This is a genomic window from Flavobacterium anhuiense, assembly GCF_900101855.1.
Lineage (GTDB): Bacteria > Bacteroidota > Bacteroidia > Flavobacteriales > Flavobacteriaceae > Flavobacterium > Flavobacterium anhuiense.
Genome location: NZ_FMVC01000003.1, coordinates 102,261 through 159,931 on the forward strand (window position 1 = coordinate 102,261; position 57,671 = coordinate 159,931).

Annotated in this window: 59 protein-coding genes and 2 tRNA genes (1 of these 61 only partly in view); 22 read left to right on the forward strand and 39 right to left on the reverse strand. The window is 33.1% G+C overall.

Annotation, left to right across the window (positions count from 1 at the left end; genetic code table 11):
• Positions 1-320: 320 nt before the first annotated feature.
• Together BLP44_RS08410 and BLP44_RS08415 are read left to right on the forward strand one after the other, a co-directional pair.
• Positions 321-395: transfer RNA gene (locus tag BLP44_RS08410), tRNA-Val, on the forward strand.
• Positions 396-466: 71 nt separating this feature from the next.
• Positions 467-547, forward strand: a tRNA-Tyr gene (locus tag BLP44_RS08415).
• A 138-nt stretch (positions 548-685) separates the two neighbouring features.
• Here BLP44_RS08415 and BLP44_RS08420 read toward each other — a convergent pair.
• Entirely contained in the window at positions 686-1,192 is a 507-nt protein-coding gene (locus BLP44_RS08420) for an endonuclease V (protein ID WP_008464168.1), read from the reverse strand.
• 188 nt (positions 1,193-1,380) lie between these two features.
• Between BLP44_RS08420 and BLP44_RS08425 the strand changes: the two genes are divergently transcribed.
• The 5 genes from BLP44_RS08425 to map all read left to right on the forward strand — a co-directional run bounded on the left by BLP44_RS08425 (position 1,381) and on the right by map (position 5,223).
• Positions 1,381-2,223 (forward strand): chromate resistance protein ChrB domain-containing protein, encoded by an 843-nt coding sequence (locus BLP44_RS08425; RefSeq protein WP_091131647.1) that lies wholly within the window; start codon positions 1,381-1,383, stop codon positions 2,221-2,223.
• Positions 2,224-2,389: 166 nt separating this feature from the next.
• On the forward strand, positions 2,390-2,785 hold the full coding sequence (locus tag BLP44_RS08430) for a VOC family protein (RefSeq protein WP_091131650.1): 396 nt from the start codon (positions 2,390-2,392) through the stop codon (positions 2,783-2,785).
• Positions 2,786-2,924: 139 nt separating this feature from the next.
• Positions 2,925-3,494, forward strand: coding sequence for a Crp/Fnr family transcriptional regulator (locus BLP44_RS08435; RefSeq protein WP_008464164.1), 570 nt, complete (start codon positions 2,925-2,927; stop codon positions 3,492-3,494).
• 79 nt (positions 3,495-3,573) lie between these two features.
• Complete coding sequence (locus BLP44_RS08440; protein ID WP_091131653.1) at positions 3,574-4,311, forward strand: SDR family NAD(P)-dependent oxidoreductase; 738 nt, start codon at positions 3,574-3,576, stop codon at positions 4,309-4,311.
• A 147-nt stretch (positions 4,312-4,458) separates the two neighbouring features.
• Positions 4,459-5,223 (forward strand): type I methionyl aminopeptidase, encoded by a 765-nt coding sequence (gene map, locus BLP44_RS08445; RefSeq protein ID WP_008464162.1) that lies wholly within the window; start codon positions 4,459-4,461, stop codon positions 5,221-5,223.
• A 53-nt stretch (positions 5,224-5,276) separates the two neighbouring features.
• On the opposite strand, the gene BLP44_RS08450 is transcribed toward map, so the two are convergent.
• Together BLP44_RS08450 and BLP44_RS08455 are read right to left on the reverse strand one after the other, a co-directional pair.
• Entirely contained in the window at positions 5,277-5,696 is a 420-nt protein-coding gene (locus tag BLP44_RS08450) for a serine O-acetyltransferase (RefSeq protein ID WP_236940362.1), read from the reverse strand.
• A gap of 163 nt (positions 5,697-5,859) precedes the next feature.
• Complete coding sequence (locus tag BLP44_RS08455) at positions 5,860-6,273, reverse strand: VOC family protein (RefSeq protein WP_091131660.1); 414 nt, start codon at positions 6,271-6,273, stop codon at positions 5,860-5,862.
• Positions 6,274-6,366: 93 nt separating this feature from the next.
• Between BLP44_RS08455 and BLP44_RS08460 the strand changes: the two genes are divergently transcribed.
• Together BLP44_RS08460 and BLP44_RS08465 are read left to right on the forward strand one after the other, a co-directional pair.
• Positions 6,367-7,128 carry an XAC2610-related protein gene (locus BLP44_RS08460; RefSeq protein ID WP_091131664.1) on the forward strand — a complete coding sequence of 254 codons (762 nt, stop codon included), beginning with the start codon at positions 6,367-6,369 and terminating at the stop codon, positions 7,126-7,128.
• Positions 7,129-7,149: 21 nt separating this feature from the next.
• On the forward strand, positions 7,150-7,500 hold the full coding sequence (locus BLP44_RS08465) for a DUF2200 domain-containing protein (RefSeq protein ID WP_091131667.1): 351 nt from the start codon (positions 7,150-7,152) through the stop codon (positions 7,498-7,500).
• Between the two features lie 35 nt (positions 7,501-7,535).
• Here BLP44_RS08465 and BLP44_RS08470 read toward each other — a convergent pair whose 3' ends face one another.
• The 16 genes from BLP44_RS08470 to BLP44_RS08545 form a co-directional block, all read right to left on the reverse strand.
• Entirely contained in the window at positions 7,536-8,093 is a 558-nt protein-coding gene (locus BLP44_RS08470; protein ID WP_091131671.1) for a DUF4256 domain-containing protein, read from the reverse strand.
• Positions 8,094-8,105: 12 nt separating this feature from the next.
• Entirely contained in the window at positions 8,106-8,483 is a 378-nt protein-coding gene (locus BLP44_RS08475; RefSeq protein ID WP_091131674.1) for a DoxX family protein, read from the reverse strand.
• A 5-nt stretch (positions 8,484-8,488) separates the two neighbouring features.
• Positions 8,489-8,956, reverse strand: coding sequence for an SRPBCC domain-containing protein (locus BLP44_RS08480; protein ID WP_091131678.1), 468 nt, complete (start codon positions 8,954-8,956; stop codon positions 8,489-8,491).
• 3 nt (positions 8,957-8,959) lie between these two features.
• Complete coding sequence (locus tag BLP44_RS08485; RefSeq protein WP_008464153.1) at positions 8,960-9,277, reverse strand: ArsR/SmtB family transcription factor; 318 nt, start codon at positions 9,275-9,277, stop codon at positions 8,960-8,962.
• Between the two features lie 138 nt (positions 9,278-9,415).
• Positions 9,416-10,468, reverse strand: coding sequence for a linear amide C-N hydrolase (locus tag BLP44_RS08490; RefSeq protein WP_066034631.1), 1,053 nt, complete (start codon positions 10,466-10,468; stop codon positions 9,416-9,418).
• Positions 10,469-10,613: 145 nt separating this feature from the next.
• Entirely contained in the window at positions 10,614-12,200 is a 1,587-nt protein-coding gene (gene abc-f, locus BLP44_RS08495; RefSeq protein ID WP_091131681.1) for a ribosomal protection-like ABC-F family protein, read from the reverse strand.
• A 205-nt stretch (positions 12,201-12,405) separates the two neighbouring features.
• Positions 12,406-12,777 carry a hypothetical protein gene (locus BLP44_RS08500; RefSeq protein WP_236940363.1) on the reverse strand — a complete coding sequence of 124 codons (372 nt, stop codon included), beginning with the start codon at positions 12,775-12,777 and terminating at the stop codon, positions 12,406-12,408.
• Positions 12,778-12,993: 216 nt separating this feature from the next.
• On the reverse strand, positions 12,994-13,926 hold the full coding sequence (locus BLP44_RS08505) for a transglutaminase-like domain-containing protein (RefSeq protein WP_066034633.1): 933 nt from the start codon (positions 13,924-13,926) through the stop codon (positions 12,994-12,996).
• Between the two features lie 19 nt (positions 13,927-13,945).
• Entirely contained in the window at positions 13,946-14,797 is an 852-nt protein-coding gene (locus BLP44_RS08510) for a substrate-binding domain-containing protein (RefSeq protein ID WP_091131683.1), read from the reverse strand.
• Positions 14,798-14,863: 66 nt separating this feature from the next.
• Positions 14,864-15,340, reverse strand: coding sequence for a DUF4265 domain-containing protein (locus tag BLP44_RS08515; protein WP_091131688.1), 477 nt, complete (start codon positions 15,338-15,340; stop codon positions 14,864-14,866).
• Entirely contained in the window at positions 15,340-15,732 is a 393-nt protein-coding gene (locus BLP44_RS08520) for a VOC family protein (protein WP_091131691.1), read from the reverse strand. Before BLP44_RS08520 ends, BLP44_RS08515 begins: the two co-directional genes overlap by 1 nt.
• A 3-nt stretch (positions 15,733-15,735) precedes the next feature.
• A complete protein-coding gene (locus tag BLP44_RS08525; RefSeq protein WP_066034636.1) occupies positions 15,736-16,176 on the reverse strand; it encodes a DinB family protein in 441 nt (146 codons plus the stop codon).
• A gap of 17 nt (positions 16,177-16,193) precedes the next feature.
• Entirely contained in the window at positions 16,194-16,445 is a 252-nt protein-coding gene (locus tag BLP44_RS08530) for a hypothetical protein (RefSeq protein ID WP_139159191.1), read from the reverse strand.
• Complete coding sequence (locus BLP44_RS08535; protein WP_091131698.1) at positions 16,442-17,314, reverse strand: nucleoside phosphorylase; 873 nt, start codon at positions 17,312-17,314, stop codon at positions 16,442-16,444. Before BLP44_RS08535 ends, BLP44_RS08530 begins: the two co-directional genes overlap by 4 nt.
• Before the next feature lie 127 nt (positions 17,315-17,441).
• Positions 17,442-17,774, reverse strand: coding sequence for a translation initiation factor (locus tag BLP44_RS08540; protein WP_008464140.1), 333 nt, complete (start codon positions 17,772-17,774; stop codon positions 17,442-17,444).
• 112 nt (positions 17,775-17,886) lie between these two features.
• Positions 17,887-18,837: an isopenicillin N synthase family dioxygenase gene (locus BLP44_RS08545; RefSeq protein ID WP_091131702.1), complete on the reverse strand. Its 951-nt coding sequence runs from the start codon at positions 18,835-18,837 to the stop codon at positions 17,887-17,889.
• A 189-nt stretch (positions 18,838-19,026) separates the two neighbouring features.
• On the opposite strand from BLP44_RS08545, the gene BLP44_RS08550 reads away from it, so the two are divergent.
• Positions 19,027-21,003 (forward strand): alpha-ketoacid dehydrogenase subunit alpha/beta, encoded by a 1,977-nt coding sequence (locus tag BLP44_RS08550; RefSeq protein ID WP_091131706.1) that lies wholly within the window; start codon positions 19,027-19,029, stop codon positions 21,001-21,003.
• A 152-nt stretch (positions 21,004-21,155) separates the two neighbouring features.
• Here BLP44_RS08550 and BLP44_RS08555 read toward each other — a convergent pair whose 3' ends face one another.
• The 3 genes from BLP44_RS08555 to BLP44_RS08570 all read right to left on the reverse strand — a co-directional run bounded on the left by BLP44_RS08555 (position 21,156) and on the right by BLP44_RS08570 (position 23,669).
• Positions 21,156-22,127 carry a quinone oxidoreductase family protein gene (locus tag BLP44_RS08555; protein WP_091131709.1) on the reverse strand — a complete coding sequence of 324 codons (972 nt, stop codon included), beginning with the start codon at positions 22,125-22,127 and terminating at the stop codon, positions 21,156-21,158.
• A 121-nt stretch (positions 22,128-22,248) separates the two neighbouring features.
• Positions 22,249-22,824: a Crp/Fnr family transcriptional regulator gene (locus tag BLP44_RS08560; protein ID WP_091131712.1), complete on the reverse strand. Its 576-nt coding sequence runs from the start codon at positions 22,822-22,824 to the stop codon at positions 22,249-22,251.
• A 437-nt stretch (positions 22,825-23,261) separates the two neighbouring features.
• Positions 23,262-23,669 carry a hypothetical protein gene (locus BLP44_RS08570; RefSeq protein ID WP_008464130.1) on the reverse strand — a complete coding sequence of 136 codons (408 nt, stop codon included), beginning with the start codon at positions 23,667-23,669 and terminating at the stop codon, positions 23,262-23,264.
• 82 nt (positions 23,670-23,751) lie between these two features.
• Between BLP44_RS08570 and BLP44_RS08575 the strand changes: the two genes are divergently transcribed.
• A complete protein-coding gene (locus BLP44_RS08575) occupies positions 23,752-24,171 on the forward strand; it encodes a hypothetical protein (RefSeq protein WP_091131719.1) in 420 nt (139 codons plus the stop codon).
• Positions 24,172-24,381: 210 nt separating this feature from the next.
• Here BLP44_RS08575 and BLP44_RS08580 read toward each other — a convergent pair whose 3' ends face one another.
• Together BLP44_RS08580 and BLP44_RS08585 are read right to left on the reverse strand one after the other, a co-directional pair.
• A complete protein-coding gene (locus BLP44_RS08580; protein ID WP_008464125.1) occupies positions 24,382-25,629 on the reverse strand; it encodes a mechanosensitive ion channel family protein in 1,248 nt (415 codons plus the stop codon).
• Positions 25,622-25,915 carry a DUF3817 domain-containing protein gene (locus BLP44_RS08585; RefSeq protein ID WP_008464118.1) on the reverse strand — a complete coding sequence of 98 codons (294 nt, stop codon included), beginning with the start codon at positions 25,913-25,915 and terminating at the stop codon, positions 25,622-25,624. The genes BLP44_RS08580 and BLP44_RS08585 overlap by 8 nt, the downstream gene beginning before the upstream one ends.
• Positions 25,916-26,055: 140 nt before the next feature.
• Here BLP44_RS08585 and BLP44_RS08590 point away from each other — a divergent pair, with 140 nt between their 5' ends.
• From BLP44_RS08590 to BLP44_RS08605, 4 genes are all read left to right on the forward strand, one after another.
• A complete protein-coding gene (locus BLP44_RS08590) occupies positions 26,056-26,589 on the forward strand; it encodes a DUF6155 family protein (RefSeq protein WP_066034641.1) in 534 nt (177 codons plus the stop codon).
• A 109-nt stretch (positions 26,590-26,698) separates the two neighbouring features.
• A complete protein-coding gene (locus BLP44_RS08595; protein ID WP_008464114.1) occupies positions 26,699-28,234 on the forward strand; it encodes a DEAD/DEAH box helicase in 1,536 nt (511 codons plus the stop codon).
• 150 nt (positions 28,235-28,384) lie between these two features.
• The gene (locus BLP44_RS08600; protein WP_091131724.1) at positions 28,385-29,719 is read left to right on the forward strand and encodes a DEAD/DEAH box helicase; all 1,335 of its coding nucleotides are present in this window, start codon (positions 28,385-28,387) and stop codon (positions 29,717-29,719) included.
• 80 nt (positions 29,720-29,799) lie between these two features.
• A complete protein-coding gene (locus tag BLP44_RS08605) occupies positions 29,800-31,065 on the forward strand; it encodes an NAD(P)/FAD-dependent oxidoreductase (protein ID WP_008464110.1) in 1,266 nt (421 codons plus the stop codon).
• 132 nt (positions 31,066-31,197) lie between these two features.
• On the opposite strand, the gene BLP44_RS08610 is transcribed toward BLP44_RS08605, so the two are convergent.
• Entirely contained in the window at positions 31,198-32,427 is a 1,230-nt protein-coding gene (locus BLP44_RS08610) for a multidrug effflux MFS transporter (protein WP_091131727.1), read from the reverse strand.
• A gap of 144 nt (positions 32,428-32,571) precedes the next feature.
• On the opposite strand from BLP44_RS08610, the gene BLP44_RS08615 reads away from it, so the two are divergent.
• The 5 genes from BLP44_RS08615 (at position 32,572) to BLP44_RS08635 (ending at position 37,260) form a co-directional block, all read left to right on the forward strand.
• Positions 32,572-32,988, forward strand: coding sequence for a hypothetical protein (locus BLP44_RS08615; RefSeq protein ID WP_008464106.1), 417 nt, complete (start codon positions 32,572-32,574; stop codon positions 32,986-32,988).
• Positions 32,989-33,075: 87 nt separating this feature from the next.
• A complete protein-coding gene (locus BLP44_RS08620; RefSeq protein ID WP_091131731.1) occupies positions 33,076-33,459 on the forward strand; it encodes a hypothetical protein in 384 nt (127 codons plus the stop codon).
• Between the two features lie 699 nt (positions 33,460-34,158).
• Positions 34,159-36,075 carry a DUF294 nucleotidyltransferase-like domain-containing protein gene (locus BLP44_RS08625; protein ID WP_008464104.1) on the forward strand — a complete coding sequence of 639 codons (1,917 nt, stop codon included), beginning with the start codon at positions 34,159-34,161 and terminating at the stop codon, positions 36,073-36,075.
• 3 nt (positions 36,076-36,078) lie between these two features.
• The gene (locus tag BLP44_RS08630) at positions 36,079-36,675 is read left to right on the forward strand and encodes a 3'-5' exonuclease (RefSeq protein ID WP_008464103.1); all 597 of its coding nucleotides are present in this window, start codon (positions 36,079-36,081) and stop codon (positions 36,673-36,675) included.
• Positions 36,676-36,867: 192 nt separating this feature from the next.
• Entirely contained in the window at positions 36,868-37,260 is a 393-nt protein-coding gene (locus BLP44_RS08635; protein WP_008464102.1) for a hypothetical protein, read from the forward strand.
• A 72-nt stretch (positions 37,261-37,332) separates the two neighbouring features.
• Here the strand turns inward: BLP44_RS08635 and acs are convergent, their stop codons facing one another.
• From acs to BLP44_RS08670, 7 genes are all read right to left on the reverse strand, one after another.
• Positions 37,333-39,243: an acetate--CoA ligase gene (gene acs, locus BLP44_RS08640; RefSeq protein ID WP_008464101.1), complete on the reverse strand. Its 1,911-nt coding sequence runs from the start codon at positions 39,241-39,243 to the stop codon at positions 37,333-37,335.
• A gap of 492 nt (positions 39,244-39,735) precedes the next feature.
• Positions 39,736-41,205: a ketol-acid reductoisomerase gene (ilvC, locus tag BLP44_RS08645; protein WP_008464100.1), complete on the reverse strand. Its 1,470-nt coding sequence runs from the start codon at positions 41,203-41,205 to the stop codon at positions 39,736-39,738.
• A 60-nt stretch (positions 41,206-41,265) separates the two neighbouring features.
• Positions 41,266-41,787 carry an acetolactate synthase small subunit gene (ilvN, locus tag BLP44_RS08650; RefSeq protein ID WP_091131734.1) on the reverse strand — a complete coding sequence of 174 codons (522 nt, stop codon included), beginning with the start codon at positions 41,785-41,787 and terminating at the stop codon, positions 41,266-41,268.
• 51 nt (positions 41,788-41,838) lie between these two features.
• Complete coding sequence (ilvB, locus tag BLP44_RS08655; protein ID WP_091132847.1) at positions 41,839-43,527, reverse strand: biosynthetic-type acetolactate synthase large subunit; 1,689 nt, start codon at positions 43,525-43,527, stop codon at positions 41,839-41,841.
• 160 nt (positions 43,528-43,687) lie between these two features.
• A complete protein-coding gene (gene ilvD / locus BLP44_RS08660) occupies positions 43,688-45,361 on the reverse strand; it encodes a dihydroxy-acid dehydratase (RefSeq protein WP_091132851.1) in 1,674 nt (557 codons plus the stop codon).
• 268 nt (positions 45,362-45,629) lie between these two features.
• The gene (gene leuB, locus BLP44_RS08665) at positions 45,630-46,748 is read right to left on the reverse strand and encodes a 3-isopropylmalate dehydrogenase (RefSeq protein ID WP_091131737.1); all 1,119 of its coding nucleotides are present in this window, start codon (positions 46,746-46,748) and stop codon (positions 45,630-45,632) included.
• A 64-nt stretch (positions 46,749-46,812) separates the two neighbouring features.
• Positions 46,813-47,988, reverse strand: a complete 1,176-nt coding sequence (locus BLP44_RS08670; RefSeq protein ID WP_091132854.1) for a 2-isopropylmalate synthase — start codon at positions 47,986-47,988, stop codon at positions 46,813-46,815.
• Between the two features lie 155 nt (positions 47,989-48,143).
• Between BLP44_RS08670 and BLP44_RS08675 the strand changes: the two genes are divergently transcribed.
• On the forward strand, positions 48,144-49,688 hold the full coding sequence (locus BLP44_RS08675) for a hypothetical protein (RefSeq protein WP_091131740.1): 1,545 nt from the start codon (positions 48,144-48,146) through the stop codon (positions 49,686-49,688).
• A gap of 289 nt (positions 49,689-49,977) precedes the next feature.
• Here BLP44_RS08675 and BLP44_RS08680 read toward each other — a convergent pair whose 3' ends face one another.
• Positions 49,978-51,633: a M1 family metallopeptidase gene (locus BLP44_RS08680; RefSeq protein WP_091131743.1), complete on the reverse strand. Its 1,656-nt coding sequence runs from the start codon at positions 51,631-51,633 to the stop codon at positions 49,978-49,980.
• A gap of 162 nt (positions 51,634-51,795) precedes the next feature.
• Between BLP44_RS08680 and BLP44_RS08685 the strand changes: the two genes are divergently transcribed.
• On the forward strand, positions 51,796-52,494 hold the full coding sequence (locus tag BLP44_RS08685; RefSeq protein ID WP_091131748.1) for a carbohydrate-binding family 9-like protein: 699 nt from the start codon (positions 51,796-51,798) through the stop codon (positions 52,492-52,494).
• An 85-nt stretch (positions 52,495-52,579) separates the two neighbouring features.
• Here BLP44_RS08685 and hisIE read toward each other — a convergent pair whose 3' ends face one another.
• The 6 genes from hisIE to hisC form a co-directional block, all read right to left on the reverse strand.
• Positions 52,580-53,182 carry a bifunctional phosphoribosyl-AMP cyclohydrolase/phosphoribosyl-ATP diphosphatase HisIE gene (hisIE, locus tag BLP44_RS08690; RefSeq protein WP_262494191.1) on the reverse strand — a complete coding sequence of 201 codons (603 nt, stop codon included), beginning with the start codon at positions 53,180-53,182 and terminating at the stop codon, positions 52,580-52,582.
• 95 nt (positions 53,183-53,277) lie between these two features.
• Positions 53,278-54,033 (reverse strand): imidazole glycerol phosphate synthase subunit HisF, encoded by a 756-nt coding sequence (hisF, locus tag BLP44_RS08695; protein ID WP_091131756.1) that lies wholly within the window; start codon positions 54,031-54,033, stop codon positions 53,278-53,280.
• Positions 54,034-54,107: 74 nt separating this feature from the next.
• The gene (hisA, locus tag BLP44_RS08700; RefSeq protein ID WP_091131760.1) at positions 54,108-54,833 is read right to left on the reverse strand and encodes a 1-(5-phosphoribosyl)-5-[(5-phosphoribosylamino)methylideneamino]imidazole-4-carboxamide isomerase; all 726 of its coding nucleotides are present in this window, start codon (positions 54,831-54,833) and stop codon (positions 54,108-54,110) included.
• Between the two features lie 85 nt (positions 54,834-54,918).
• A complete protein-coding gene (gene hisH / locus BLP44_RS08705; RefSeq protein ID WP_091131764.1) occupies positions 54,919-55,500 on the reverse strand; it encodes an imidazole glycerol phosphate synthase subunit HisH in 582 nt (193 codons plus the stop codon).
• 67 nt (positions 55,501-55,567) lie between these two features.
• Positions 55,568-56,704, reverse strand: coding sequence for a bifunctional histidinol-phosphatase/imidazoleglycerol-phosphate dehydratase HisB (gene hisB, locus BLP44_RS08710; protein WP_091131768.1), 1,137 nt, complete (start codon positions 56,702-56,704; stop codon positions 55,568-55,570).
• 54 nt (positions 56,705-56,758) lie between these two features.
• Positions 56,759-57,671 carry the 3' portion of a histidinol-phosphate transaminase gene (gene hisC / locus BLP44_RS08715; RefSeq protein ID WP_091131773.1) on the reverse strand. 134 nt of this gene lie beyond the right edge of the window, so only the last 913 of its 1,047 coding nucleotides appear in the window; the start codon falls outside the window, past its right edge; it ends in the stop codon at positions 56,759-56,761.

The following is a 57,671-nucleotide window of genomic DNA, read 5'->3' on the forward strand; positions in this document are numbered from 1 at the left end:
ATTTGTAGAAGTTTGATAAACAATGTTGTAAAAAATATTTCACTTTTTTTTCAGAAAAAGGCTTGCAAATATAAAATCAGCAGCTTTTATATAAGTCAATCATAAATAATAGCAACCTAATAAAATAGTCTACTGACTCAGCTAGTTCAGAGCATTCCGATTTTCAATCGGAAGCGGTCAGGATATTTTGCATTTGTAGAAGTTTGATAAACAATGTTGTAAAAAATATTTCACTTTTTTTTCAGAAAAAGGCTTGCAAATATAAAATCTAGCTGTATATTTGCACTCGCAATCACAAAATGATAGCAACCTATAAAATAGGGCGATTAGCTCAGCTGGTTCAGAGCACCTCGTTTACACCGAGGGGGTCGGGGGTTCGAACCCCTCATCGCCCACAGAAAATTCCTTAAGTCATTAAGGATTTTTTTTTGGATTTTCTTGAATGTAATAATTACAATCAGATTTTGGGGAGATACTCAAGCGGCCAACGAGGGCAGACTGTAAATCTGCTGTGAAAACTTCGCAGGTTCGAATCCTGCTCTCCCCACGAAAAAAAGCCTATAAATCGAAAGATTCATAGGCTTTTTGTTTGCTAAGAATGTTTTTTAGTCTTTTGTTACAACTTAAGGTCGAATGGCACAAAAATACCAAAAACTCCAAGAGCAGATAGCCTCTTGGAGTTTTTTTATAAATTTTCCTTCGTCAGCCTATCCAATTCTTTCAACAAAGTCGGCATTCTAAATTCTCCATGCATGCCTTCGACTTTTTTATAAGCTTCATCCAAATCAATTCCGATAGAAGTAATGTATAACGGTTTCTTGCTATCCCCTCTAAAAAGAGCTTTTTTATTCTTTTCAATGGAAGCAAAATTGGTTTTGGCGACACCGATAATCGGAATTTCTTTATTTAGTTTTTCATATAAGTAACCGCCCAAACCATATTTTAGTTCATCATTCAAGTAAACAAAACCGTCAACAACGATTGCTTCAACTTTAGACAAATCTATTTGGTTTAATAAACTCAAAATGCATGGCAATTCTCTTTTGTAAAATTCTCCAGGAATATATTCCGCTACATTGTCGATTGTTTCAGAATGAATTTTGAAATTTTTGTCCTCATTCCATTCTGAAAATTCAAGACAAACTGTTTTTGCTTTTTGGTCAAAGTAATACGTGTCAAAAGCTAGAATCATATATTATTTTTTCTAAAGTATTAGAGTCTAAAAATATAAAAACGATTGTGAAAGACGGCTTATTTACGGAAACAATTTCTTCTTTTTAACAAGATTATTAAACTTTAAAATTCAAGCTTTTGAAAAACTCATAAATAAATGTAGTTTAGCTAAAATTTTAAGAATGTTTCTTTAAACAATATTTCAAAATGAAATGGATCACTAGAGAAAGACCTAAAATAGATCGAATCGCCTGTCCGTGGCTGATTCGAAGATTTGTTGATTCTGAATCTGAATTTATTTATGTTCCATTTGCTGACGTTTTAAGAAAGGCAGAAGAGCTTAATGCTATTCCATTTGATATTCCGAATGTTGAGTTTACGCATTATAATGAAGAATGCACTTTTGATTATATTGTAAAGAAATACGGAATTAAAGATCCAGCGATTAAAATTATTGCAGGAATTGTACGCGGAGCTGACACTGACAGGCATGAAATTGCTAAAGAGTCAGCTGGGCTGTGGGCTATTTCGGCTGGATTAGCTCATAATATCAAAGACGACTACGAACTATTAGAAAGCGGGATGGTTTTATATGATGCTTTATACAGCTGGGCCACGCATTTGTACCAGCAAAATCATTTGCAGAACAGTCCGTTCGAAAAACTGTTGCATGAGGTTTATGATAAGTTTCTTAAAGACAAAAAATCGGCCGGAAAAACGCCTTCGTGGGTAAAAGATTTAAAAAATATTATTCAAGATCAAATTGATGCTCAATTTACTTTTGATTTAAAGAAAATTTCGAGCGAATTAGATTTAAATCCATCGTATTTATCTCGAGAATTTTCGAAACATTTCGAAGATTTGAATTTTGGCGAATATGTTAGAAAACTTCGTATTGAAAAAGCGATTCATCTGATTGAGAATTCTTCTCATAACTTGACAGAAATTGCATATATGACAGGTTTTTCAGATCAAAGCCATTTTACTAGAATTTTCAAACTTCATACAGGAAAAAATCCTTCGGCTTATAGAAAAAAGTCTAGAAAATAAATCCTGTTCAAATAATTAAAAACTCTAGCAGAAGTCACTATTTTCTCGCGTCTCTATCTGTTTATTTTAACAAGATCATCAAGCTTTTTAATCATTTTAAATTAAAACTATCTAGAAATTTAATTGATTATCATTACCTTGGTTACAATCAATTAAACTAAAGTTTATGAAAACTAAAATGATATGGGCCAACTTGGTTTCAAACGATTTACAGCAGACAATTCAGTTTTATACCGATTTAGGATTCAAACAAAACGGACAAAACACAGAGGAAATCGTGAGTTTTTCTATTGAGGAGAATAATTTTATAATCAACTTTTTTACAACCGATAGATTTAAAACGGCTTTAAAAGGCAATTTGGCAAATTCTAAAAATGAGAATGAAATCATCTTCTCGCTTTCTGCAGAGAGCAGAGAAGAAGTAGATCTTTGGTATAAAAAAGTCAAAAAAGCTGGTGCAACCATTTTTTCTGAACCCGAAAATTACCAATTAGGCTACACTTTTGGTTTTGCTGATCCAGATGGACATAAGTTTAATTTTCTTTATTGGCCGGGAATGTAAAAAGGCCTCAAGTCTGTTCACAATCTAAAAGTTTATATGGAACTTAAAATTCCACATGTTTATAAGAATATTGAGAAAGTTTAGTTCTTTTTTGCCATATGGCAAATTTTCAATAAAAACTTATGTCTAACTTTCGTGCATGAAAGAATTAGTAAATTACATATTGCAGTTTGGCAATTTAAATCAGCATCAGATTGATTTAATTTTAACTAAAGCCAAAGAAAAAGAAATCAAAAAGGAAGACTATTTTTCTGAAGCCGGAAAAATCGCTTCTGAAGTTGGTTTTATCATAGATGGAATAATGCGTGTCTGTTACTACAACAACAAAGGCGAAGAAATTACCAAATACTTTATAGACGAAAATAATCTTGTAGTAGATTTGGAAAGTTTTGATAATAATATTTGTTCGTCTGCTTATGTGCAAGCAGTTACAGATTGCAAAATAATTGTATTCTCAAAGAAAGATTGGCAAGAATTATTAAATACCATTATTGGCTGGGACACGATTGTACATAAAATTATTTCAAAAGCATTAATGCAGAAAGTCGCTAGAAGAAGTCCGCTTGTTTCAGAAGACGCAACAACTCGTTATCTATCTTTCATGGAAATGTTTCCAAACGTAATTAATCGAATACCGCTTTCGTATTTGGCTTCATATCTCGGAATCACACAATCTTCTTTGAGCAGAATTAGAAAAAATATCCGCTAAAATCGCTTTTTGCCATATGACAAATGTTTTTGTTTTTCATTGACGGAACTTTGCTTCAGATAATTTAAAAAGACAAAAAATGAAAACAGTATTAATTACAGGAGCAAATAGAAGTATTGGTTTAGAAACAGCGAAACAGCTTTCAGAAAAAGGATTATTTGTTTATCTAGGAACAAGAGATCTTGCAAAAGGAGAAGAAGTTGTAAAAGAATTAAATGCGAAAGGATTTCAAAACATACAAGCTATTCAAATTGATGTTACAGATGCAGAAAGCGTTTTGGCTGCAAAAAACATCATTGAAAAAGAAAAAGGCAAATTGGATATTTTAATAAATAATGCTGGAATTTTAGGAGATATTCCACAAAATCCTTCTACAACTTCTATAGAAGATATTCAACGAGTTTTTGATACCAATTTCTTTGGAGCAATAACAGTTACGCAGACTTTCATTGAGCTATTGAAAAAATCAGATAGTCCAAGAATCAGCAACATTACATCTGGACTTGGGTCTCTTACTTTACACAGTGATCCAACTTGGAAATATTTTGCCATAAAAGGAATTTCGTATGTATCGTCTAAAACAGCTTTAAACGCATTTACCGTTACTTTAGCGCATGAATTGAAGGATCTTGCATTCAAAGTTAATTCAATTGACCCAGGTTACACGGCAACAGATTTTAATCATCATAGCGGTCCAGGAAGTGTTGAAAGCGCAGCAAGTTTCATTATAAAACATACTTTAGTTGATAAAAATGGACCAACTGGAAAATTCTTCAGCAACGATATTGAAGACGAAAGCGAAGAAAGTCCGTGGTAAAAAACTTTTAATACCGAATAAAAACTCCAAAGTCAAAAGATTTTGGAGTTTTTATTTTGGATTATGATTGTTTTTAAAACTTAAATTACGATTAATAAAAAGTAAAAGCGGTAAATTAGCAGTCTGAAAATTTCTAAAACGAAAGTTATGTCTATTACCACAGAAGCAGAATTAGCCGGAATGAAAAAAGCCAGTGAGGCCGTTGCATTTACTTTAAAAGAAATGAGAAAATTTGCCAAAGCAGGTATGTCAACCAAAGAATTAGACGAATATGGCGGGCAGATATTGAAAAGTTTCGGAGCTAAATCTGCGCCTTATGAAACTTATGGTTTTCCAGGCTGGACTTGTATAAGCGTTGATAATGAATTCTGCCACGGTATTCCTTCTGAAAAAAGAATTCTTCAAGAAGGAGATTTGATCAATATCGATGTTTCTGCCGAATTAAACGGTTTCTGGTCTGATAATGGAGGCTCTTTTGTGATTGGAGAAGATATAAATGAACATCAAAAATTGATTGAAGCTTCTAAACAAATTTTGCATAAAGCAATTCACAACATAAAAGGCGGCGTCCGAATTTCTGACATCGGATTTTTAATTGAAACAGAAGCAAAGAAAAAAGGCTATAAAGTCATTAAAAACCTAACGGGACATGGAGTAGGGAGAAGCCTTCATGAAGCGCCTCATGAAATTGCCAACTACAGAGACCGTTTTAATGTGACGAGATTTAAAAAGAACTCGGTCGTAGCAATTGAAACTTTTATTTCAACGACTTCTACTTATGCAGAAACAATGAAAGATGGCTGGACAATGGTTGGAAATAAAGGCGGCTTTATGGCTCAGCACGAACATACAATTGTCGTGACAGAAGGCAAGCCGATAATTTTAACCGAAATGAATGAAATTTGGAATTAATGATTCCCAATACGCAAAAAAAAACTCCATTATTTCTAATGGAGTTTTGTTTTTTAGGAGGTTTTATTTTGCGCATTAAATGCTGCAACTAATTTTTTATTTGCTTCAATGATTTTCTGAGGATTAATCATATTTGAGTTAAATATGAAATCATAATTTTCATCTTTTGGCTTAAACTGATTCACACCAAAAGCCACACTATTTGCAGGTATATTTTTGGTTATAATAGCTCCCGCGCCAATAACCGAATTTTCCCCAATAACTATTGGACCTAAAATTTTGGCGCCATCAGCAATAATCACATTTTTAGCAATAATAGGATTTCCAACATTTTCCCATTCATCATTAATTTTATTGTATTTCAAATTGGCTCCAATGGAAACGTTTTGAAAAATAACCACATTTTCACAGATTTTAGACGCCACGATTGTACATCCGCGTCCGTGATGTGCAAACAAAACAGATTTAGCCATCTCTGCACAATTTATTTCGCAGCAATATAATTTCTCTAATAAATTGGCCGCAATTAGCTTTAAAAACTTATTTTTTGAATGACAATTGATTTTAACTAATGTATTAAACATATTGTTTTTAAACGTTTAGCAATAACTCATACTTCATAACTCATAACTCAATTTAAGGTTCCCAAAGTTCAATTTTATTGCCTTCCGTGTCCATAATGTGCACAAACTTGCCATATTCGTAGGTTTCGATATCGTCGAGAACTGTAACTCCGTTTGCTTTCAGTTTTTCTACAAGACCTTCAATATTCTGAACACGATAGTTTACCATAAATTCTTTTTTAGACGGAGAAAAATATTCATCACCTTTCTTAAAAGGACACCATTGTGTAGATTCTATCTGTTCTGGATTATCCATATTTCTAGATTCGAAACTTGAAGAACCCCATTCGTTGATTTCTAATCCTAAATTTTTAGCATACCATTCTTTAGTTTCTTTCGGATTATCCATAAAAAAGAAAATACCACCAAGTCCTGTCACTTTTGGTGTTGTATCGTTTGAATTATTTTCCATAGGAGAGTTTTCCATATTTTCTCATTTTATTTTTATAACTAATTTAAATTATTTTTTAAGATTATCTAACTTTAACCTAAGTAATACTTTTAATCCAAAACCATATAGATGAGATATAATGTTTTATTGTTGCTTTCTATTTTAGTAATTAGCTGTATAAACAAGTCAATTGAAAACAAAGGTATTGTACCTTCAAAAACTTTTATATCTCAAGAGAAAAGAATAAACTCAAGAGCTACTAAAAAAACAGAAATTTTCTCAGAAAGCGAGACTTTTATAGATAGCATAAAAATTGCTGAAAGTAGAAAATATAAAATTGAAATTACACAGTCTACAATTGATACTATTACGAATGTTTCTTTCAACCTGTTTGTCAAGAAAAACGACAAATGGAATAAAATTCAAAATTATTCTATAAAAAAAGAAAGTGACGTTCCTTTGATTACAGAGATTAAAGATTTTAATAATGATGGATTAAATGATTTTACAATTCATTATTCGACAGCAGGAAGAGGTGCAAATGATATTAGAAAATTGTTCGTTTTTTCTAAAAAACATGAAAAATTCATTGAAATTAAGAATTCAGATTTATACCCTAATCTTCAGTATAATAATAAATTAAATTGTATAGATGCTTTAAGTGTTTATTCAGGTTCAACCACAACCTTTTTAAAACTTAAGGCTGATCAATTAGTTGAATTTGCTAGGGTTGATGTTATAGATGGCAATGTTGATATTTATTTAATTAAAAACAATAAACAAATTAGACTTCGGTCTGAAACATACACAGGTTCAAATGATGAAATGATTAGATTTGTTAATTATGATCCATTAGAAGAATATGACTACACAGATAGTTCAGACAATTAACTAAATTGAAAAAATATAAAAATGAAAACGGAAAGAATCTACAAAATCCTATTTTCTAGCGTATATCCTTTATACATTCAAAAAGTTGAAAAAAAAGGAAGAACTAAAGAAGAATTAGATATCGTAATCAAATGGCTTACAGGATATACTGATAACCAAATTAAAGAGCAGATTGAAAAGAAAGTAGATTTTCAAACATTCTTTGCCGAAGCTCCAAAAATCAATCCGAATGCTTCTAAAATTACGGGGGTGATCTGTGGTTATCGTGTAGAAGAGATTGAAGATCCATTGATTCAAAAAATGCGATATCTAGACAAACTAATTGATGAAATCGCCAAAGGAAGAAAAATGGAAAAGATTTTAAGAGAATAAAAAGTCCTTCAAAAATATTTGAAGGACTTTTAGTTTTAAACTCTTAATAAACCGCGAAAACCTCTCGCAGCATAATATGATTCTGCACCGTTATGATAAACAAAGACGGTATTATATCTAAAATCTGAAAAAATAGCACCGCCCAGTTTTCTAATTTCTGGCGGAGTTAAAATCCAGCTTGAAGTTTTGGCATCAAACTTTCCTAATTTTTGCAGCTCTTTATATTGCTCTTCGTTTAAGATTTCAATTCCCATTTGTTCCGCCATGTTTATAGCGCTGTCAGCTGGTTTATGTTCTTTTCTTTTTTCCAGCGCTTCATGATCATAACAAACACTTCTGCGCCCTTTCGGACTTTCAGCAGAACAATCCACAAAAAGATATTCGTCAGTTTTAGCATCATATCCAATTACGTCCGGCTCGCCTTCAGTTCTTTCCATTTCGTCAAGAGACCATAGTTTTGATGGATTAGCTTTTAGTTTAGCTTCAATTTTTGCCCAATCTAGATTTTCGTGACGGTTTTTATTCTTTTCAAAACGCTTTTCGAGTATGCTCAATAATTCGTCTTGTTCGTTTATGGTAAGTTGCTTTTTCATTTTATTAAGTTTTTAATTCGAACTGCATCTTCTTGTTTCTGGTCTGAAATACCAGGAAACAACTGTTAGAACAATTAGCAATATTGGTCCAAAAAGTGCTGACGCGTCATCTTTTATAGCCAAATGCGAAAACACAGCTCCAGACATTGCAAAAAAGAAACCTGCATAAGCCCATTCTTTCAATAAACCGAATTTTGGAATCAGAATTGCGATTACTCCCAAAAGCTTCCAAACGCCCAAAAGCGTTAAAAAATAAAGCGGATATCCTAAATGCTGTATCATTACTGCTTCTTCTTTGATAGGAATAAGCTGTACAATTCCTGTTGATGTCATTCCTAAAGCCAACCATAAAGTGGCAACCCAATAGATAATTTTATTTCTTTTGCTCATGATTTTTATTTTAGTTTAGTTACAATTTCTTCCAATCGTTTGTGCGCCATATTTAATCCTTGTGCAAATGGCAGTTTTAACTGCGTTGTTCTATGTTCGATAGATTTGTAAATGATCTGCATAGTCAATTTGCTGGTATCATCTGTTAGTTTTTCAAACTCTAAAAATTCCAATTGAGGCGCAAAATTGGCGTTATCCATTTCAAAAGTGCGCACTATTTTTTCATTCGGAACAAAATCATGAAAAACACCATTTGCTTTAAAAACTACATTCCCATTAGGATCGCTGGTTTCATATTCCCATCCGCCATATTTTTTACTTTCCAGTTTCAAGACTTTTGTGCCCATCCATTGTGCTACAATTTCAGACTCGGTATGAGCTTTAAATAATAATTCAACTGGCAAATCAAATTCTCTTGTAATCACAAGATCTAGTCTGTCATCTTCGGCATGAATTTTTGTTTTCTTTTCCATGGTTTATTTTTTATAGTTTTTCATAATTGATTCTAACTTATTAAAACGATCATCCCACATTTTTCTGAATGGTTCGATGAACTTGTCAATTTCTTTCATTTTTTCTGGGTTTAAATGATAATAAATTTCTCGTCCGTTTTGTGTTTGGTGCAATAGCTCACATTCGTTCAAAATCTGAATATGCTTTGAAATAGTCTGTCTTGACGAATTAAAATTCTCGGCAATTGCCCCAGGCGTCATAGCTTGAATGGCAACTAAACTTAAAATAGCTCTTCGGGTAGGATCGGCTATGGCTTGAAAAACATCTCTTCTAATTTCCATTATGCAGTTATTTGACTGCAAATATAATGAAGTCATTTGACTGCGCAATATTTTTTTTCATTTTTTTTTCAAAAATAAACCTTCAAACTTTTCAATTTGAAGGTTTTATGATATTTAGTTTATTTAAAAAAGTGCTTTTTAATCTAATCCCGCAAATTGAAATGGCTTTGTTTCCTTAAAATTCAGAAGTGAATCGCCAGAATAATTCTCATTATTGGCCAAACTTAATTTTTTAATTTTTCCTTTTTCACTAAAATCAATCTTACTGAATTCAACCCAAATCACATTCGGATTCAAAACATTATCAAAATAATAAACCAGATTTTTCTGATCAGCCACCGTTCTCCAGCGGGTAGAGGAGATGTTAGGTTCTGTTTCTGAGGAAATTCCCAAAGGAACAGAACAGTTTCTAATCACGCCAAAAACACTAGACAAAGCTGTTCTGATATTATCTGTCTTCGGAATTGCATCAATATAATAAGAAGCTCTTACAAAGCGATCTGCAGCACGATTAGTGCCTGGTAGCATAATTGTACCCGGAATCCCTTTCCAATACGCATTGATAGCCAATTGCTGCTCAAAAATAGGAGAATTGGTCATTGCTACATATTTTCTATCATGATGAATAACCAACTTGCCGTTTATATATTCAAAAATAGCATTATCTCCAGTAGAATCAGAAATAGAAAGATGCACTGTAGCATAAATATTCGTTCCTGGAATATGTGAAGAGGTAATTACAAAATCATTCCTTCCAAGTGCCGCAACCGTTTCTGCAACAGTAGAAAAATTATCTAAAACATATTGAAGCCATAAAGAAACAGCCAGACCTTTTACTTTTCCATTTTTTTCAAACGGAGGATATTGCGATTCTACCAACCACAAAAGGTTGCCTACAAGTCCTTTTTCGTTCATACCATCAGAAGAAGCAATGTCCCAAGAACTGGTAATAACGCTTCCGTATTTAGATTTCCATTTAATCGAACTGGTTCCAACTTCACCAGATCTTTCAATTCCACGCGGAAAAATCCATAAATTGGCGGGAATTTCACCTTTCCAATCCATCGATCGTGCAGTAATAATTGTTCCGTTTAGACCTTCGTAAACTATCCTTGTACATGGAAGTACAGTTTCAGTCATTAATAAAGTAAAAGCAAGTAGGGCGGGAAAAATTCTGTTTTTGGGTTTCATAAAATTTTAGATTTTAATTAAACGTTTAACTTGAATTTATCAGTTTTTACTGCAATTTACGGAATTTTTATTTTAATTATTTGAAAATGAAATTAATAGTAATAGAAAAGCACCAAGATAATTCTCAGCGCTGTTAGTTTTTATTTTAAAGCGAAATACTTTTATCTATATTGATTTGCTCCAAAAAAGATTGATCATGCGAAATCACAATCAAAGTTCCTTTGTATTCATTGATTGCAGCGGTTAATATTTCAATGTTTTGAATATCGAGATTATTTGTTGGCTCGTCCAGAATGATAATCTCAGGCGATTCGTTGCTAATAGTTAAACAGCACAACATTAAACGCATTCGTTCGCCTCCGCTTAGTGCATTGCAAGGTTTGTCCCAGTCATTTCTAGAAAACAAAAAGCGATTCAGTCTCATTTTTATTTCATGCTCCTCTAAACCGTAGTCATTAAAAACCTGAGCCTGTTCATAAATTGTAAGATTCTGATTCAATAATGAATAATCCTGATCTATATAAATTGCTTTTTTGGCTAATGAAGTTGCTTGTCCTTGCGTTGGATTTAATTCTCCTAGAATAATTTTGATCAAGGTTGTTTTTCCAGAACCATTCAAGCCTTTTATAGCAAGTCGTTCTCCAGAAAGAATTTCAAAATCGAGATTTTCTTTCCAAAGAAGTTTATCTCCATAAGCATAATTAATATCTGAAGCCTCAAAAAGAGTTTTTCCTTTAAGAAAAGAATTGTTTTCAAATCCAAATTTCATCTGATCTATAGTCGGAAGAGACGATCGTAACTGTCTTAAATCCTCAGAAATACCGCTAATTTTTTCAGCGTGAACGTCTTTGAGTTTAGAACTGCTGTTTTCCGCTTTATTTCGAAGCGTATTCATCATAATTCTGGCAACACCAGACTTTTCCTGTTTCTTTTTGCCTCTAGAATCCAATTTATTTTGGCGTTCAATAGTTTCTCTTTCTTTTTCTTTGGCTTTTTTCAATGCCTTTTCTTTGCTCTGAACATCTTGTTCTAAAGCATTGTTTTCAATTTTCTTCTGTTCACTATAAAAATCATAATTGCCGCCATAGACCGAAATTTCATTTTTTGTCATTTCTAAAGTCTTATTCAAAAGATTGAGCAGTTTTCTGTCGTGACTAACCACTAAAAGTGTACTAGAAGTAGATTTTATAAAATCATATAATAATGTTCTGCCAGCAAAATCTAAATGATTGCTAGGCTCGTCCAATAAAACTAAATCAGGTTCATGAATCATAATTCCGGCCAAGAAAACTTTTGTTTTCTGACCACCACTTAAAGTTTCCATTTTTTGGTCCAAATCCAAATCATGAAGTTGCCAATAGGACAAAGCTTCATTACACCGTTCCTCGATTGTCCAATCGTCATTTAGAAGCTGAAGATTTTCTTCGGTTACAGTGCCTTCAAGTATTTCTTTAAGTGAAGTTATTTTTTCCTTTATTTGCAAGGCTTCTGAAATAGTAAAACCATTAAATTGTCCGAATAATTGCGGAACAAAATAAGGTTTTGAATTATGAATAATCTGCCCTGAAAAAGGCTGTAATTCACCTGCAATAATTTTTAATAAAGTAGATTTTCCAACACCATTATTCCCGACCAAAGCGGTTTTCTCGTGATGATTTAGCGTAAAACTAATGTTTTGAAACAGCATGTCTTTATTCTCATGCTGATATGAGATATTTTGAAGAATAAGCATAATTCCTTTCTTTTATAGATAAATAATCTAGCAGCCACAAAAGAGTGGTTGCCTACTAAATTTTCATGAAAGAAATTATTTTTCACATAGAGCCTGCTTATTTTAAAGAGATGCAAAGATATTTATTTTAGTCTTAAAAATCAAAAAACCATTCACTACAATTGTAAAGAATGGTTTTTTGAGTAGAATTACTAGTAATTCTTGTTTAAATTTTATCAAATGTTAGTTTGGCTTCTTTGGTGTCTAAAATTAACTTATCGTCTGTGATAGTGCTTTCACATACATAAGGTGTTCCAACTTCGTCTTTAATAACTAGTTTTTTGCCTTTTTGAGTTAAAGCATAAGTTCCGTCTGTGATTTCACGAAGCAGATATCCTGTTACATGCCCGTCTTCTGTAAAAGTAAGCATACCATTGGTTAAAATCGCATTTTTTGTAGAATCAGAAACAGCTTCTTTTGGTTCTACGGCAGTAACTTTCCATGAATTCACAAGCTTGTCTCTTTTACGATGGCATGAAACAATTAATACTACGATAGCAATGGCAATTACGAGGGTAAATAATTTAGAGTTTTTCATGATTTTGTGATTAAAAGTTAAACAGGAAAAAGTTACAAAAAAAAACAACATTAAAATATTCGAAATCAAATATTTATAAAGATTTTTTTTACTTCTTAAATTGAATTGCTTTTAATGCTAAAGGCCTCTATTTTCGGTACTTTTACTGATAACCAGCTGTTTATAAATCAGCACTGGTAAAAGTCAAAATTAGTCTGATTGGCTTTCTAAGGCTAACTAATTTAAGGTTAAAGCCCCTAAAATTTCTTCATACATGAACGGTCCGCCTGGATAAGTCGCGGTATAATCCAAATTCATCCACACTTGGCCGCGTTCGTCTATATGATAGTGCAGTTTTTTGCCGTAGCTTTCTTTTACAAAGAGCACGTTTTTAATCAAGTAATTGACTTTTTCTAAATCAATCATTGAACCAATTAATATTTCAGGATAAATATGTCCTTTCGTATGGATAAGGCGCGGAGTTCCGCCAATGGAACGCACGGCTGCTGCCATCAAAATAGAGTGATCATCGCAATCGCCAGAGAAATATTCTAAAGATTCGCTGGCGGTTGCAATATAATCACCGTCTTTTGGATCGTTTACATAGTTCCACCTGCTGTTTATTTCTTTAAAAACAGCAAAACATTGAATTATAGTTCGATAATCTGAGTACCCTCTAATGCCTTTAAAATGCTTTGAAGTTGCCATAATAGCAAAATTTCGCACTTTCGGATTCTGATATTCTATAGCATTGATAATCTTTGTTTTATTTGGAAAAGGAAGCAGTTTTGCTACAATAATATCTTGCGGATATGGATTATCAGACATGGTATAAATCATAGAATTATAATCTTCTGAGATTTCGTTAAAACCATAATTTCCAATCACAGATCCATAAAACAGAATCAATAAATAAACTGCAACGCACAGAATAATAATTGTTCTGAGATACATCAGAAGAAAAAATACAGCTGCAAAAACAAAAATAAAAATGAATATGCGATCTAGATTGAATGCCCATTCCAAATCGATCAAATTTTGATGCAGTATGATGAAAATCGGAATCGTGATTAAAAGACTTAGAATCGAAATAATAATCCTGTCCCACGGTGATTTCACCTGTAGTTTAGATTTTAATCTCGGTAAGTCAATTTTAGGGAATTTCATCATACGAATCAAAAAGCAGTATTTACAATGCTTTTACTGTTTCTACAAAAATACTTTTTTTATCAATAATTCCCAGATCAAATAATTGATTTTGAATTTTATTAAAAGATTTTTCTGTCAAATTTTTCTGCGACCATTGGGTCAATTTCAGCCATTCCTTAATATCTTCTTCTTTTTGATTAAACAGTTTAGACAATTTCTTGTCTATCTCTGGAATCTCTTTAAAATCAACTGTTGTCTTGTTGATTATTTTAAGAATTGTTTCGACCGTTTTGGCATTCTTTTTTAAGAATTCGTCTCGTACCACAATAATAAATGATGGCCAAGGAGTAGGGCAGTCTTCAATACGTCTAAAAACACCTTTATCTACAAGCGGTTTCGTCATAAAACGTTCCCACATAAAATAATCAGCTTTTTTATTAGTCAGAGCATCTACAGCACCATCAATTGTATTAACAATCTCGAATTCAAGATCATCCATTTCCCAGCCTTGTTCATTTGCATTTACATAAGCCATTAATTGTGATCCCGAACCGATTCTCGAAATCGCTGCTTTTTTGTTCTTAAGATCTTTCAGCGTTTGAAAATCTGATTTTGCATCCACGTGAATTCCCCAAATTAAGGGAGATTGCACATAAACCTGTACAATTTTGCTCGGATTTCCGGCCGCAATATCTTTAAGAATTCCTTCGGTTAGAATTACAGCCAAATCTGTTTCTCCGTCACGAAGCATTTGACACATCTTCCCGGTTCCTTCGGGAACATTTGTCCATTGTAAGTCGATGTTCTCTTCTTCAAATTCGCCATTTTCGATGCATAGATGCCACGGCAAATTGAAGTGTTCCGGAACACCCGCAATTTTGACAGTTTTCATTTATTTTAAGTTTAAGTTAAGTTGCTTGGTATGGGTATGCGTAATCTTATGGTTGAGTTTGTAAGTTTAGTTTTTTAATAAATCGGCCCTATGTTTTTCTGAAAGGCAAGGCTCTGCAAATTCTATGATATCTTGAGATTCGTATTCATTCAGAAGGCTTCTCACCAATGAATAATCTACATCTTTGGCTATTTCTACGGCAAAAAAGGTTTCATTTAGTCCTTCAGATAAACAATTGATTGCTTTTAATTTTTCTCTGATAATTTCTTTATCAAAACCTTTTTCTAGAATAGCCACTTGAACAATCGAATTTCCAGAATTCTGAATCGTTTTTCTATGCATAAAACGTTCTTCTGTTTCATCATATTCGGCATAAAAAATGTCGTCTGTAGCGATCAAAGGACCGAAAAACGGAATGTTATCCAGTTTAAAAAGACCTTTTTCTAGATCTATAATTTCTGCCCACATCGTTTCGGACACGACTTCATCCAGATAGTCACTATAATATTTAAATAATATTTTCTTATGAGTTTCCTGTTCCATTATTCAATTTCGCTAATTACAGCTTTTAAAGGAGATATTACGATTCTATAGCCATCTGGATCCTGAATCATTTTTCCGTTTTCATTCCAGAAAGGATTCAGCGATGGTATAACTGCAATATTTTGCTGCGTTAATTTATTTACTAATTTATCGTAATCTGCAATAGTTTTTGGGTATAAGACCATAACATCATCTTCATCAAAAGTATGTTTGGCTTTAACATCTGATTGAGTAAACTCAAAATGCCAGTCTAAGCCAGGTTTTCCGATAAAAACGCCATCATAATTATTGTGATGTTCAAATCCGCCTAAGCGTTCAAATCCGAGTACATCAACATAAAAATTTTCAATTTTTGCTAAATCATTCGTATGTCTGGCTACTCTCAAAAACATAATCTATGCTCTTATTTGATTAATATGATGTTCTAAATGTTCAACATAATCGGTCATTAAAAACCTCAAATCTATTTCAGATCCGTCGGCCAAAATGATTTTGTAATCTAAAGCTTTTTCATCAACAGACTTCATTAATCTCACCATCTGTTTGTTTATGGTAAACCACAATTGAGTCAGCTCCTGGATATCTATTTTTTGGTACTGATTTAAATTTACTAAATCCATTTGATTATATGGTCTGTGGCGATATGGTTTTTCTGCATAATTAATCTCCGTAAAACGAACCAGATTATGAATTGCAGAATCTACCAAATGCCCTAAAATCTCTTTTTTAGACCATTTTCCAGGATTTTTTACTTCTAAAATTTCATTGTTTATTGTCGGAATATAATTGACATTTTCGTTCAATAATTCTTCAAATTTAAGAATAGCGTTTTGCATATATTTTATTAAATTTCTTACTCAAATTTTCCTGTAAAAATTATAAATAATATCCAGAAAAACATTCCAACAAATCCATTTTTTTCGGCTGTTGTAAAACCATTTTTATCTATAATTTTATTTCTTTGATCTAAATAATATTCTAAATCTTTAGGATACTTTTCTTCAATGGCTGCATTTAAAAATCGAAAAAATAACCATCTGGATAAACCACCAATACCTAATGTAAACCGTTTTACAGGTTCCATTATGATATGACCAATCATCATTTGTTTATTGCTAATTTATTCAATGTATAAGCAATCAATTCGTCAACAGCTTTGTACGGATCTGCACTGAAAGTTCCAGAAGCACGATTGGCAATAATAGCGTTCAACGATAAAGCATTGTGTCCTAAAAGAGCAGAAAGTCCGTAGATTGCTGCTGTTTCCATTTCTAAATTAGTGATTTTAGTTTCGCTAAAACTAAAATTATCCATTTTATTATTTAATTCCTCATCTTGAATATTCAAACGCAAAACTCTTCCTTGCGGGCCATAAAATCCTCCAGCAGTTGCTGTAATTCCTTTAAAAATTCGATCAGATTCGATTAATTTTTCCAGTTTTTCAGAACATTGCGTCACATAAGGTTTTCCTTTTTTAGGATCCCAATTGGTATGTTTTACAAATGCATCTTCAATTTCTGTAATTGAAACGTCGTCGATTAGGTAGGAGCGAAGCATATTGTCTAATCCCAAACCAAATTTCGACATTACAAAACTGTCAACTGGAATGTCTTCTTGCAGAGATCCCGAAGTTCCAATTCTGATAATGTTTAAAGAAGTTAATTTTTCTTTTGGCTCACGAGTTTTCAGATCAATATTTACCAAAGCGTCTAATTCGTTTAGCACAATATCAATATTATCAGGTCCAATTCCTGTAGAAACTACAGAAATTCTTTTGCCTTTATAAATACCGGTTTGGGTTTTAAATTCTCTTTTTTGAGCAGAATATTCGATTGAATCGAAAAATTGAGTGATTTTTTCTACTCGGTTTTGGTCACCAACAAAAATAATGTCGTGTGCTATATGTTCAGGACGAAGGTTTAAGTGGTAAACGCTTCCATCTGGATTTAATATCAATTCTGAAGATTGTATCATTTTTTTTAAAGTTGCTAAGGTTATGAGATGCTATCCCGATTGCTATCGGGACTAAGTTTTAAATCTAAATTTCAAAAAGAAAATTCCAAATTCCAATCTTAAATCTAAATTCTGAAATCTAAAATCATTATCCACCTACACGTTTAGTTTTAAATCCTTTTTCTTTTAAGATTGCCATTATTTTATCTCGGTAATCGCCTTGGATTATAATCGAATCGTCTTTAAAAGTTCCGCCAACGCTTAATTTGGTTTTGATTTCTTTGGCTAAGATTTTAAAATCTTCATCAGAACCTTCATAACCTTCAATAATAGTGGTTGGTTTTCCTTTTCTTTTTTCAAATTTACAAATCATAGGTTCCTTCTGAACGTAAAGAACGTGTTCTTGCTCTTCAACTTGTTCAGGCTCATTTGATTCAACATGATCTGGAAACAGATTCTTTAATTGATCTTTTAAGTCCATATTTTTTTATTCTAAAAATAAATTTTCAAGCATAAAGATATCTAAAAATTAAATTCCAAACCCCAAGAAAAACTTGGAATTTGGAATTTTTATATCTAGAAAATATTTAAGCTTATTTTTTGATTAAGCCTAACTCTACTAAACGTTCGTATAAGAACTCTCCAGCTGTAATATCTTCGTATTTCTTTGGGTTTTCTTCATCAATGCAATTTTCAAGACAATCCAAACGCATATCGCTTACTGGGTGCATGAAAAACGGAATTGAATAACGTGAAGTTCCCCACAATTCTCTTGGCGGATTTACCACTTGGTGAATTGTAGATTTTAGTTTATTATTGGTGTGTCTAGACAACATATCACCAACATTGATTACCAATTCGTCATCTTCAGCAATGGCATCAATCCAATCGCCGTTGTGGTTTTGAACTTGTAATCCTTTTCCTTGAGCTCCCATCAACAATGTAATCAAGTTGATATCACCGTGAGCCGCCGCACGAATGGCGTTTTCTGGCTCAGAAGTAATAGGAGGATAGTGGATTGGTCTTAAAATTGAGTTTCCTTCTTTTGCGTATTCATCAAAATAAAACTCATCTAAACCTAAATGTAAAGCCAAAGCTCTTAAAACATAAACACCCGTTTTTTCCAATTTTTGGTACGCTTCTTTACCAACCGCATTAAAACGAGGCAATTCGGTAACTTCAACATTGTCTGGGTATTCAGAAGCCCATCTTGAATCTTTGTCAACGTATTGGCCAAAATGCCAAAATTCTTTTAAATCTCCTTCTTTGCGTCCTTTAGCATGTTCTTTTCCAAAAGAAACATAACCTCTTTGTCCGCCGATTCCAGGAATTTCATATTTATGCTTAGTTTCTATTGGCAAGGCGAAGAAGTTTCTAATTTCGCCATAAAGTTCGTTTACCAATTGGTCATCAAGAAAATGACCTTTTAAGGCTACGAAGCCAATGTTTTCAAATGCACTGCCGATTTCATTTACAAATTTTTGTTTACGTTTCGGGTCGTCCGAAAGGAAATCACGTAAGTCTACACTAGGAATGTTTTGCATACTTTACATTTTTTATTTTAAAGAAGAAAGGTGTCATAAGTACCTTTCGCTAACAAAGGTAGATAATATTTTAGAAAATAATCTTAAGCTCAGGCATTAAAAGCAGATTTCTGATTAAAATTTTATTTTATAATCTAATAAAACACCCGCAATTTGTTATATTTGAAACACTAAAAAACAAAAAATTACATGATCTTTTACCGCCAAAACCTGACTGACGCGCAATTATTAGATTTATATAAAAAAATATTAAAACCACGACTGATCGAAGAAAAGATGCTTATCTTGATTCGACAAGGAAAAGTTTCCAAATGGTTTTCTGGAATAGGACAAGAAGCCATTGCTGTTGGGGTAACAGCTGTTTTAGATCCGTCTGAATATGTGCTTCCAATGCACCGAAATCTTGGTGTTTTCACAACTAGAGAAATTCCGCTTCACCGTCTATTCTCGCAATGGCAAGGAAAAGCAAACGGTTTTACAAAGGGAAGAGATAGAAGTTTTCACTTTGGAACGCAAGAATATAATATCATTGGAATGATTTCGCATTTGGGACCTCAGTTAGGAATTGCTGACGGAATCGCTCTTGCGAACAAACTTCAAGACAATAAAAAAATTACCGCTGTTTTTACCGGAGAAGGCGCCACAAGTGAAGGCGATTTTCATGAAGCTCTAAATATTGCAGCTGTTTGGAAACTGCCTGTAATGTTTGTTATTGAAAATAATGGTTACGGACTTTCAACGCCAACCAACGAACAATATGCTTGTGAAAATCTTGCCGATAAAGGAATTGGTTACGGAATTGAAAGCTGGATTATTGACGGAAATAATATTGTAGAAATTTACAATAAACTGTCTCAGCTAAAGAAAGAAATGCAGGAAGATCCGCGTCCGATTTTATTGGAATTTAAAACTTTCAGAATGCGCGGGCATGAAGAGGCGAGCGGTACAAAATATGTTCCTCAGGATTTAATGGATCAATGGGAACTGAGAGATCCTGTTACGAATTACAGAAAATATTTGACCGAAAACGGAATTCTAACGGTTGAATTAGATGAACAATTTCATGCCCAAATAAAACAGGAAATCGATGAAAATTGGACGATAGCAAATGCCGAACCTGAAATTGAACCAACTTATAGCGGAGAATTAGATGATGTTTATGAAGAGTTTCAATATGAGGAATATAGTCCTAATTCTGAATCAGAAAATATTCGTTTTATAGATGCCATCAGAAATAGTTTAGAGCAGTCCATGTGGCGCCATAAAAACCTCGTGATTATGGGACAGGATATTGCTGAATATGGAGGAGCTTTTAAAATTACAGAGGGTTTTGTTGATGCTTTTGGAAAAGACAGAATACGCAATACGCCAATCTGCGAAAGTGCCGTAATTTCAACCGGAATGGGACTTTCTATAAATGGTTATAAAGCAATTGTAGAAATGCAATTTGCTGATTTTGTTTCGTCTGGTTTTAATCCGATAGTAAATCTTTTGGCTAAATCTCATTATCGCTGGGGCGAAAAAGCCGATGTTGTCGTTCGCATGCCTTGCGGCGGAGGAACTCAGGCTGGACCATTTCACTCCCAAACCAATGAGGCTTGGTTTACTAAAACTCCAGGTTTAAAAGTTGTTTATCCAGCATTTCCTTATGATGCTAAAGGACTTTTGAATACTGCAATCAACGATCCGAATCCTGTTTTATTCTTCGAACATAAATTATTATACCGCAGTATTTATCAAGATGTTCCAAAGGACTATTATACTATTCCTTTAGGTAAAGCCGCTTTAGTAAAAGAAGGAAAATCGGTAACGATTATTGCTTTTGGAGCAACTGTTCATTGGGCTTTAGACACTTTATCGCAACATCCAGAAATTGATGCTGATGTAATCGATTTAAGAACTTTACAGCCTTTAGACACTGAAACTATTTTTGCTTCGGTTAAAAAAACAGGAAGAGCTATAATCTACCAAGAAGACACTATGTTTGGCGGAATCGCAAGTGATATTTCGGCTTTAATTATGGAAAATTGCTTCGAATATCTAGATGCTCCTGTAAAACGTGTAGCAAGTTTAGATTCTCCAATACCTTTTACAAAAGCACTTGAAGATCAGTTTTTGCCAAGAAATAGATTTGAACAAGCTCTGAAAGAGTTATTAGAATATTAAAATATAAAATCTAAACACATAGAAACATAGAATTTTAGAATCTAAAAAAGGCGTTTCACTAATTTAAAACACAGAGCTATGTGTTAGAAACTAGTTTCTTTTTAATTCTCTTTTTTCAATAACAATCCTATGTTTCTATGTGTTAAAAAATTTTAGATTACCACAACTAGACGTCTTCCATCAGGAACTTCTTCATTCCACATTTTTTCTATATCTGATAAATTCACTGTTTCAATATTTACTTTTAGTATATTTTTTGACACTAAAAGAAACATTTCAGGAAGTATTTCAGAAAATAATAGTTTGACTTCCTCTTTTGACCAGCTTCCCAATCCAGAACCAGATAATTGAAGATCAACACTTCGCAAAATCTGAGCCGATAATTGAATCGTATCTCCAGACATTGAGCCAACAGAAACATATCGGGTTTTATATGTAAAATTTCCGTTTCCTTTTAAAACCGAAAGAATTAGTTCTGCAGAATGTCCCCATAAATAATCTATTACAATATCTATTGGAGTATTTTTATGGATTTCTTTTAACTGAGAAATAAAAGATTCGTCATCTTGTTTTAAGGAAATAATTTCATTGGCACCCAATTCTAAAAGACTTTCAAGCGATTTTTCATTTCTTCCTGTAACAATAATGTTTTTAGCTCCATAATGCTTTGCAATTTGAGCAGCCATTTGTCCCGTAAAACCAGTTGCTCCATTAATTAAAACCGTTTCTCCCGGTTTTATTCCCGCTCTAAAACGAATTGCCATTGCCGAACCAGCGACTGCATTCGGCATTGCCGCGGCTGTTGCATTATCAATTCCGTCTGGCAAAGCTACCATTCGATTTTTCTCTACAAGTGCTTTTTCTGCGATTGTTCCAGAGATTCCGCGAGCGTAAACTCTTGTTCCGTTTTCTAGAACTCCGATTCCGTCGCTTCCGACTATAAATCCGTTTTGATTTTCTTTTTCTGACGAATAATGATCTCCGCTGGCAATTCCTTTATCCAAATTGGTAATGGCTACGGCTTTTACAGAAACTAAAACTTCATTTTCATTTGATGCAATTGGTTCTGGAAATTCTGCATATTTTGGCAATTCGCCTTTTTTATAAACTACTGCTGCTTTCATAATTATTTAATTTTATGAAGCAAAATTATAAAGTCGTATATGGGCAAACGATAACATTTGTTATCAAATTTTCTTTAAATAATATAAAGTTATATAAGCTAATTTAAGTTTGGCTTTTCAACTATTTTTTATTTGCTAATTTGCTTTTTAGTCTGCTTAAATGTACAGTAGTTATTCCTAAATAAGAAGCGATATAATGTTGCGGAACACGCATTATGATTTGAGGTCTTTCTTTAATTAAGTTAGTATATCGCTCTACAGGAGAATTTTTTATGAACGAAACAAAATATTTCATATAATTAAAAGTACGCTCAAAAAGCATATTAATTAGACTATCCCTTAATTCTGGTATTTCTTTGATTTCTTCGAGAATTTTATCCAAATCGTTTTTATGAATCCACCACAAAATTGAAGGCTCAATTGTTTCTATATTTGTTGGACTTGGAAGTTTCTTCATAAAACTTTCGATAGAAGCAACGCTCTGATTTTCGAAAAAGAATTGCGTAGTCAGATCTTTTCCGTTATTGTTAAACCAAACCCGAATACAGCCTTTTTCTATGATATAAAGTTTCTTTGAAACTTCGCCTTCTTCTAAAAGCGTAGTTTTTGCAGTAACTTCAAGACGGCTGAAATAACCAATATATTCGTTCCATTTCTCATCAGTTAAAGGGAATTTATTTCGGAATTGATTGAACATATTTTCAAATTATAAGTTCCAAAAATAGGTTACAGCTTTTATCAAAATTACTATTCCAATAAAATAATAAATCGCATAAAATCCAATATCCAGTGAGTTAAATAAAAGTATGAAAGAGAGATATGGATAGCTGTCAACAAGCATTATGTAAATCCTATTTATTTTTAAATCTTTAAATTCATAAAGAATAAATTTATGCTTAGCATCATCAAAATATTTTAAATTTAAAATTGATGCAACTATTCCAAAAGCGCTAAAACTGTAAAAAGTAATATCATTAAATGACTGAAAAAATAAAGAATATAAAGTCAATATGTTTATAAAAAAAAGAATAGACAAAAATCTTGCAGTTGAAGATTCAGCCGAAGTCTTATTTGTTTCCGAAATAATTTCATAAGTACGAAAGTACAGATAATGGTATGCTTTAGTCATTATTGTTATTTAGAATCCGATTCCACTTCAAACAATTGCACCTGATTTTTCAATCGGTCAATTAATAAATTCATCATTCTTTTATTTAGATCAGAAGAATTTTTAATATAAGTATTGTATTCATCTACTGTAAAAAGCGCCATTACGATTCCTTTTAATGAATTTCTGAATTTAATGTCTTTTTGAATAGAATTCTCGATTGTCTGCAATTTCTTTTCAACCGAATAAGAATAAAAATCGGGTTTGTTTTTGTTTACGTAATTGATAAAAACGGCAATGAACAAGTCGTTTTGAAGTTTTAAAATCGGCCTGATGGTCTGGTTTTGAAAGATCTCATCGGCTGAAGATTGAGCACTTACGGTTCCTAAAGTTTCGCCTCTGAATTCTTTTAAAAAAGTGTCTCTATCTTCCATTGGGGTTTGTTTTTAGTTTTCTTTAAAGTTAAAGAAATAATCCCACAGTAAAAACCTATTTTTGTTTTTCTAAAAATAAATTATGCGATTATTTCTGTTTGTATGCTTATTATTAGCTTCTTGCAATTCGAAAGAAGATAAAGAAAAATATAACCGTCAATTATATCGCGCTGTAAATAATAAAGATACAGCGGTTTTGGACATTCACATAAATGACAAACGTTTTTATGGACGCTACGAAATTTCACATTACGGAACCGGAAAAGATTCTGGCGACGTGAGAGGTGACTTTAGAGGCGATACGCTGAGAGGCGATTTCCATTATATTTCTTTTGGGGGCGGATGGAAAAGAGTCCCTTTGACGCTTTTAAAGAAAGATGGCAAGCTTTATTTAGGAAAAGGAGTTATCGGAACGTATTTCAATCTTCCGTGTTATGTTCCAGAAGTTCCTATTGAGTATAATAATCCAGAGTTTCTTTTTGAAAGGATAGAGGAGAAGTAAATATTATAAAATTCCAAATTTTAAATTACTTCGCCTATTCGCTATCGCTCGGGTCCAAATTCCAAACTTGAATTACTTTGTGTATTTTACCGCAATGCACGCAAAGTTCTTTTATAAGTTAGACTTACTAAAAACGCAAAGTTCGCAAAGCTTTGTCTAAAAAACTTTGCGAACCTTGCGTAAATCTTTGCGAACTTTGCGGTTAAAAATCTAACCAATACTCGACGGTAATTCAAAAATTTCAAGATCAAAATATCTTACTGACGCCATTACGTGATCAAAAATATCGGCCATGATATATTCGTAGTTTGCCCAACGCTTGTCACTTGAAAATACGTAAATCTCCAACGGAACTCCATGTGCCGTCGATTGCAACTGTCGGCATATGATGTGCATATTTTTATTTAATCCGGGATGATCAGTCAAATATTGAATGATGTATTTTCTAAACAATCCTAAATTGGTCATGTTTCGGCCATTTAGCGAAAGCGTTTTATCAATTCCTCTAAGATCATTGTATCGGTCAATTTCCGCTTGACGGCTGTCAATATAAGAAGTGATGAGCTGTACTTTTCGCAATTGACGCAAATCTTCATCATTTAAAAAACGAATGGTGCTGCTTTTAATCAAAATATGTCTTTTGATACGTCTCCCTTCAGATTTCTGCATTCCGCGCCAGTTCTGAAAAGAATCTGAACTTAAAGCATAGGTTGGAATTGTGGTTATGGTGTTATCAAAATTTCGAACTTTTACAGTTGTCAAATTGATTTCGATAACATCTCCGTCAGCTCCAAATTTATCCATTGTAATCCAGTCGCCAATACGAACCATATCGTTTATGGCAACCTGAACACTAGAAACAAATCCAAGAATCGTATCTCTGAAAATCAAGATGATAATTGCCGAAAGTGTTCCTAGAATAGTTAAAAGTTCTCCTTTCTTAATTCCGAATAAAGTAGAAATAATCATGGCAACTCCAAAAATCCAAAGCACGATCATAATAACCTGAACAAAGCTGTCAATTGGTTTGTCGCTGTATTCTGGTTTTTGTTTTAAATAATCACGTAACGAATTAAAAACAGTTCTAACAATCCATAATCCGAGTAATACAATATAGATGCCGACTATTTTTCCAAACATGGATTCCCAATATTCGTATTTATCCAGAATAACGGGAACGGCTTTGTAAATAAAGAAAAACGGAATTAAATAAGCGGTATATCTAGTGGTTTTATTTTGAATTAAATAATCGTCAAATTTAGTTTTAGTTCGCTGAGCGAAAATAGCGGTCAAAGTGACTAAAATAAATTTGGCGGCGTAATAAATTACATAAGCAAGTGCTATTAAAATAGCGATGTTAAAGATCAAGCTGGTATAAGACGCCACGTTGCGGCTCATTCCCCAATCTCTAAAAACAGGATATAAAAAATTAAATATTTTCTCCAAAAACTTATGCATTTGCTTTAGTTTCTAAATATTTTTTCTCAATGTAAAAAGTTCCAAACGGAATAAGAGAAGCCACTAAAATGATTGCAAAAGTTTTTAAATCCCAATTCATTGATTTTTTCAATAAAAAGGCTAAAAGAATGTATCCGATAAATAAAACACCGTGTGTCATTCCTAACGGACGTAATAATGTATGGTAAAGTTCAGGATTATTGTTTTTGATAATTAACATATTAGCAAATAATACTAAATAAGAGATTCCCTCTAAAATGGCAGTAACTTTGAAAATCTTGAGCATGTATATATTTTTTAAGTTTTATGCCAGCAAAATTAAGGATTCTGGATTGATTTTAGAATTTAAAACTCACAAATTAAATCAATCCGATGGGCTGAAAATTGGAATTTGGAATTTAAAATTTTGAAAATTATCTTTACTCTATGAGTAAAAGAGATTTGAAAAAATATTTAGGCGAATTATCAAAAGAGCAGTTGGAAGAACAATTGATAGAATTGTACGAGAAATTTGCTCCCGTAAAAGTGTATTATGACTTTGTTTTTAACCCGAAAGAAGACAAATTGCTTCAGGAGGCAAAAGTCAAAATCTCGCACGAATATTTCCCAATCAAAAAACCTGGAGCAAAATGGCGTCCGAAAGCCAAAATGAGAAGATCTGTTGCTCAAAAACTAATTAAACATTTTATTATGTTGGGCGTAGACTCGTATGTAGTGGCTGACATTATGCTTTATAATATTGAAATTGCGCAAACGTTTTCTTCGCAGAATTTCATCAAACAGGAATTATTTTACAAAAGCATCTTTAATTCTTTTGAGCAGGCGGTAAATTATATTGTTTCAAACGGAATTTTTACTGATTTTAAATTGCGAATTAATGCTATTTTGGAGGAAACTTTAAATCAAAAATGGAAAAATAGATACGATTTTGAGGCAATTTTAGAGAAAATCGACTACTAAAACCCTTTCTCATAAAAAATCTTTATTCAAAAAAAATATTTATTTTACGTTAAAAGAGGATGAATAACTGTTTTTTCGATGTATTTTTGCAAAAATCCAAAAATAAACAATGTCTCAAACTTTAGAAATACAAAGAGAAGATAAAAAAGAACTGTATGCATACCAAAAAGGCGATATTGACGCTATTTTTGACCGTTTAGATAATGCTCCTCCGAAACACCACTTACTGTATCAGCTTCCAACTGGAGGAGGAAAAACAGTAATATTTTCTGAAATCGTACGCCGCTATTTGTCTAATAACGATAAAAAAGTGGTGGTTTTGACGCACCGTATTGAACTTTGTAAACAAACTTCAAAAATGTTGACAGGTTTTGGCGTTACAAACAAAATAATCAATAGTAAAGTAAAAGAATTGCCAGACCAGAATGATTTTTCATGTTTTGTGGCAATGGTTGAAACTTTAAAAAACCGTATCAATGATGAAAAACTTCATCTAGACAATATTGGTTTGGTTATTATTGATGAGGCACACTACAACTCATTTAGAAAATTATTAAACTCATTTAAAAATGCTTTTATCCTTGGAGTAACAGCAACACCTTTGAGTTCTAATATAAAATTGCCAATGCACCAAAGCTACCACGAACTTATTGTTGGTGATACAATTGGTTCATTAATCGAAAAAGGATTCTTGGCAAAAGCAACAACTTACAGCTACGATGTTGGTTTGACTTCGTTAAAAGTGGGTATCAATGGTGATTATACTGTAAAATCTTCAGACGATTTGTATACCAATACTTTGATGCAGGAAAAACTGCTTCATGCGTATACAGAACGTTCTTTAGGAAAGAAAACCTTGATTTTCAACAATGGTATTCATACTTCTTTATATGTATATGAAACTTTTAGAGAAGCAGGTTACGATATCAGACACTTAGATAACACAAGTAGTTCTGAAGAGCGTAAAGACATTCTGCAATGGTTTAAAAAAACTCCAGACGCGATTTTAACTTCTGTCGGAATTTTGACAACTGGTTTTGACGAACCAACTGTAGAGACGATTATTTTGAATAGAGCAACAAAATCGTTGACTTTGTATTTCCAAATGATTGGTCGTGGTTCTCGTAAATTGCCTGGAAAAGATGAGTTTACAGTTATCGATTTAGGAAACAACGCCGCTCGTTTTGGTTTATGGAGTGATCCTGTAAACTGGCAGCATATTTTTAAATCTCCAGAATTTTACTTGGAAAATCTTCGCGATGACCACGAAATTGAAATGTTCTTTAAATACAGCATGCCACCAGAATTGCGTGCGAAATTCAGTAAAACTGCCGATGTTAGTTTTGATGTAGATGAAGAACACAAATTAATCATCAAACAGAATCTTCGTTCTAAAGTAGTTTTAGATAAATCTCTAGATCAGCATGCTTCGATGTGCGTTGATAATACTGAAACACTTCAGGAAGCAAAAATGCTTGCGAGAGAATTAGAAGATGATATTGAAGATCGTATTAAACGTTATTCTAAATGTTTAAGCCAATGCAGTAAAAACTACCGCGAATGGCTAGTTGACGATTACAAACAAAGATTAACTTTATTAATCGGTAAAAAGTATCGTGAGAAAATCATGAACGAACCAGATTGATAATTTCAATTAATACAAAAATTATATGATCTTTGTCAAAGTTTAAAACTTTGGCAAAGATTTTTATTTTCAAGTCATTCCAAAAAAACATTCAAATATTGAGTAATCTGCATCAAATCTAAAATCAGAACTCAAAAATCTAAAATAATTATGTCTAAACCATTCTCAACATTAGGAATTTCAGCTCCAATTTTAAAAGCTTTAAGCAAATTAAACATTGTTGAACCTACAGAAATTCAACAAAAAACAATTCCGTTATTTTTGAGCGAAACCCATGATATTGTTGGTTTAGCCAAAACAGGAACAGGAAAAACGGCCGCTTTCGGATTGCCTTTATTGCAATTGGTCAATACAGAATCGACAATAATTCAAGCTGTAATTTTGGTTCCGACCAGAGAATTAGGCCAGCAGATTTTTAGAAACTTAGAAACTTTTTCAAAATATATTCCCAATATATCTATAGCTCAAATTTGCGGAGGAACTCCAATAAAACCGCAAATTGAACGATTAAAAGAAGGCGCTCAAATTGTAGTGGCAACTCCAGGACGTTTAATCGATTTGATTCTACGAAAAGCAATCGATTTAAAACAAACTGAGTATTTGGTTTTGGACGAAGCTGATGAAATGGTAGCGATTCTTAAAGAAAGTTTAGACCAAATTATTGCTGAAATTCCAAAAAAACATCGCACTTTATTATTCTCGGCAACACTTCCTGGAACGATAAAACAGCTAATTCAAAATTATTTGCATAAAAATGTAATTCAGATAAGTGCCAACATGGAAACTGTTGGAAACGAAGGAATTGATCACGAATATATTGTGGTTGATCCGATTGAAAAACTAGAAGTTTTAATGCATTTCTTGAATTCTAGAGACGGTGAAAGAGGTATTATTTTCTGTAAAACGAAAGCTGCTGTTAACAAATTAGCCAAAAATCTAGCAATCAATAAATTTTCTTCAGGCGCGCTTCACGGAAGTTTGACACAAGGTATTCGTGACCGAATTATGGAACAATTTCGTGAAGGACATATCAATATTTTGGTTGCAACAGATTTGGCAGCAAGAGGAATCGATGTAAAAGAAATCTCTTATGTAATTAATTATCATTTGCCTGACACTTACGAAAATTACGTTCACCGAAGCGGAAGAACCGCAAGGGCAGGAGCAAAAGGACTTTCGTTGACCGTTTTACAGCAAGAAGAAGTTTTTGAAATTGCTGATTTTGAAAGAGAATTGGGAATTCAATTTTCAGAATTCAAAAAACCTTCTGCAGCAAGTGTAGAAGAAAATAATATGCTTTTGTGGGCAAGACAAATCTTTAAAACAAAACCAAATCACGAGCTTTCTTCAGATTTAAAAACGAAAGTAAAAACTGTTTTTCATCATTTGACTAAAGACGAACTTATCGAGAAATTAATGGCAAGTTATGTACTACAGAACAAAATCGATATAGTTGATAAAACCGTTAAAAAATTCAAAAAGTAATAAATATGACAATTGTCATTGCATATTAAAGTTGTATATTTATAAGGAATAATTTTATAATCCTACTTAATACAACATATATGAAAATAGTCATTATTGGAGGTGGATTTGCAGGAATCAATCTGGCAAAAGAGCTTGTAAATCAGCCTCAAATACAAGTAACTCTTGTAGACAAGAATAATTATAATTTTTTTCCACCACTTATATATCAGGTTGCTACGGCATTTTTAGAGCCATCAAGCATTAGCTATCCGTTCAGAAAATTCTTTGCTGGCAAGAAAAATCTGCAGTTTCGTTTAGGCGAATTATTATCAGTTTCTCCTGCCGAAAAGAAAATCACTCTAAGTAACGGAGAACTAGAATACGATTACCTTGTTTTTGCAACTGGAGCAGAGACGAGTTATTTTGGTATGGAAAACGTGATGAAAAACGCTATCCCGATGAAAACCTTAAATGATGCCATCGTAATGCGTAATACATTGCTTAAAAACCTTGAAAAAGCTGCCATTTGTAAGGATATGCGAAAAAGACGTAAATTACTTACAATTGTTGTGGCAGGAGGGGGGCCAACAGGAGTAGAGGTTTCTGGAATGTTTGCCGAAATGAGGAAAAATATTCTTTTGAAAGAATACCCAGAATTAGATACCTCTGCCAGCAATGTTTATTTGGTTGATGGTGGCGATGCACTTTTGGCGCCAATGAGCAAAGATTCTCAAAAAGATACTTTAGAGGCTTTGACAAAACTTGGGGTTGTGGTTAAATTAAACACTAAAGTTGTAGATTATGTTGACGACACTGTAGTTTTTGAAAATGGAGAAACCATCAAAACCAAAAACTTAATTTGGGCCGCCGGTGTTTCTGCCAAAATATTCGAAGGAATTCCAAAAGAAAGTTACGGACGCGGCCGACGTATGGCAACTGATGAATTTAACAAAGTGAATGGCGTAGATAATATTTATGCCATAGGTGACACTGCAATTTTAGCAGGAGATAAAAATTTCCCTGATGGTCATCCGCAGGTTGCACAAGTAGCTATTCAGCAAGGTTTAAATCTGGCTAAAAACTTCAAAGCCATGGTTGCTAATAAGCCACTTAAACCTTTTGCTTACAAGGACAAAGGATCGATGGCCATTATCGGAAAAGCAAAAGCTGTTGTAGATTTGCCAAGTCCAAAATGGCATTTTAAAGGCTTCTTTGCTTGGATTATCTGGCTGTTTATTCACTTAATTTCTCTAATCACTTACAGAAACAGATTAAATACATTCTGGAACTGGATGGTAGCCTATTTTGCAAAAGATCAATCGCTTAGAATGATTATTAGACCAGATAAAAAGACACAGAATTAGAGTTTAAAATTCCAATTTTTTAAATTCCAAATTCCAATTTATAGAAAAGCCAAAATCTTTTGATTTTGGCTTTTTATATTTAAATTATTGAAGTTTTGGAATTTGGAATTTCTTTTTTGAAATTTAAACCTTTTAATGACCAATCATAACATCATCACTATCTGATAGTTCAACTTTCTCTTTTATAAATCGTTTACCAATATTTAAAATTATAAATGCGGTTATAGTTGTAGTCGTCATAATGGCAACCATTGGCGTTACAGAATCTTTTACAAAAACACCAACCGCAAACGAAGCCAAAGCACCGATTCCAAGCTGAATGGCACCCATTAATGCAGAAGCACTTCCGGTATTCTTAGCAAAAGGAGCCAACGTTAATCCCGCAGTATTGGGATTTGAAATTCCTAAACATGCCAAAAACAAGAATAACATTCCGATAGTTTGATACAATCCTAAAAGGTTATTTAAAGCCAAAATCAGGAATATTATACTTATAACAGATTGAGAAATCAAAGCTCCAAAAATCATCTGTTCGCTGGAAAATCGCTTTAACAGCATAGAATTCAACTGGCTAGATCCAATAAAACTAACAGACATAAGCGCGAAAATCCATCCATAAGTTTTAGCATCAACTTTATAAATATCCATAAATACCAGAGGAGAAGCCGCTACATAAGAAAATAATCCTGAAAAAGCGACAGCGCCTGTAAATGCATACGTATAAAATTGAGGTTCTTTTATTACCAGAAGAAAATTAGACAGAATCGGTTTTGGTTTTAATGAAATAGAAGTGTCTGGTTTGTAAGTGTTTGGAAGTCCAAATTGTGAAGCAGACAAAATCACGATTCCCATACACATTAGTATAAAAAAGACAGCGTGCCAGCCCAGATCTTCAGTAACATAACCGCCAATGGTTGGTGCGAGCATTGGAGAAAGTCCGACAACAAGCATTAAAAGCGAAAACACCTTGGGAATATCTTTTACAGGAAATAAATCACGAACCATTGCTACTGAAGCTACGGTTGCGGCACAGCTACCAATAGCTTGAACAAAACGAAGCATTATAAAAGCATCAATATCTGCAACATAAATACATCCTAAAGACGCTAAAATGTAGATCAAAAGGCCAACAAACAGAGGTTTTTTACGTCCAAAACGATCTAATAAAGGTCCATAAAGCAATTGTCCAGCAGAAATTCCGATGAAATAACTGGATAAACTCATCGAAACTTTAGCAACCGTGGTATTTAAATCTTTTGCAATTCCCGAAAAACCAGGCAGATACATATCGATTGAAAAAGGACCAAGAGCAGTTAAAGAGCCCAATATCAGAATGAGCTGAATATATTTTTTTGTTGTCATTATCTTAAAAAGTGGCTTATAATTTTTTGCAAAGGTAAAGATTTCATACCTTGTAGTATAACTTGAAAAAGTTTATAACAATAAATTAAAGTAATTGCCAACATTATTTAGTGTAACTGTTTATTAATCTTTAAATTAGAAATTATGAAAAAGTACCTTTTACTAGCTGCAATTTTATGCACATCAATTACGTTTGCACAGACCATTACATCTAAACAAGAAGAAGCTAGTATTGAACAATACGAACTCTTAAAAAAAGTAAACCAATATTATCCGGATATTACCTTAAGCAAATCGGTGACGAATTTTTACGCTGACGGGAAAATTATCGATTCGCAACAGGATTTTGACTTAAGAGGCACAAAATTTTCAAGTTATAAATTAGGCATTGAGCCAGGAAACAAAAAAGTGAAATTTGATTATACATCTAGTGAGGCTGGTCATGTGTACGGCGACGTTACTATTTTTAACGGAAATGCTTTGCGAACTACGTTTAACGAAAAAACAAATCAAGTTGACGTATCACTAAATGGGAAATCGGTTTATTTAAAAAAATTATAGATTTGAGAAAACTTTAGAAAAAGCATCGCAAACTTGTGATGCTTTTTTGATTTATATTTGGTTCAGATTTTAATAACACAAACTACAATGAAAAAATTTCTTTTCCTGGCATTTTTAATTTCCATGCAAGCATTCTCGCAGCAAAACAAATTCTCAGGAACTTGGGGAAGCCAAAAATGCAAAGACTGCAAGAAAGAATATAGTTTTACGATTACGATAGCTCAGTCAAATTATAAGATTTTTGGAACTGCGGAAGTTACTAGCGAACACAAAGATTTAAATTCAGGAATTTTAGAAGTTACCGGACATGTTTATCCGCATGGCGACAAAGCGCAAATAAAACTCAAAGATAAAAACGGAGTTACAGCTAGCGCAGTTTTGTTTGTAAACGATTCCGTAATTCAGTTCAATAAAAATGGCGGAGGTGATGTTGTGCCAAAAGAGATGATTTTGAATAAATTATATGAATAAGCTCCTCCTCGGAGCTATTTCATTTTGAACTATAATTTATATTATGTAAAATAGAATATTTTAGAAACCACCCTATATATACGCTGTATGCATTTCTTTTGAAAATGCTTTCAAATATCGAAAATTTCACTTCCTTACTTCTGGTGTATATTTGATAAATATTTTTTTTTAAAAGAATTAAAAATTCAAATTCGTATAAATACGCTGTATGGTTTTTGTTTTAAAAATTCTTCAAATATTGAAAATTTGGATTATCTTGATTTAAGATAATTCTATTGATTATTAGAACAAATTTCTCAAAATTCAAGTCGATCATAAATCCGTTATATGAATTTTAAAATAAAACATTTTCAAATATTGAAAAATTAGCTTGATGAATATTGCTGTAATTTATTAGGCTGAATATTTTCTTTCAAATTCAAACCACATAAATGCGCTATATGATTTTAAAATCAAAAAAAATTGAAATATTGCAAAATCATAAACTTGATTCGAATTGTTTATTTTTCGTCTAAATCAAACATCATTTTCAGAATCATAATATTTAAAATTTAAAAACATTAAAACTTTTACAGGTCTTATTGCCATTATCTTTTAACATTTCTTTAAAATAATTAGTTTCTCCTAAAGAACCTTTCGTTGTAAGACTTTATTTTACTATTTTTACATTCGATACTTTAAAAATAAATTATCACACATATGAATACAGTTGCTGAACATATTGCAGATTTTTTAAAAGAATACAAACCGTTTGATAACCTGACTTTCCAGGAATTATCAGATATTGCCACGAATATTCGTGTCATCAATTTAGAAAAGCATGCGGTATTATTTCAAAATAACGATCCGCTTCATGAAAGTTTTTATGTTGTAGCTTCTGGTGTCATTAATCTTACGACTATTGCAGACGCCGAAGAAACCATTATAAATAAATGTCACGAAGGCGATATTTTTGGTTTACGTCCGTTTTTTGCAAAAAACAACTACATGATGACCGCTAAAGCACGTGAGGAAAGTATTATTTATGCTATTCCTATCGCCGTATTTAGACCATTTGTAGCCAATAATTCTGATGTATTGAACTTTCTTTTGGAGAGTTTTGCTGTAAATTCACGTCACACCAAAGACAGCGTGGGTTCTAACGGCAAGCTAATTTCTGATAGCGATTACATTGATCAGCAGACAGAAATGCAATATATTCAGTCACTTAACTATAATAATTCGCCTCTAACAACTCAGGCCACATCTATAATTAAGGATGTTGCACTTTTAATGACTGATTCTATGGTAGATAATATCATAATCTGCGGCGAGAAAAATCATCCAATTGGAATTGTCACCAATGCTGATTTGTCTTCAAAAATTGCAACTGGACGCTATCCTATTACTGAAACCATTGACAAGATTATGTCTTCTCCGGTTGTTACGGTTTTAGAAAATGTGTCTTTGGCTGAAGCGCAATTGTTAATGCTGAAACATAATGTAACTCACTTATGCGTTACTAAAGACGGTACAAGCAAATCTGTTGTAAAAGGAATTATTTCCGAACACGATCTTATTGTTGCTCAAGCTAGTAACCCAGGTGTATTAATTAAAGAAATTAAGCGTTCTCAACTTCCAAAAGACTTAAAACAAATACGCGATCGTCTATCAGATTTGATTCAGAATTCGATTCAAAAAAATATCCCAATCTCACATGTTAGCAATATAGCAAGCGAGATTAACTTAGCTATCATTAAAAGGGCGGTCGAATTATCAATTTTAGACTTAGGCTCCCCTCCTGCACGTTTTGCATGGTTAAGTATTGGTAGTCAAGGGCGTAAAGAACAATTATTGCTTACAGATCAGGATAGCATTTTAATTTTTGAGGACGTTACTCCAGAGAAATACAGAGAGGTAAAAGATTATTTCTTGAGACTGGCTAAACGCGCTACTTCTATACTAGAAAAAGTGGGCTATGATTATTGTCCAAATGGGCACATGGCTAGCAACATGCTTTGGTGTAAATCATTGAGTGACTGGACTAAACAATACAATAGCTGGATGAATACTCCAGGTGAAAATAGTAATGATTTGAGCAGTATTTTCTTTGATTATGAAATTGTTTTTGGAGAACCAAAAATTGAAGAAGCAATAGAAAGCGTAATTTTTAAAAATGCAGTAAATAATACTTTGTTCTTCGACTTTTTAGGAAATGATGCCTTAAAGAAAAATTCTCCTTTGAGTTTCTTCAAGAAATTTATAACGGAAGAAGATGGACCACATAAAGATAAATTTGATATCAAGACAAGAGCTTTGATGCCGCTAATTGATGGTGCACGTTTATTAATATTAAATGCCAACATAAAAGGAATTCAAAATACGTATCTAAGATTCAAACAATTAGCAATTACAGATTCTAAAAATGCCGAAATATACTTAAGCTGTGCGGAAGCATTCTTGACACTTTCCAAATTTAGAACTGTTGAAGGATTAAAAAATGACGACTCTGGCCAATATATTAATTTAAGAGAAATGTCAAAATCTGACAAAGAGAAATTAAAAAATGCATTGTCCCCAATGAAAGACCTGGAGGAACTGATTAAGAGTAAATTTCAATTGACACAATTCTCATAAAACATGCTAGACTGGCTAAAAAATATCAATAAAGACTATCCAGATTTCTGGAAAGATTATTTAACTAAATTCGAAACTAAACCTAATAAGTTTGTTGTATTGTCAACTGAAACTTCTGGCTTAAATCCGGATAAAGATGTTATATTATCACTTGGAGCCTTTTCAGTTATTGATAACAGCATTGTTATTAAAGAAAATTTTGAAACCGTTTTATTACAATATAAATACCTTCAAGACAATGGGCTTTCAAATGAATTTATCATTGAAAGCAAAATGATGAAAATGCCTGAACCTGATGCACTTGAAGCTTTTGTGAATTTTATAGGAAATTCTATTCTGGTTGGACATCATATCAATTTTGATATCGAAATGTTGAATGCATCTTTGGAACGTTTAAACTGTGGAAGACTAAAAAATGAGGCTTTAGATGTAGATGTAATGTACAGAAAATTGACTGATATAAATGACAAGCAATTTTCTCTTGATGATTTATGCGGAATTTATAAAATCCCAAAAAGCGACAGAAATTCTTCTTCTGAAGATGCTTATAGGATTGGACTTCTATTCTTGAAATTAAAATCTAGATTGGGAATTAAATAAATTAAAAATAATCAATTCTGTATGATCTAAAAATGCCTCTTAAATTTTTAAGAGGCATTTTGTTTATTTAAGCTTTAACACAAAATTATAAGCTCATATATTTTTCAAATTAAGTAAAACAGTAATTTTATATCAAATTATATTTCCAAAAAACAAACAAAAACACAGTCTATTTTTTAATTAAAAAAATCTATGAAAAAGCTTTTATTTATGTTGCCATTGCTGTTTTTTGTTTCAGCAATTTTTGCCCAAAATCAAGACCCTTCTTCTAAACGAATTTTAGGAAACTGGTATTCTAAAACAAACCTAAGTATCAAATGGACTTTTACGCAAGACGGGCGAGTTTACAATTATAACCAAGACAGAATGGCTGTAATGTATAAATATACCATTTCACATAGTTGCCAAAATTTTACGGATGATACAGAAGAATTTATAACTTTAATGGACAAAGATGGTAATCAATTCTGTTTTAAAATAAATGGAATAAATGAAAACAAAAATGGAATTCTGTCGCTCACTAATTTAAGCAACATGCAGCAACTTATTTTTGTAAACGATGCAAATTCAAAAGTTGCTCAATAATATATTTTTAAAAATTCTTTTAAAAAAAAACGCCTCTAAATTAAGAGGCGTTTTTTTTGTTTATGTTTCAAATTAAGAAATTCTTTCTTTCATAATTTCTTCAACTACTTCTGGATTTAGTAAAGTCGTTGTATCTCCAAAATTAGAAAAATCTCCTTCTGCTATTTTACGCAGTATTCTACGCATAATTTTTCCTGAACGAGTTTTTGGCAAACCAGAAACGAATTGAATCTTGTCTAATTTAGCGATTGGCCCAATGTGATCTGCAATATATTGATTAATCTCCTTAGCCAGATTTTCTTTGTTTCTAACTTCTCCTGTTTCTTTCAGAATTACAAAACCATATAAAGCATTTCCTTTAATATCGTGAGGGAATCCAACAATAGCAGATTCTGCAACAGCTGGATGTTCGTTGATTGCATCTTCAATTGGCGCAGTTCCTAAGTTATGTCCAGAAACAATTACTACATCATCTACTCTACCGGTGATTCTGTAATAACCCACTTCATCTCTTAATGCTCCGTCTCCTGTAAAATATTTTCCAGGGAAAGCAGAGAAATAAGTTTCTTTGTAACGATCGTGATTACCCCAAATAGTTCTGGCAATTCCTGGCCACGGGAATTTAATACACAAACTTCCAACTACTTGATTTCCTTCAATTTCATTGCGTTTTTCATCCATCAAAACTGGCTGAATTCCAGGTAATGGTAAAGTTGCATAAGTTGGTTTTGTTGGTGTTACAAAAGCAATCGGCGATATCATGATTCCTCCTGTTTCTGTCTGCCACCAAGTATCTACAACTGGACATCTCTTATCTCCAACGTGGTCATTAAACCAGTGCCAAGCTTCTTCGTTGATTGGCTCTCCAACAGATCCAATAACTTTAAGTGATTTAAGAGGATATTTTTGAATATAATCTAAACTTTCTTTTGCCAACGAACGGATTGCAGTTGGTGCAGTATAGAATTGTGTAATTTTATGTTTTTCGATAATATCCCAAAAACGGCTAAAATCTGGATAAGAAGGCACTCCTTCAAAAATTACAGTTGTAGCGCCATTCAATAATGGTCCGTACAATATATAAGAGTGACCTGTAATCCATCCGATATCTGCAGTACACCAGAAAATGTCATTGTCTTCGTAATTGAAAACGTTTTTAAAAGTATACGCTGTATATACCATGTAACCTGCAGTAGTATGAACCATTCCTTTTGGTTTTCCTGTTGATCCTGAAGTATATAAAATAAATAAAGGATCTTCGGCATCCATAATTTCAGCAACGCTATTATCCAAAGCTGCGTCTAATAATGGTTGCAACCAAATGTCACGGCCCTCTTTCATTTTAACATCAGTATTAGTTCTTTTTGCAACTAAAACTTTTGTTACAGAAGGACAAGTTTCTAAAGCTTCATCAACAATTCCTTTAAGATCAATTGTTTTATTTCCTCTATAACCTCCGTCAGATGTAATCACCATTTTACACTCGCAATCGTTGATTCTTGCAGAAACTGCAGAAGCAGAAAATCCAGCAAAAACTACTGAGTGAATTGCTCCAATTCTAGCACAAGCTAAAACAGCAACAGCCAATTCTGGAATCATTGGCAAATAAATGCAAACTCTGTCCCCTTTGCGAACACCTTGCTCGCGAAGAACGTTTGCCATTTTTGAAACTCTCTCGTATAATTCATTATACGATATATGTAAAGCCTCTTCAGAAGGATCGTTCGGTTCAAAAATAATTGCCGTCTTCTCTCCTCTTTTGCTTAAATGTCTATCAATACAGTTTTTGGTAATGTTAACTTTAGCATCTGTAAACCATTTTACTTCAGCCTCAGCCATATTAAAATCAACAACTTTTTCCCATTGCTGGTACCATGTGAAATTCTCCTCTGCTATTTTTCCCCAAAATTTTCTTGGCTCTCTTATTGACTTATTGTAATGTTTAAAGTATTGTTCTAAATTTTCAATTTTGTAATAGCTCATCGTTTGTTGAATTTTTTTATAAATGTATTAAATCTGAACGTATCCGTGAAATAATTTAATTCATAAATTTTATCAAAAAAAAACATTTATTTAATAAAATATGATAATTATCTGAAATTATTTTAAAACTTTATTTTTTATTATTACTTAAGGGCAAAAAAGGCATAATAAACAGATATTATGCCTTTTTTAATTTAACAAATTTCAATAACAATTAATTTTGTAAATGCGTTGCAAAATTTTTCTCTATTTTGAAAATAGCAGCATCCTTATTAATTAAAACAGAAATTTCAACAAGTATATTTTTTTTCAAAATATACCCCATTTTAGGGATCCGCTTCACTTAACTTGCTTATTATCTGAAGTTAAGTGAATGCAATATGCATCTATATCTATTATCTTAATAAGTGCTTACTAATTCAAAATATTACAAATCATTGATACAGTGCAAATTCCGCAGAATCGGATTCTGCGGAAATTCCCAATTTTTTATTATCCAATTTTTTTCATTGCTGTCATAGACTCTCTCAACCAAGCTCCTACTTCTTCGATAGGATGCTGACGGATTGCTTTGTTTACAGCAATTAATACGGTATTGTCTACTCCGTTTGAAGTAGAAAATGGTTTACCTATAATATTAGTTTCAACTTTTTTCATGAATTCAGTCAATAATGGCTTACACGCATGATCAAATAAGTAACATCCGTACTCAGCAGTGTCAGAAATTACACGGTTCATTTCGAATAATTTCTTTCTTGCAATTGTGTTTGCAATTAATGGCAATTCATGTAAAGACTCATAATAAGCAGATTCTTCGATGATTCCAGCCTCTGTCATTGTTTCGAAAGCTAATTCAACACCAGCTTTTACCATTGCAATCATCAATACTCCATTATCAAAATATTCTTGCTCAGAGATTGGAGCTTCTTGTGGAGCTGTTTTTTCGAAGTTAGTTTCTCCTGTTGCAGCTCTCCATTTCAATAAGTTAACATCGTCATTTGCCCAGTCAATCATCATAGTTCTAGAGAATTCCCCAGAAATGATATCGTCTTGGTGTTTTTGGAATAACGGACGCATGATATCTTTCAATTCTTCAGCCAATTCGTAAGCTTCAATTTTTGAAGGATTGTTTAAACGATCCATCATATTTGTAATACCACCGTGTTTCAAAGCTTCAGTGATAGTTTCCCATCCGTATTGGATTAATTTAGATGCATAAGCAGGATCGATTCCTTTTTCAACCATTTTATCAAAACATAAAATAGATCCTGTTTGCAATAATCCGCAAAGAATTGTCTGCTCACCCATTAAGTCTGATTTTACTTCAGCCACGAAAGATGATCTTAAAACTCCAGCTCTGTGTCCTCCAGTTGCTACAGCATAAGCTTTTGCTTGATCTAAACCAAATCCGTTCGGATCGTTCTCTGGGTGAACAGCGATAAGAGTTGGAACTCCAAATCCTCTTTTGTATTCTTCACGCACCTCAGAACCTGGACATTTAGGAGCACACATAATAACAGTGATGTCTTTACGAATCTGCATTCCTTCTTCCACAATGTTAAATCCGTGAGAATAAGCCAAAGTAGAACCTTGTTTCATTAATGGCATAATAGCAGTTACCACAGCAGTGTGTTGCTTGTCTGGTGTAAGGTTGCAAACTAGATCTGCAGTTGGAATCAATTCTTCGTAAGTTCCTACTTTGAAACCATTTTCAGTTGCATTTTTATAAGAAGCTCTTTTTTCTGCAATTGCATCTGCACGCAATGCGTAAGAAATGTCTAAACCAGAATCTCTCATGTTTAAACCTTGATTCAAACCTTGTGCTCCACAACCAACAATTACAACTTTTTTTCCAGCCAATGCTGCAATTCCGTCTGCAAATTCTGATTGCTCCATAAATTCGCAAACTCCTAATTGTTCTAATTGTAATCTAAGTGGTAATGTATTGAAATAATTTGCCATTTTTGTTTTAATATTTAATGAAATGAAATTTAATATTGATTATATATAACTAAGATTTTATTATTCAAAAGTTTCTAGCAATGAAGAAATTTCCATTTTTTGCTTAGAAACTGATATTCTTCCCGAACGCACAAACTGCATAATTCCGTATGGTTTGAACTTTTGGTATAATTCCTCAATTTCAGAACGTCTTCCTGATTTTGAAATCACAAAGAAATCTCGAGAAACCGTTACAATCGTAGACTGGCTTTCTTTGATGATATTCTGAATTTGCTTCTCGTCAAACAACAAGCTTGAAGCAATTTTAAACAAGGCATTTTCTAAGAAAATTGTTTCTTCATCTGTATGATAAAATGCTTTTATAACTTCAATTTGTTTTTCGATTTGTCCAACAATATTCTGAACCCATTTTTCTGTCGTATTTACAACAATGATAAATCTTGAAACATTCTCTATCTCTGATTCTGAAACATTTAGACTTAATATATTAATGTGACGCTTTAAGAATATTCCAGATATTCTATTCAACAGTCCCACATTATTTTCTGAGTATACCGATATGGTAAATGTTTTATCTTCCATGATGTTTTTTTAGTTTTATTTTCCCGATAGCTATCGGGATTGAAACTTTTCTTAACTTAATCTAATTTCTGATACACAAGCTCCTGTTGGAATCATTGGGAAAACGTTGTTTTCTTTTTCAACTACAACTTCTAAGAAATATGAATCTTTTGACGCCAGCATCTCAGCGACTGCAGCATCTAAATCTTCACGCTGTGTAACTTTTTTAGATTTGATATGATATCCTTCAGCAATGGCAATGAAATTTGGATTGATCATTTTTGTTGAAGCATATCTGTTATCAAAGAATAATTCTTGCCACTGGCGAACCATTCCTAAGAATTCGTTGTTTAAAACCACAATTTTTACTGGAACTTCTGTTTGAAAAATTGTTCCTAGTTCCTGAATTGTCATCTGGAAACCTCCATCACCAATAATAGCTACTACTTCGCGATCTGGTTTTCCCATTTTTGCTCCAATCGCAGCAGGCAATGCGAATCCCATTGTTCCTAAACCGCCAGAAGTAATATTACTTTTTGTTGAATTGAATTTAGCGTAACGACAAGCAAACATTTGGTGCTGACCAACGTCTGAAACGATAATGGCGTCTCCTTTTGAATGTTTGTTGATCATTTCGATTGTTTCTCCCATCGAAATTCCTTTACCGTTTGTTGGATTTAATTCTTCTTTTATTACAGAATCATATTCAACTTTACTTAATTCTTTAAACTCATTGTGCCATAAATCATGAGATTTTGCATCTAATAATGGCAATAAAGCAGCCAAAGATTCTTTAACATCTCCTAAAACAGCAATATCCGTCTTAACGTTTTTATCAATCTCAGCAGGATCAATTTCGAAGTGAATTACTTTTGCTTGTTTTGCATAAGTGCTTAATTTACCTGTAACACGGTCGTCAAAACGCATTCCGAAAGCAATTAAAACATCACATTCGTTTGTTAGCAAATTTGGCGCATAATTTCCGTGCATTCCAAGCATACCAACGTTCAAAGGATGATCTGTTGGTAAAGCTGACAATCCTAAGATTGTCCAAGCTGCTGGAATTCCAGATTTTTCAACCACTGCTTTAAACTCAGCTTCTGCCTGACCTAAAATAATCCCTTGACCAAAAACAATAAGCGGTTTTTTTGCACTATTAATTAAAGCAGCAGCTTCAGCAACTTTGTCTAAATTTAATTTTGGAACAGGAACATAACTTCTAATTCCTGTGCATTTTTCATAACTAAATTCGAACTCATCAAATTGAGCATTTTTAGTAATATCAACCAAAACTGGCCCTGGGCGTCCAGAACGAGCAATGTAAAATGCTTTTGCAATAATTTCAGGAATTTGAGAAGCTTCGGTTACTTGGAAATTCCATTTTGTAACCGGAGTTGAAATTCCGATAATATCGGTTTCCTGAAATGCATCAGATCCCAATAAATGTCTTCCAACTTGCCCCGTAATACACACTAAAGGAGTTGAATCGATTTGAGCATCTGCGATACCAGTTACTAAATTTGTAGCTCCTGGTCCAGAAGTAGCAATGGCCACCCCTACTTTTCCTGTAGCCCTTGCATAACCTTGAGCTGCATGCGTTGCACCTTGTTCATGACGCACTAAAACGTGGTGTAACTGATCTTGAAATTTATATAATTCGTCGTAAACTGGCATTATAGCTCCACCTGGATAACCATAAATTAAATCTACTCCTTCTGCTAATAAACATCTTATAACGGCTTCTGCCCCTGATATTTTCATAGTATATTTTTTTTCCAATGTCAAATTTCAATTTCAAAATTCAATGGCAGTATCAAAAGTCAATTTCATCTTTAACTTTAAGTTTATTTTTGAAATTTTTAATTTTTATTGCTATTGCTTTTTGTTATTGTAATTGATATTGATTTTTGATTTTTTATAATTATTTATCGGTTACACATCCTGTTGATGCACTCGAAACCGACTTAGCGTATTTAAGTAAAACCCCTCTGTCAACTTTTAAAGCCGGCTGAACCCAAGCCGCTTTTCTTGCTGCAAATTCTTCGTCAGATATCTTCAGGTCGATTGTATTTTTCACAGCATCAATGGCGATTAAGTCACCATCCTTTACTAGTGCAATACCACCACCGTCATATGCTTCTGGTGTAACGTGTCCTACCACGAAACCGTGCGAACCGCCCGAGAATCTACCGTCTGTAATTAGCGCACAACTGCTTCCTAATCCAGCACCAATAATAGCAGATGTAGGCTTCAGCATTTCAGGCATTCCCGGACCACCTTTTGGTCCACACCCCCTGATGACGACTACATTACCTGGTTTAATCTTTCCGGCTTGAAGACCTGGAATTACTTCAAATTCACCTTCAAATACAACAGCTGGACCTTCGAAATATTCTCCTTCTTTTCCACTGATTTTTGCTACAGCACCTTCAGTAGCAAGATTTCCGTATAATACCTGAATATTTCCTGTTGGCTTTAATGCTTTTTGAATTTCATGAATTACTTCTTGTCCGTCTTGTAAATCTGGAGTTGAAGCTAAGTTTTCTGCAACTGTTTTTCCTGTAACTGTTAAACAGTCCCCATGAATAAGTTCAACTTTCAATAAGTATTTCATAACTGCTGGAATACCTCCTACTTCGTGAATGTCTTCCATCATATACTTACCGCTTGGCTTCATGTCTGCCAATACTGGTGTTCTATCGTTAATCGCTTGGAAATCATCTAATGTAATTGTGATTCCAACTGAGTGAGCCATTGCAATTAAGTGCATAACAGCATTTGTAGAACCACCTAAAACAGCTACAATTGTGATAGCGTTTTCAAAAGCCTTGCGAGTCATAATGTCTCTTGGCTTAATATCTTTTTCTAATAATATTTTGATTGCTTTTCCAGCTTCAAGACATTCGTCTCTTTTCTCCTGACTTAAAGCAGGGTTTGAAGAACTGTAAGGCAAACTCATTCCTAATGCTTCAATAGCAGAAGACATTGTATTTGCAGTATACATTCCACCGCAAGCACCAGCTCCTGGACAAGCATTTTGAATAACACCTTTAAAATCTTCTGGAGTAATTTCGCCTTTTACTTTTTTTCCTAAAGCTTCAAAAGCAGAAACGATATTTAAAGATTCTCCTTTCCATTTTCCAGAATGGATAGAACCTCCATAAACCATAAGAGATGGACGGTTTAACCTTCCCATTGCAATTAAAGCACCTGGCATATTTTTATCGCATCCCGGAATTGCAATTAAACCATCATACCATTGCGCTCCCACAACTGTTTCGATAGAATCTGCGATTACATCACGAGAAACTAGTGAGTAACGCATACCCTCAGTTCCGTTAGAAATACCGTCGCTGACACCTATGGTATTAAAAATAAGTCCGACAAGATCTGCATCCCAGACACCTTTTTTAACATCTTGTGCTAAATCATTAAGGTGCATGTTACAAGTGTTACCATCGTAACCCATGCTCACAATTCCAACTTGTGCTTTTTTTAAATCTTCTTCAGTTAAACCAATTCCGTACAACATCGCTTGCGCCGCTGGCTGTGTTTGATCTTGTGTGATGGTCTTGCTGTACTTATTTAATTCCATTATAGTTTTATTTTTTTTAATTTTTTGTTCAAAAAAAAACCTTCCAGTATTTGGAAGGTTTGTAATATAGTCTTTCAATTATATTTATAACATTCCCGATGCAGATGTGTGAATCACATTGACAACAACGACAGAAGTAATAATAATTGAGATTTGCATCATTTATTTTTTAGTGTCACAAAAGTAAATAAACTTCTGGAAGTAAAAAAATAAAATCTCAACATTTACAATACTTCTTGTGATTATATTCAAGTTTTAACAAAAAATATTAAACAATTGTAGATTGCCCAATACTTACATTGTCATTATTGAAATAAAGCAAATCATCTTTGCTGAAAATAAAATTAGAAACAAACTCTCCAACTTCATTTGTTCCAAATTTTGAGTCTGGTTTCAAATCAACTGTAACTACTTTGTATTCAATTGCTTTTTCAACCGCTTTATAGATTACATGAGCTTCTTTAGTTAATCCAAAGTGCTCTAGCAAAAGTGCTGCTGCCAAAATCGAAGCAATTGGATTGGCAATGTTTTTTCCTTTCGCCTGTGGATATGATCCGTGAATTGGTTCAAACAAAGCATTTTTTTCACCTAAAGATACCGATGGCAATAATCCAATTGAACCTGTAATTACGCTAGCTTCATCAGATAAAATATCTCCGAACAAATTCTCAGTCAAAATCACATCAAATTGTTTCGGATTTAAGATTAACTGCATTGCTGCATTATCCACAAATAAGAAATCAAGTTTAACATCTGAATACTCTTCGCTCACCTTCTGAACTACTTTTCTCCACAATCTTGAAGTTTCCAAAACATTTGCTTTGTCTACCATTGTTAGCTTTTTACGTCTTTTTTGCGCCGATTTAAAAGCTAAATGTGCAATTCTTGTAATTTCTTCTTCTGAATATTCACATAAATCCGAAGCATGTGTTCCTTCTTCATTAAGTGTTTTAGTTCCGAAATAAGCTCCACCAGTTAATTCTCTAAAAATGGTAAAATCAGCTCCTTCAATAATTTCTCTTTTTAAAGGAGAAGATTCGATTAAGGCTTTATAAGGTTTTATAGGACGAATATTAGCAAACAATCCTAATTCTTTTCGCAATTTTAATAATCCTTGCTCTGGGCGAACCTTTGCATTTGGATTGTTATCATATTTAGGATCTCCAATTGCACCAAGCAAAACCGCATCTGTATTTAAGCACAGATTTAGAGTCTGCTCCGGCAAAGGGTTCCCCGTTTTATCGATAGCAACCGCTCCCATCAGTGCTTCTTCAAAAACAAATTCATGATTATACACTTCGCCAATGGCGTACAAAGCTTTTTTAGCCTGTAATATTACTTCAGGTCCAATTCCATCTCCTGGTAAAACTGCAATTTTTAAATTCATAATCTCTCGCTCTTTATGTCTTTAAATCCTTATTGTTCCTTAAACTCTTATTTTTATACTTATTTTAGTTTCTTATTAAATCTCCTTCTATTTTAGAAGCTTCTATAATTTGGTGGATATCTGCGTCTACAACTTCTTTTTTAATATCAGCGAATTTCAAGAATTCGATGTAAACGATATCCAATTGTGTTTTTGTCAATTCGTAACCTACTTTTTTAGCACGGTAAGCTAAAGCAGCTCTTCCGCTTCTTGCTGTTAAAATGATTGAAGATTCATTCACTCCCACATCTAGCGGATCCATGATCTCGTAAGTTGCTCTGTTTTTGATTACACCATCTTGGTGAATACCAGAACTGTGTGCAAAAGCATTTGCTCCAACAATTGCTTTATTTGGCTGTACAATCATTCCCATACTTTCAGAAACTAAACGGCTCATTTCGTTCAATTCTCTAGTATTAATGTTTGTATCTAAATTTAAGTAAGGGTGCTGTTTGAAAATCATTACCACTTCTTCAAGCGCCGTGTTTCCAGCTCTTTCGCCTATACCATTAATAGTACATTCAATTTGTCTTGCTCCATTTATAGCTCCTGCAATTGAGTTTGCAGTTGCCATTCCTAAATCATTATGACAGTGGCATGAAAGGATTACGTTTTCGATTCCTTTTACGTTTTCTTTTAAGTATTTAATTTTCGCTCCGTATTCTTCTGGAAGACAATATCCAGTAGTATCAGGAATATTCAATACTGTAGCTCCAGATTTGATAACTTCTTCACAAACTTTTGCAAGAAAAGCATTGTCTGTTCTACCGGCATCTTCAGCGTAGAATTCTACATCTTCTACATAAGATTTAGCGTGTGATACAGCAAATTTTGCTCTTGCAATAATATCTTCAGGCGTAGTTTGTAATTTGTGGAGTATATGAGATTCCGAAGTTCCGATTCCAGTATGGATTCTAGGTTTCTTAGCATGCTTTAAAGCAGCTGCAGCAACATCAATGTCATTTTTTACGGCTCTTGTTAGTCCGCAGACGGTTGCATTTTCTACAATTTTACAAATCTCAGAGACCGATAAAAAATCGCCCGGACTTGACACTGGAAAGCCTGCTTCGATAATGTCAACTCCCATTTTGTCTAGTCGTTCTGCGATAACTAATTTCTGTTTAGTATCTAACTTACATCCTGGAACTTGTTCACCATCTCGCAATGTGGTGTCAAAAATTTGAACTTTCTCTCTATTCATATTCATTTATTTAATGTAATTTCACATCTTGATAACAAATATATATTGTACTATTACAGTATGAAATTCATTTTAATGAAATTATACTGTTTATAAAACGACTTATACTATATTAACTAACTTATAATCAGTAAGTTATATTATTATTTTTTACAATGGCTAACCATCAAAAAGATTTCTTATTTGTTCTAATCAAATCACTTTCGAAATCAGAAAAAAGGCAGTTTAAAATTTTTGCAAGCCGATTAGAAACGAGTTCAAATACAAAATTTATCGAATTATTCAACATTTTAGATAAATCTGAAGTTTACGATGAAAAACTCATTTTGAAAAGTGGTGTTATCCAAAAAGTGCAGTTATCTAACTTAAAATCATACTTATACAAACAAATCCTGGTTAGTATAAGACTAAATATTCCTAGTCAGAATATTCGTTATCAGCTTCGAGAGCAAATGGATTTTGCTGTTATTCTTTATAATAAAGGATTATACAAGCAGAGCTTGAAAATATTGGATAAAACCAAACAGCAAGCTTTAGAGAATGATGAAAAATATATGGCGTATGAAATTGTTGAATTCGAAAAACTAATTGAATCGCAATACATCACCCGAAGTATTCAAGGTCGTGCTGACGAATTGGTAGTTCAGGCCAAAGAATTGAATTATAGAAATACGATTTCAAGCAAATTATCCAATTTATCTCTTCAGCTGTACGGAATCATGCTGAAAACAGGTTATGTTAAAAATGATAAAGAGTACAGATATATTGATGATTACTTTAATAAGCATATTTCCAAGCTTGATGAGAGTAAATTTGGTTTCCGAGAAAAGTATTGGTTTTACAATGCCAACCTTTGGCGAAGCTTTCTAGTTCAAGATTTTTTAGCGAGTTATAAATTTGCTTATAAATGGGTTCAGCTTTTCTATGATAATCCAAATATGATTTATCTGAATCCTGTTTTCTTCCTAAAAGGAAATCATTATTTCTTAGAATCGCTTTATATGTTAAAATATAAATCGAATTTCAAGAAATATCTAAATCTTCTGGAAGAAACAATCGCTGATCCTAAATTTCCTGTAAACGATAATCTTGCCTCATTGTCTTTCTTATATGTCTATAACAATAAATTAAATCTGCATATTTTAGAAGGTACTTTCGCGGAAAGCGAATATTTAATTCCAGAAATTTTAAATAAACTGAAATTGCATAGTGAACATCTTGACGAGCATCACGAGATGTTGTTTTTCTATAAAATTGCTTCTATTTATTTTGGTAACGAAAAATACAATGAGTGCATCAATTATTTAGACAAAATCATCAACAATAAAAACTTGACGATGCGTGAAGATTTAATGTGTTTTGCGAGATTATTGTCGCTTATTGCGCATTATGAACTTGGTAAAGATTATTATTTAGAAAATCATTTAAAAAGCACCTATAAGTTCTTATTGAAAATGAACGACTTGCATGAAGTTCAAAAAGAAATAATCAAGTTTTTAAGAAACCTAAACAACTTTTACCCTGCTGATATCAAAAAGGAATTCAAGAAAATGCACACTCGTTTCGTTGAGCTTGAAAAGAATACATATGAAAAAAGGGCTTTCTTATATTTAGATATCATTTCGTGGCTCGAAAGCAAAATTGAAAATAGGAAAATTGCTGATATTATTAAGGAGAAAGCGAAATTGAATAATCGTTAAGATTTAAATTCCAATAAAGAAATTCCAAATCCCAATAAAAAGCCTTGAATTTCAAGGCTTTTTTGTCATTTCGACGAAGGAGAAATCTTCGCAAGTAGCTCCGTAACAAAAGTCCAATCTTTGTGGAGTTTCTTGTGGAGATTTCTCCTTCGTCGAAATGACATACTAGATACTAAAAACTACAAACCCGACAGTTTTTAAAAACCTGTCGGGTTTCAAAATCAAAAAAATCCCAAACTCCACTTAAAATTGGAATTTGGGATTTTAAAAATTGAAATTTGTCGAATTTTTATTCGACTATATTAGAAGTAGTAACATAGAAGTTTTTGTCTACTTCCAGTTTTCTGTCTTCGTTATCTGTTTTTATAGACTGCCATTCTGTTGTTGGTTTTAACCAAGTTTCTACTCCATTAATTTTAACTTTTACAGGCATATCAAATTTAGAAACACAATTAGTCCAATGGTAACCAAAAGTTCCGTTTTTAAACATATATTCAAAAACCGGAATTTGGGTTGTGGTTAAATATTGTGCAAAAACTCTATTGAAATTAATTCCAGATTGTTCGTTAATATAATCTTGAATCTGTTTTCCTGTAACGGTTTGATGATAAAAAGTCTTATTCATGCCTCTTAAAATCGATTTCCATTTAGCATCATCATTAATTATTTGACGAATTGTATGAAGCATATTGGCTCCTTTTGGATACATATCTCCAGATCCTTCATTATTTACATCATAATGCCCGATGATTGGCTTGTCATTTTCAATATTTTGTCTGCATCCAATAACATATTCAGCACCAGCTTCTTTACCATAATAATACTCTACAAAAAGGCTCTCAGAATAATTGGTAAAACTCTCATGAACCCACATATCTGCAATATCTTTGTAGGTAATATTGTTAGCGTACCATTCGTGTCCAGATTCATGAATGATGATAAAATCAAATTTTAGCCCCCAACCTGTTCCACTTAAGTCACGTCCTAAATAACCTTGTTTATATTGGTTTCCATAGGTTACAGAACTTTGGTGCTCCATTCCCAAATAAGGCACTTCTACCAATTTATAACTGTCTTCGTAAAACGGATATGGTCCAAACCAACTTTCGAAAGCTTTCAGCATTTTTGGAGCATCTTTGAAATGTTCTTTAGCTAAAGCTAAATTATCTTTAAGAACATAATAATTACAGTCTAAATTTCCTTTTTCACCTTTAAATACTTCAGAGAAATTTACATAGTCACCAATATTGATGTTTACACCATAATTATTAATTGGATTAGAAACATACCAATTGAAAGTTTTAGTTCCGTCTTTTTCTTTTTTAACGCTTTTCAGTCTTCCGTTAGAAACCTCCGTTAAATCTCCTGGCACATTCACGCTGATAAGCATATTTTCTACTTCATCATACATATGATCTTTGCAAGGCCACCAAACACTAGCGCCTAAACCCTGACAAGATGTAGCAATAAAATCTTTTCCGTTTTTATCTTTTTTCCAAGAAAAACCTCCATCCCATGGTGCTCTTACAGCTTCTTTCGGTTTTCCTTCATAATAAACTATAATCTCCTTAGTATCACCAACTTTTTGTTTTTCATTTAAAGTAATAAAAAACGCATTTCCATCTCTTTCAAATTTTAATTCTTTTCCGTTCTGCGTTACCTTGGTAATATTCATTGGCTGCTGCAAATCGATCTGCATGCGGTTACTTTCTGTCAAAACAGTATAACGAACAGTATTCGAACCTGAAATAGATTTTTCTTTTGGATTTACCTTTACATTAAGATGATAATATTTTAAATCCCACCAAGCTCTTTCTTTTGTAATGCTTCCGCGTAAAGTGTCCTGATGTGTAAAAACGGTTTCTGACTTATTTAAAAGTCCCTGAGCATTGGCCGCAAAACCAACTAAAAAGGCGATAAATGCCCCACAAAAGTGTTTTTTCATTATTTATAAATTTGAAATAAATAAGGTTGTCAAACCTGTTTTAATCTTCAACAAATGTAAACATTCATATCAAACTTTTTAAATTTTTATCATTTTAACAATCAAAAACAATAGATAAACTCATTTTCTTTATTTTAGCGATTCAATTATATTTAGTGTTTTATGAAATTGCAATACATTACTATTGTTTCGCTTTTATTCTGCCAATTATCCGTTTATTCTCAGACATTTCCTGTTCATAAAACAAATGACAAAATTAATATTGATGGTGATTTATCAGAGTGGAAAACGCCTTTTCTTGGTCCGTTTGCAATTCATAACACAGGCGAAAAAGCTTCACAACAAACTTTTGTTTCTCTTTCGTGGAATAGCAAAAACTTATATTTAGCTTACAAATGCACTGATTCTAAAATCATTGGAGCACCGCAAACAAAAGATTCTCAAATATTCAACACCGATGATTTAGCTGAAATTTTTCTAGATCCAGATGGAGATGGCCAAAATTATATTGAAATTGGAGTGAATGCATTTTCTACAAATTACGATTTGGTTTTAAAATGCATTTCACCAGAATGTGGAGGATGGAATACGGCAATGGATTTCGATATTAAAGGCTTAGAATCTGTAAGCAAAATAAATTCTGATGGCTATACAGTAGAAATCAAAATCCCTTTTTCTAGTCTCAAAAAAATTGAAAATGGCGGTTTTAAAAAACCGAAAACTGGGACAAAATGGCGAGGAAATGCTTTTAGAATTGATTACGGTAAAACCACTGAATATATTGCTTTACAGCCTTATAAAACTTCAGTTTTTGGATTTCATCAGCCGCAAGAATTTGCGGTTTTTGAGTTTGTGGAGTAATAACTTTGTTTCATGTTTCATGTTTCAAGTTTCAAGTTTCATGTTCTGTGAGCAACTTGAAACTTGAAACCTGAAACAAAATATTTTACTTCTGACGTTTTTTCAAAACTTCAATAACATCATTCAATTTAAAACCCTTTGCTTGAAGTAGAATTAAATAATGAAACAATAAGTCAGCGCTTTCGCTAAGGAATAAATCGTCATTATCGTCTTTCGCTTCGATAACGACTTCTACAGCTTCCTCACCTACTTTTTGCGCTATTTTATTTATTCCTTTTGCAAACAAAGAAGCCACATAACTCTGTTCATAATCAGCATTTTCTCTACGAGTTTTAATTGTATTTTCTAATTGTGAAATAAAACCGTAATTAGCATCATTTGGCTCCTGCCAACAGGTATCTGCACCCGTGTGACACGTTGGCCCAACAGGTTTTGCCTGAATTAAAAGCGTATCGCCATCACAGTCATTTTTAATGCTTACTAAATTTAAAAAGTTGCCACTCTCCTCCCCTTTTGTCCAAAGTCTTTGCTTTGAACGACTAAAGAAAGTTACTTTTTGTGTTTCTATTGTTTTTTGAAGCGATTCTTCGTTCATATAACCCAGCATCAAAACATTTTTTGTTTCTGAATCCTGAATTATCGCCGGAATTAATTTGTGTGCGCTTTTGATATCGATTTCCATTTTAATTTTAGATTTTAGTCCCGATAGCTATCGGGAAGATTTTAGATTAATTTCTAAACTCGGATTATTGGAATTTGGAATTTAAAAATTGGAATTTTTTCTCAAATTCTCACTTCTATATTATTATCTCTTAATTCTTGTTTTAGGGCTTTAATTTCGATTTCTTTAAAGTGAAAAACACTTGCCGCTAAAGCCGCATCTGCTTTTCCTTCTTTAAACGAATCTACGAAATGCTGAATGTTTCCGGCTCCTCCAGAAGCAATAATCGGAATATTTACTAATTCTGAAAGTTTAGCCAAAGCTTCGTTTGCAAACCCATTTTTGGTTCCGTCGTTATCCATTGAAGTGAATAGAATTTCTCCTGCACCGCGTTCGGCAACTTCAACAGCCCAATCAAAAAGATTTAATTCTGTTGGCACTTTTCCGCCAACTAAATGCACAATCCATTGTCCGTCAATTTGTTTGGCGTCGATTGCAACTACAACACATTGGCTTCCAAATTTCTGCGCTAAATCATTAATTAATTGTGGATTTTTAACTGCCGATGAATTGATTGAAACTTTATCAGCTCCGTTATTCAGCAGAATATCAACATCTTCAACAGATGAAATCCCACCACCAACCGTAAACGGAATATTGATTTTTTCTGCAACACTTCGCACCATATTGACAAGTGTTTTACGTCTTTCTTCTGTTGCCGAAATATCTAGAAAAACCAATTCGTCTGCGCCTTCAGCCGAGTAAATTGCCGCCAATTCAACTGGATCTCCAGCGTCTCGCAAGTCAACGAAATTAACGCCTTTTACGGTTCTTCCGTTTTTTATATCTAAACAAGGTATTATTCTTTTTGCTAACATTTTTTATTTTAGTTGTTGGTTATTGGTTGATTGTTGTTGGTTAATGCGATAAACTATCAACCGACAACTAATAACTATAAACCAATTATATAGTTTTCTAACTGTTTCAAAGTAATTCTTCCCTCGTAAATCGCTTTTCCGATAATAGTTCCTTCACAACCCAATTCTGCTAGTTTTGGCAATTCGTCAAAAGTTGAAATTCCGCCTGAGGCGATTAATTTTACACCTTCCGCTTCTGCTAAAATCTTTTTATACAAATCAAAACTTGGACCTTGAAGCATTCCGTCTTTTGCAATATCTGTACAGATAACGTACTGAATTCCTTTCGATTGATAATCCTGAATGAATGGAATCAAATCTTCATTTGATTCTTCTAACCAGCCTGAAACAGCAATTTTTTCATCTTTAGCATCTGCGCCCAAAATGATTTTTTCAGTTCCGTATTCTGAAATCCATTTTTCAAAAATGGCTCTGTTTTTCACGGCGATACTTCCGCCAGTAATCTGATTTGCGCCACTTTCAAAAGCAATTCTCAAATCGTCGTCTGATTTTAATCCGCCACCAAAATCAATTTTTAAGCTGGTTTGTGTTGCGATTTGTTCTAAAATCTTATAATTGACAATTCTGCTTGATTTTGCGCCGTCTAAATCTACCAAATGCAGATATTCGATTCCGTGCGCTTCAAATGATTTTGCCACTTCAAGCGGATTCTCATTGTAAATTATTTTCGTATCATAATCACCTTTGGACAAACGAACGCATTTTCCATCAATGATATCTATGGCTGGTATTATTCTCATTTTTATTATTTTAGATTTCTGATTTTAGATTTTAAATTCTAAAAATTGAAATTGATTTTTGATATTTTGATTGATATTGAAGTTTTTACATTTTTAAAAAGTTTCCTAGAATCTTTTCTCCTACATCACCGCTTTTTTCTGGATGAAATTGTGTTCCGTAGAAATTATCTTTTTGCAATGCCGATGCGTATTCTACATCATAATTGGTTTTAGCCACAGCGTATTGGCAATTTGGAGCGTAAAAACTGTGAACCAAATACATAAATTCATTTTCAGAAACATCCTTAAACAAATCAGTTTTTAAATCATAAATCTGATTCCAGCCCATTTGAGGCACTTTTACGTTGTTTGAAAATTTCAAAACGTCAACATCAAAAATCCCTAAACCTTCGGTATTTCCTTCTTCGGTCTTATTGCACATCAATTGCATCCCCAGACAAATTCCCAAAACAGGCTGTTTCAATTGAGGAATCAAACGGTTCAAACCGCTTTCGCGAAGTTTTGCCATTGCCGAACTCGCCTCGCCCACGCCAGGAAAAATCACTTTATCTGCCGATTTAATTTCGTCTGGATTATTACTCAGAACAGCTTTAAAACCCAATCTTTCAATAGCAAACATAATGCTCTGAATATTCCCTGCTCCGTAATTTATAATTACTATTTTCATTCTTTTTAGTTGTTGGTTGATGGTTATTGGTTGATGGCTAACAACTATCAACCAACAACCATAAACTTTAAAGCATCCCTTTCGTCGAAGGCAAAATCATTTTTTCTGTATCCCTTTTTACGGCTACTTTTATGGCTTTCGCGAAAGCTTTAAAAATAGCTTCGATTTTGTGGTGTTCGTTGACTCCTTCTGCTTTGATATTTAAATTGGCTTTTGCGCCATCTGTAAACGATTTAAAGAAGTGATAAAACATTTCTGTTGGCATTTTGCCTACCATTTCACGTTTAAATTCGGTTTCCCAAATGAGCCAATTTCTTCCTCCAAAATCAATTGCTGCTTGTGCTAAACAATCATCCATTGGCAAACAGAAACCATAACGTTCTATTCCTAATTTATTTCCTAACGCTTTCGCGAAAACTTCTCCTAAGGCAATTGCTGTATCTTCAATTGTATGGTGCTCATCGACTTCTAAATCGCCTTTTACTGTGATTTCTAAGTCCATTTGACCATGACGTGAGATTTGGTCTAACATGTGGTCGAAAAATGCAATTCCGGTATCGATTTTACTTTTTCCTGTTCCGTCAAGATTTAGATTAATGTAAATATCTGTTTCGTTGGTTTTACGAGTAATCGAAGCTGAGCGCGCTTCTAATTTCAAAAACTCATAGATTTTCTTCCAATCCATTGTCTGTAAAACGATTGTTTCATTCAATTCTTCACGTTTAGATGAAATTTCATTGCTTCCAATTCCATCCGTATCGTTCATGAAAATCGCTTTTGCACCAAGATTTTTAGCCAATTCTACATCTGTCAAACGATCACCTAAAACAAAAGAATTCGCCAAATCATATTCTGGATTATTCAAATATTTAGTCAGCATTCCGGTTCTTGGTTTGCGAGTTGGCGCATTTTCCTCTGGAAAAGTTCTGTCGACGAAGATTTCATCAAAAACAACTCCTTCGTTTTCAAAAGCTTTCAAAATAAAATTTTGGGTTGGCCAAAATGTATCTTCTGGAAAACTATCAGTTCCTAAGCCGTCCTGATTGGTTACCATTGCCAATTCGTAATCTAATTCAGCAGCAATTTTAGCCAAATATTGAAATGCTTTTGGATAAAACTCCAGTTTATCTAGGCTATCTAATTGATAATTTTCAGGTTCTAAAACAATCGTCCCGTCACGATCGATAAAAAGTACTTTTTTCATGGTTTATAGTTTGAGACCTAACAGGTTTTAAAAACCTTTTAGGTCTGTCATAGTTTATAACAATTTCAATTCTCTAATTACAACCGCATTTTCTTCTTTTGTTCCTATTGTAAAACGAAGGCAATTTTCACATAAAGGTTGTGTTGTTCTGTTTCTGATAACAATTCCTTTTTCGATTAACTGGTCGTATCTTTTGTTTGCGTCATCTACTTTTGCCAAGATAAAATTGGCTTCTGTTGGATACACTTTCTTAACAAAATTTACTTCAAGCAATACTTTAAGCAACTCTTCTCTTTGCTCAATAATAGAAGCTATTTCTTGTTTAATTTTATCAGAATCTTTTAAACGTTCTTTAGCTCTTTGCTGTGTTAATTCGTTTACGTTATAAGGCGGTTTGATTTTGTTTAAAATTGAAATCACTTCCTCAGAAGCATAACAAATTCCTAAACGGATCCCAGCTAAACCATACGCTTTGGAAAGAGTTTGAGTAATCACTAAATTCGGGTATTCGTCGATTTCTGTCAGCCAGCTTTCTTTATCTGAAAAATCAATATAGGCTTCATCAATTACCACTAAACCATTGAAGTTTTGAAGCAATTTAACTACGCTTTCATCAGTGAAAGAATTTCCTGTTGGATTGTTCGGCGAACACAAAAAGATGATTTTAGTATTTTCATCAACCGCTTCTAGAATCTTTTCAACTTCTGGCTGAAAATCGGTTGAAAGCAAAATTTCTCTATTTTCTACTGCATTGATGTTTGCCAAAACTCCGTACATTCCATATGTAGGCGGAAGCGAAATAATATTGTCTTTGTTAGGTTCGCAGAAAGCTCTAAAAAGCAAATCTAAAACTTCATCACTTCCGTTTCCTAACAAAATCTGACTTTGCTTTACTAAATTATTCTTGGCCAAAATCGCTTTAACCGAATTCTGCTGTGGATCTGGATAACGATTTACACCATTCTGA

Excerpts from the sequence above, each read along its gene's own strand:
- BLP44_RS08420 (WP_008464168.1), bottom strand. The coding sequence starts at position 1,192 with ATGATTCTAGCTTTTGACACGTATTACTTTGACCAAAAAGCAAAAACA.
- BLP44_RS08425 (WP_091131647.1), top strand. The coding sequence starts at position 1,381 with ATGAAATGGATCACTAGAGAAAGACCTAAAATAGATCGAATCGCCTGT.
- BLP44_RS08430 (WP_091131650.1), top strand. The coding sequence starts at position 2,390 with ATGAAAACTAAAATGATATGGGCCAACTTGGTTTCAAACGATTTACAG.
- BLP44_RS08435 (WP_008464164.1), top strand. The coding sequence starts at position 2,925 with ATGAAAGAATTAGTAAATTACATATTGCAGTTTGGCAATTTAAATCAG.
- BLP44_RS08440 (WP_091131653.1), top strand. The coding sequence starts at position 3,574 with ATGAAAACAGTATTAATTACAGGAGCAAATAGAAGTATTGGTTTAGAA.
- map (WP_008464162.1), top strand. The coding sequence starts at position 4,459 with ATGTCTATTACCACAGAAGCAGAATTAGCCGGAATGAAAAAAGCCAGT.
- BLP44_RS08450 (WP_236940362.1), bottom strand. The coding sequence starts at position 5,696 with ATGGCTAAATCTGTTTTGTTTGCACATCACGGACGCGGATGTACAATC.
- BLP44_RS08455 (WP_091131660.1), bottom strand. The coding sequence starts at position 6,273 with ATGGAAAACTCTCCTATGGAAAATAATTCAAACGATACAACACCAAAA.
- BLP44_RS08460 (WP_091131664.1), top strand. The coding sequence starts at position 6,367 with ATGAGATATAATGTTTTATTGTTGCTTTCTATTTTAGTAATTAGCTGT.
- BLP44_RS08465 (WP_091131667.1), top strand. The coding sequence starts at position 7,150 with ATGAAAACGGAAAGAATCTACAAAATCCTATTTTCTAGCGTATATCCT.
- BLP44_RS08470 (WP_091131671.1), bottom strand. The coding sequence starts at position 8,093 with ATGAAAAAGCAACTTACCATAAACGAACAAGACGAATTATTGAGCATA.
- BLP44_RS08475 (WP_091131674.1), bottom strand. The coding sequence starts at position 8,483 with ATGAGCAAAAGAAATAAAATTATCTATTGGGTTGCCACTTTATGGTTG.
- BLP44_RS08480 (WP_091131678.1), bottom strand. The coding sequence starts at position 8,956 with ATGGAAAAGAAAACAAAAATTCATGCCGAAGATGACAGACTAGATCTT.
- BLP44_RS08485 (WP_008464153.1), bottom strand. The coding sequence starts at position 9,277 with ATGGAAATTAGAAGAGATGTTTTTCAAGCCATAGCCGATCCTACCCGA.
- BLP44_RS08490 (WP_066034631.1), bottom strand. The coding sequence starts at position 10,468 with ATGAAACCCAAAAACAGAATTTTTCCCGCCCTACTTGCTTTTACTTTA.
- abc-f (WP_091131681.1), bottom strand. The coding sequence starts at position 12,200 with ATGCTTATTCTTCAAAATATCTCATATCAGCATGAGAATAAAGACATG.
- BLP44_RS08500 (WP_236940363.1), bottom strand. The coding sequence starts at position 12,777 with ATGAAAAACTCTAAATTATTTACCCTCGTAATTGCCATTGCTATCGTA.
- BLP44_RS08505 (WP_066034633.1), bottom strand. The coding sequence starts at position 13,926 with ATGATGAAATTCCCTAAAATTGACTTACCGAGATTAAAATCTAAACTA.
- BLP44_RS08510 (WP_091131683.1), bottom strand. The coding sequence starts at position 14,797 with ATGAAAACTGTCAAAATTGCGGGTGTTCCGGAACACTTCAATTTGCCG.
- BLP44_RS08515 (WP_091131688.1), bottom strand. The coding sequence starts at position 15,340 with ATGGAACAGGAAACTCATAAGAAAATATTATTTAAATATTATAGTGAC.
- BLP44_RS08520 (WP_091131691.1), bottom strand. The coding sequence starts at position 15,732 with ATGTTTTTGAGAGTAGCCAGACATACGAATGATTTAGCAAAAATTGAA.
- BLP44_RS08525 (WP_066034636.1), bottom strand. The coding sequence starts at position 16,176 with ATGCAAAACGCTATTCTTAAATTTGAAGAATTATTGAACGAAAATGTC.
- BLP44_RS08530 (WP_139159191.1), bottom strand. The coding sequence starts at position 16,445 with ATGATGATTGGTCATATCATAATGGAACCTGTAAAACGGTTTACATTA.
- BLP44_RS08535 (WP_091131698.1), bottom strand. The coding sequence starts at position 17,314 with ATGATACAATCTTCAGAATTGATATTAAATCCAGATGGAAGCGTTTAC.
- BLP44_RS08540 (WP_008464140.1), bottom strand. The coding sequence starts at position 17,774 with ATGGACTTAAAAGATCAATTAAAGAATCTGTTTCCAGATCATGTTGAA.
- BLP44_RS08545 (WP_091131702.1), bottom strand. The coding sequence starts at position 18,837 with ATGCAAAACATTCCTAGTGTAGACTTACGTGATTTCCTTTCGGACGAC.
- BLP44_RS08550 (WP_091131706.1), top strand. The coding sequence starts at position 19,027 with ATGATCTTTTACCGCCAAAACCTGACTGACGCGCAATTATTAGATTTA.
- BLP44_RS08555 (WP_091131709.1), bottom strand. The coding sequence starts at position 22,127 with ATGAAAGCAGCAGTAGTTTATAAAAAAGGCGAATTGCCAAAATATGCA.
- BLP44_RS08560 (WP_091131712.1), bottom strand. The coding sequence starts at position 22,824 with ATGTTCAATCAATTCCGAAATAAATTCCCTTTAACTGATGAGAAATGG.
- BLP44_RS08570 (WP_008464130.1), bottom strand. The coding sequence starts at position 23,669 with ATGGAAGATAGAGACACTTTTTTAAAAGAATTCAGAGGCGAAACTTTA.
- BLP44_RS08575 (WP_091131719.1), top strand. The coding sequence starts at position 23,752 with ATGCGATTATTTCTGTTTGTATGCTTATTATTAGCTTCTTGCAATTCG.
- BLP44_RS08580 (WP_008464125.1), bottom strand. The coding sequence starts at position 25,629 with ATGCATAAGTTTTTGGAGAAAATATTTAATTTTTTATATCCTGTTTTT.
- BLP44_RS08585 (WP_008464118.1), bottom strand. The coding sequence starts at position 25,915 with ATGCTCAAGATTTTCAAAGTTACTGCCATTTTAGAGGGAATCTCTTAT.
- BLP44_RS08590 (WP_066034641.1), top strand. The coding sequence starts at position 26,056 with ATGAGTAAAAGAGATTTGAAAAAATATTTAGGCGAATTATCAAAAGAG.
- BLP44_RS08595 (WP_008464114.1), top strand. The coding sequence starts at position 26,699 with ATGTCTCAAACTTTAGAAATACAAAGAGAAGATAAAAAAGAACTGTAT.
- BLP44_RS08600 (WP_091131724.1), top strand. The coding sequence starts at position 28,385 with ATGTCTAAACCATTCTCAACATTAGGAATTTCAGCTCCAATTTTAAAA.
- BLP44_RS08605 (WP_008464110.1), top strand. The coding sequence starts at position 29,800 with ATGAAAATAGTCATTATTGGAGGTGGATTTGCAGGAATCAATCTGGCA.
- BLP44_RS08610 (WP_091131727.1), bottom strand. The coding sequence starts at position 32,427 with ATGACAACAAAAAAATATATTCAGCTCATTCTGATATTGGGCTCTTTA.
- BLP44_RS08615 (WP_008464106.1), top strand. The coding sequence starts at position 32,572 with ATGAAAAAGTACCTTTTACTAGCTGCAATTTTATGCACATCAATTACG.
- BLP44_RS08620 (WP_091131731.1), top strand. The coding sequence starts at position 33,076 with ATGAAAAAATTTCTTTTCCTGGCATTTTTAATTTCCATGCAAGCATTC.
- BLP44_RS08625 (WP_008464104.1), top strand. The coding sequence starts at position 34,159 with ATGAATACAGTTGCTGAACATATTGCAGATTTTTTAAAAGAATACAAA.
- BLP44_RS08630 (WP_008464103.1), top strand. The coding sequence starts at position 36,079 with ATGCTAGACTGGCTAAAAAATATCAATAAAGACTATCCAGATTTCTGG.
- BLP44_RS08635 (WP_008464102.1), top strand. The coding sequence starts at position 36,868 with ATGAAAAAGCTTTTATTTATGTTGCCATTGCTGTTTTTTGTTTCAGCA.
- acs (WP_008464101.1), bottom strand. The coding sequence starts at position 39,243 with ATGAGCTATTACAAAATTGAAAATTTAGAACAATACTTTAAACATTAC.
- ilvC (WP_008464100.1), bottom strand. The coding sequence starts at position 41,205 with ATGGCAAATTATTTCAATACATTACCACTTAGATTACAATTAGAACAA.
- ilvN (WP_091131734.1), bottom strand. The coding sequence starts at position 41,787 with ATGGAAGATAAAACATTTACCATATCGGTATACTCAGAAAATAATGTG.
- ilvB (WP_091132847.1), bottom strand. The coding sequence starts at position 43,527 with ATGAAAATATCAGGGGCAGAAGCCGTTATAAGATGTTTATTAGCAGAA.
- ilvD (WP_091132851.1), bottom strand. The coding sequence starts at position 45,361 with ATGGAATTAAATAAGTACAGCAAGACCATCACACAAGATCAAACACAG.
- leuB (WP_091131737.1), bottom strand. The coding sequence starts at position 46,748 with ATGAATTTAAAAATTGCAGTTTTACCAGGAGATGGAATTGGACCTGAA.
- BLP44_RS08670 (WP_091132854.1), bottom strand. The coding sequence starts at position 47,988 with ATGAATAGAGAGAAAGTTCAAATTTTTGACACCACATTGCGAGATGGT.
- BLP44_RS08675 (WP_091131740.1), top strand. The coding sequence starts at position 48,144 with ATGGCTAACCATCAAAAAGATTTCTTATTTGTTCTAATCAAATCACTT.
- BLP44_RS08680 (WP_091131743.1), bottom strand. The coding sequence starts at position 51,633 with ATGAAAAAACACTTTTGTGGGGCATTTATCGCCTTTTTAGTTGGTTTT.
- BLP44_RS08685 (WP_091131748.1), top strand. The coding sequence starts at position 51,796 with ATGAAATTGCAATACATTACTATTGTTTCGCTTTTATTCTGCCAATTA.
- hisF (WP_091131756.1), bottom strand. The coding sequence starts at position 54,033 with ATGTTAGCAAAAAGAATAATACCTTGTTTAGATATAAAAAACGGAAGA.
- hisA (WP_091131760.1), bottom strand. The coding sequence starts at position 54,833 with ATGAGAATAATACCAGCCATAGATATCATTGATGGAAAATGCGTTCGT.
- hisH (WP_091131764.1), bottom strand. The coding sequence starts at position 55,500 with ATGAAAATAGTAATTATAAATTACGGAGCAGGGAATATTCAGAGCATT.
- hisB (WP_091131768.1), bottom strand. The coding sequence starts at position 56,704 with ATGAAAAAAGTACTTTTTATCGATCGTGACGGGACGATTGTTTTAGAA.